Origin of the sequence: Pseudoalteromonas sp. CO325X, assembly GCF_004208955.1 — a bacterium.
Classification (GTDB): Bacteria; Pseudomonadota; Gammaproteobacteria; order Enterobacterales; family Alteromonadaceae; genus Pseudoalteromonas; species Pseudoalteromonas ruthenica.
In genome coordinates this window covers 403,700-461,370 of record NZ_SGPG01000014.1, presented here as the reverse complement: position 1 = coordinate 461,370, position 57,671 = coordinate 403,700, and the positions used below count along the sequence as shown (strand labels likewise).

Below are 57,671 nucleotides of genomic sequence, written 5' to 3'. Positions count from 1 at the left end.
TGATGAGTTCTTAAATACGAGTTTGTTGGTAGATAAAAAAATTGATGATAATCAACTACTTGAGATGCTTAACTTACAAAATGAAGAAAAAGCATAATTTCTTTTGAACTTTTGGCTATCGTCAGACTCTATTATTATGCTTGTTAGACAAGCACCCTATGTTGATTTCCCTGATTATTATGAATTGGCCAGCTTTGATTTAGCTGGCTTTTTTTTGTCTGGGATTTGCTATTATCAAGCCAACAGCATTATTTTTGCGAGAAAGGTATGTTCGCGTCACTTTCCACAACAGCTCTACTGAGCCTAGGTTCCCTCGCCTTTGTTATTCCTCTTTGCTTGTTCCTAGGGGTCAGGGTATCACACTATAAAAAGCGCAATGAGCACACACAGCAACAGCTTTTAGCGCAACAGCAATATCATCAGCAGCAGCTTGGCGAACGAGATAATCGTTTAGAGCGAGAGCGTCAGGAGGCGCAGCAACTGCAGCAAAAGTTAACCCTTGTTCATGGCCGTTATGAGTCATTGAAAGCGACGCTAGAGCAAAAAGAAGCGCACTTTGAGCAGCAACTTCAGTTAGTCAAGGATTCTAAAGACCAATTAAAGCAAGAATTTAGCGCGCTCGCGCAACAAGTCTTTGAGGATAAATCACAGCAGTTTAAAAGCCTTAATCAGCAGAGTATGGAGCAGATATTAAAACCAGTACAAGGCGAGTTAAAAGGTTTCAGAGATAAAATGGAGCATATCCACTCGCAAGAGCTGCAACAACGAGCAGCACTTAAAGCCGAGTTAGTACATCTACAAAAACTCAATCAATCTATTACCGAACAAGCTGAGCGTCTCTCTACGGCCTTACAAGGGCAAAAGAAAACCCAGGGTAACTGGGGTGAGTTAATGTTAGAAAACGTTTTAGACAGCGCTGGACTGCGCCTCAATGAGGATTATCGGCGCGAAGCGAGCTTTGATACTCCAGAAGGTCGCTTCCGTCCCGACGTGGTGGTCTATTTGCCACAACAACGCCATATTATCGTCGATGCCAAAACGTCTCTAAATGCGTATACCCGATACGTTAACGCTCATAGCGATATTGAAGCTCACCAAGCCTTGGCTGAGCATGTGCAAGCGATGAACGAGCGTATCAACGAGCTTGCAAGTAAAGATTATCATCGTTTGGAGCAACTGAACTCCCCGGAAGTGGTGATTATGTTTGTGCCCATCGAAAGTGCCTATGTTGAAGCTCTGAAGTATCAGCCTGATTTGTATCAACGCGCCATTGAACGCAACATCTTGGTTGCGACACCGACAACCTTACTTACCAGCTTGAATATTGTTAAACAGCTTTGGCGTTTTGAAGATCAATCCAAGCATACGCAAGAACTGGCCAAACGTGCAGAGCGGTTTTACGCGAAACTCAACAGCTTTTTGGTATCAATGGACGGTGTAGGTAAACAGCTCGACAAAGCCAAAGAAACATATGATAAAGCCTTTTCTCAACTCTATAGCGGAAAGGGGAATCTTATAAAACAAGCCAATGAATTCAAAGAGTTAGGCGTTGCTGTTCAAAAAGAGCTACCTGCTGAGCTACGTGAAAAGGCGGAGCTTGAGCTACAACAAGCTCAATAAAGACAGGAGTCAGTGTGGCGCTTTTCTGATTTGTGTAATTCCTAAAGCGATAAAGGCTGCAGATACTGCAAACAAAGAGAGAATATTGCCAATCAATGCGGCGCCAGCAAAAGCGATTGCGCTGGCGATAAATAAGTATCCAGATATCTTCATCATAACACGTCCCTATATGGCTGAAGTAAGTGATAACGGTGATACACAGCGTTCGTAAACCCCCTTTACAATTCATGAAACTGTCATCTTAGAACCCTAAGCTATGCGAAAAAAATAATGACTTAGGGTTTTTATGACATCGCATCATTCTCAGGGCTTTATCGAACGCCTACAGCAATTACAAAGCTTAGCGCAAAATAAGTATGGGATCGAAATAGCTTCGGAAAAATTTATCGCTGATGAGAGTTATCGGAAGCTGGTACTCAATGAATTAAGCCTATTGGGAGATAGTGAGTTAAGTGCCGTCATAGCCGCTATGCAAGATATGCAACAGCAGCAAGGGGCATCACCCAGTACTGGCGCAAGCGAACAAGTCAGCAAAGATAAAGCCACCACGCCGCTGTCACTTATTTTTGCTGGGGTAGCTGTCGTTCTTGCGCTCGTCGCCACAGGGTATACTTTTTACGTCAACCAAGAGCCTGACATCGCCATGGCCTCGAAGCCAGCGGCACCAACACAAGTCAACACAGCTCAACAGCCTACCCGCAATGGCAGGGTTCAAGAGAAAGAGCAACAGCCAGCGCAACTAGCATTTCGTATTCACGGTTCCAACACCATTGGTGAAAAGCTTGCTCCAGCCTTACTCGAGGGCTACCTTAAGGAGCTCGGGGCAAAGCAGTTTAATTGGCGTCAAGGCGAAGTCAGCGTCGAAAGAGAGCTGCACTATCAGCTCGATAGCAAGCCATATTACATCGAGTTGCATGCGCATGGCTCAAGCACTGGTTTCGCAGACATTGAAGCCGGCAAAGCAGATTTAGCAATGGCTTCACGCAAAGTTAAAAGCAAAGAAGTCGATAAGCTTAAAGCGCGTTTTGGTGATTTCAGCCAAATAGGCAATGAGCACATTATTGGCCTTGATGGATTAGCCGTTATCGTTAACCAAAATAACCCTGTCAGCCACCTATCAACGCAGCAATTAGCTGCGGTTTTCTCCGGTAAAATAAGCAACTGGCGTGAGCTTGGAGGCCCTTCTGAGGCAATTAATCTATATGCTCGAGACGCCAAGTCTGGCACCTGGGATACCTTTAAAAACTTAGTACTTAAAAAGCATCAGGCGCAGTTAAGTCCGCTTGCCCAGCGTTTTGAGTCAAGCTCAGTGTTATCTCAAAAGGTTTCACAAGATGAGTACGGCATCGGCTTTATAGGGCTGAACTACATCCTTCACAATAAAGCAATTGCGGTCTCAGAGGGAGCTCAAACAGCGCCCATCTACCCTACTCGCTTTACTATCGGTACTGAAGATTACGCGCTAGCACGTCGACTTTACGTGTATACACCGACCACGGCATCGATGTTTATCAAGAACTTTGCTCAGTATGCCATTTCTTATGCTGGGCAAGAGATAGTCTCCGATACGGGTCTTATTTCGCAGAATATTCATGTTGAGCAAGTGCAGCCAATGACTGAAGCGCCCACGGTATATAAGCAGTATGCTAAACAAGGTCAGCGATTATCACTGACGTTTCGTTTTGAGCATGGAAGCGGTCAGTTGGATAACAAAGGTAAGCGCGACCTCCAACGTTTGCTCGATTACCTTGAAAGTCATGCCCAAAAGCGCGTAATACTAATGGGGTTCTCTGATAACTCCGGGGATGCAGGGCGCAATAAAACATTATCTTTGCAGCGTGCTCGTTCTGTAGAGCAGGAGCTCACCGCTCGCGGTGTGGCGGTCTTTGACACCCAAGGGTTTGGTGAGGTTTTGCCTGTTGCCAACAACCAAAGCAAAGAAGGTCGAGAACGTAATCGTCGCGTTGAGGTGTGGGTGTTGTAATTATTCTGTCATCGATAGCTGCTACTTTAGTTGCTGATTTAGGAGGGGATATGTTTGCCATATTAACGGATCACTATAATCTTACCGGAGCCTTTGCCCGCTTAAGTATGGTTGAAGCCATGCGTGTACAACGCAATTTAGATCAGGTTTTTACCGACTTAAAGCTACCTTCCGATGCGCTTCTTAACCGTATGCGCGAAGAAGGGTTACTCAAAGACGCGATAGCGAGTGTTAAAAAACCGCATACCGATGCGAGTGAATCCGTGATTCAGAGTCACCTCGGACAACTCTTTTTAGACTATCACAAACTCAAAGCCACCTTAGCCAAGCTGAGCTTGGCTGAGCAGGTTGCTTGCAAAGAGACATTTACGATTGCTGCTAAAGCTTTAAATCTGCCCTCTGCAGATTTAGCTGCGATGATGGCGCAAGAAGGTGTGTCGGTAGAAGCTATGGTGCCTAAAGACCCTCAACAAGAGCGTATTAACGCTGTCCGTGAGCGATTAAATCAAGCTGCGTCACAGCAACAGAGTGATGCTCAGCGCGTGCGTGATCGTTTGAACTCATTGGTTGAGGAGCAAAAAGACCCAAAGGATGAAGTCGTAGATGAAGGGGCTCAAGTCGTTCCACTGCGTCGCCAACAAGCATAAGAACAGGCAAGTTAACTCAGTTTTGCACCGCCTTTTAGGCGGTTTTTTTACACCTCGAGTTAGTAAAAAAGTGATTTGTCCCTGTCGTTTAGTTAGTAAAAATGTGGTCTGTGATAAAAATAAAGCTCAATACAGTTGGTAAAAAAGTGGTTTATACCGCTGTAAAGGCCCAGTAACCTCTTTAATAAAGCTCCCCTTGGGGAGATGAGCACCGCCTTGTTTGCACTGAGTAAAATGCTGATCCAAAAAAAGGGCCGATAACGGCCCTTTCACTGGCAACACACCTTTTGGTTTAGAACTGGTTCATGGTATTGGCTTCGCCGCCTGCTTTGAGTGCGTTTTCGCCGCAGAAGTATTCCTTGTGGGTATCACCAATATTTGAACCCGCTAGGTCTTGGTGCTTCACTGAGGCTTGCTCTCGACGGATCTCCTGACGTTGCACATCGCGCACGTAGGCAAGCATACCTAAGTCGCCAAAATACCCTTCAGCAAGAATATCGGTGCTGAGCGCTGCTGTGTGGTAGGTGGGTAAAGTGATCAAATGATGGAAAATACCCGCCTCACGTGCCCCGTCACGCTGGAAGTTTTGCACATAATGATCCGCTTCTTTGGCTAGTTCTGAGCCATCGAGGCTCGCATCCATAAGCACTTTAGGATCTTGGCTTGGGTCTGGATAAGCACTTAGATCGCGGCCATCTTGTTGCCATTGGCTATACACCTGCTCACGGAACTTCAACGTCCAGTTAAATGAAGGCGAATTGTTATACACCAATTTGGCGTTAGGAACCTGCTCGCGAACACGGTTTACCAGCTCCGCAATTTGCTCTACATTCGGCTTCTCGGTTTCAATCCATAGCAAATCGGCACCATGTTGTAAGCTTGTAACACAGTCTAGTACTACGCGGTCTTTTTCCGTACCGGCGCGGAACTGATATAAGCCGTTGTCTAAGCGCACCGGTTTACATAGCTGACCGTTGAGCTTAATGGCTGTTTCACCTTCTAATAGATCATCCCCCCCAGAGATAGGTTGAGTATCTAAGAAGCTCAAGTATTGGCTAGCAAGATCTCCGGCTTCCTTGCTTACTGGAATTTTCTGGGTCAAGCTCGCACCTAATGAGTCGGTGCGCGCAACGATGATGCCATCATCAACACCCAGCTCTAAAAAGGCATATCGAACCGCATTGATTTTGGCCAAAAAGTCCTCGTGGGGCACCGTTACTTTACCGGCCTGGTGGCCGCACTGTTTAGCATCGGATACCTGATTTTCAATTTGAATTGCACAGGCACCGGCCTCTATCATTTTTTTCGCTAATAGATAGGTGGCTTCCTCGTTACCAAAGCCGGCATCAATATCGGCAATGATGGGCACCACATGGGTCTCAAAGTTGTCGATTTGTGCGGTAATAGCTGCAACATCGCCACCTTGGGCCTTGGCCTCGTCCAGTGCCTTGTATAGATGATCAAGTTCACGGGCGTCGGCCTGTTTTAAGAAGGTATAGATCTCTTCAATAAGCATAGGCACCGCTGTTTTTTCGTGCATACTTTGATCCGGTAATGGACCAAACTCAGAGCGCAGTGCTGCCACCATCCAGCCACTAAGATAGACGTAGCTGCGCTTAGTGGTTTTTTGATGACGTTTAATGGCCATCATCATCTGTTGCGCGGTAAAGCCATGCCAACAACCTAAGGATTGGGTGTACTGGCTTGAATCCCCGTCGTAAGCGGCCATGTCCTCGCGCATCACTTTAGCGGTGTATTTGGCAATATCGAGACCGGTTTTGAAACGGTTTTGAAGCTGCATACGGGCTGCATATTCCGAATTAATCCCTTGCCACTGCGGTAGGTTGCTCTGACGAAGGCTGCTTAACGTGTCGATGTGTGCGTTGTAGTTTGTCATTATAGGTATCCTTTGAACGGGTAACTGTTTAATTGCCCCAAAGCCAATGTGAGAGTGCTCGGTGCGTTGTATTTTTACCCTAGGACGAATTAGGTTGATTTATTAAATTTATAGTTATTATTGTGGCTATATTTTCAATGAATGGGGTTTGGGTTCACATCAGCGCTTTTTCAGTTACAGTGAAATGACTAACTTCTTCGTTTAAAGGAAACGCACATGACCCAGCGCATCTCTCACAGCGGCTTGGCTATTGATGCTCAGCTTTATCAATTCATAACTGAGCAAGTCCTGCCGCACACTGAACTCGATACTGAACGCCTGTTCGCGGGTTTGGCCGATATCATTCAGCGCCTTACTCCCATCAATAAGGCATTACTGGCGAAGCGGGATAGTTTGCAGAAGCACATTGACGGTTATTATCAGAAAAATACTAAAGATAACCATGATGAATATACCAAGTTTCTAAAAGACATCGGTTATTTGCTAGAGCAACCAGAGCAGGTTAGCGTAGAAACCGAGGGTGTAGACGATGAAATCGCGCGCATGGCTGGACCGCAGCTTGTGGTGCCAGTGAGTAATGCACGCTTTGCCCTAAACGCTGCCAACGCCCGCTGGGGCTCCTTGTATGATGCACTGTATGGCAGCGATGTGATCAGTGAGGAAGAAGGCGCAGAGCAAGGTAGCCAATACAACCCTGTGCGCGGTTTTAAGGTCATGGCCTATGCGCGGCAGTTCCTAGATAAAGCGTTACCGCTCAAAAGCGGCTCACACATTGAAAGTACCGAATATGCGATAAACAATGGCGAGCTTGTGGTTATTTTGGGTGACTCTCAGCAAGTAACCCTCGCTGAGCCCTCGCAGTTGATTGGCTATCAGGGTCAACCTGAGCGCCCGACTGCGTTGCTATTTTGTCATCATGGCCTGCACTTTATTATCGCCATCGACCCACACAACCGCATCGGCCGCGACGACAAAGCTGGCATTAAAGACATCGTACTCGAGTCTGCTCTAACCACCATCATGGACTGTGAAGACTCTGTCGCTGCCGTTGATGGCGAGGATAAAACACAAGTTTATCGTAACTGGTTTGGGCTGATGATGGGAAACTTGAGCTGCGAATTTTCCAAAGGTGGGCAAACTCAGACACGGCGCCTTAATAGGGATCAACATTTTACTAAGTTAGATGGCTCGTCGCTGACCCTTCATGGCCGAAGCTTAATGTTTGTTCGCAATGTCGGTCACCTGATGACAACACCCGCCATACTAGACAGCGATGGTAACGAGGTATTTGAAGGCATATTGGATGCGGTCTTTACTAGTTTGTGCGCGCTTCCCGAATATCACAGCCGCTCCGAGTTAGCTAACTCGCGCACTCAGAGTATTTATATCGTTAAGCCTAAAATGCACGGCCCCGAGGAAGTGGCCTTCACCGCGCAGCTATTTAGTGAAGTGGAGGCTTTATTAGCCCTTCCTAGCAATACCTTGAAAATGGGGATTATGGATGAAGAGCGGCGTACTTCGGTGAATTTGAAAGCCTGTATTGCGCAAGCGAAACAGCGAGTGGTCTTTATTAATACCGGCTTTTTGGACAGAACCGGCGATGAGATTCATACCGCTATGGAGGCCGGTGCGGCATTGCCAAAGTCGGCAATTAAAGCTCAGCCTTGGATAGATGCCTACGAGAAACGCAATGTTAGTATTGGCCTAGAATGTGGCTTAAGTGGTAAAGCACAAATAGGTAAAGGCATGTGGCCAATGCCAGATAAACTGGCGTTAATGATGGAGCAGAAAATCGGCCATGTGAAATCGGGTGCCAACACCGCCTGGGTGCCCTCCCCGACTGCCGCAACCTTACATGCCCTTCATTATCATGATGTTGATGTATTCGCGCAGCAAAAAACATTATCAGCACAAAGCCAGCAGTCCTTTAGAGACTTACTCACACCGCCGATTGATAATCAGCAACAACTCAGCAGCGAAGATATTCAGCTCGAACTCGATAATAATGTTCAAGGCATTTTGGGGTATGTTGTGCGTTGGGTAGAGCAAGGCGTTGGTTGTTCAAAAGTGCCCGATATCAATAATGTCGGCTTAATGGAAGATCGCGCGACATTACGGATTTCTAGTCAACATATTGCCAATTGGCTACACCATGGTATTTGCACCGAAGAGCAAGTCCTGAAGACCATGAAGCGTATGGCAAAGGTGGTTGATGAGCAAAACGCAGGCGATAGCCAGTATAAAAATATGGCTGATAGTGAACAAAGTTTACTTGATAGCTTAGCGTTTCAAGCTGCGACAGATTTGGTTTTCAAAGGCAGATCACAGCCCAATGGCTATACCGAGCCGCTTTTGCATCATTACCGCCGACTGTTCAAAGAACGCCAAGCGTCGATGTAAAGGGCCTTTACAGCAATAAAAAAGCCGGCATTTTAGCCGGCTTTTTTATTAACGCTATTAGTTATTAACAATGGCGTTGTGATAGACATTTTGTACGTCATCACAATCTTCCAACATGTTCATAAACTTCTCAAAGTTGGCGATATCATCTTCGTCGGTGATTTCAATGTGTGTTTGTGGCACAAAGGTAATTTCGTCAACATCAAAGTTAATGCCTGAAAATGCTTCTGTAAGTGCTGTTTTCGCTTTGAAGTATTCGGTATGCGGGGCAAATACAGATACTTTGCCGTCTTCTACTTCGACATCTGTGACGTCAACATCAGCCATCATTAGCGCTTCTAACACTTCTTCGTCATCATCACCTTCGAAACCCAAAATGGCGAGGTGATCAAACATGTGCGCAACGCAACCTGGGTTGCCGATCTTGGAGTCGGTTTTGGTAAACGGTAAGCGTACGTCTTTAATGGTTCGATTAGGGTTATCAGTAAGGCAGTCTACAATAACCATGCAGTTACCTGGACCGTACCCTTCATAACGTGCCGCAGAGTAATCTTCACCCGCACCACCGGCTGCTTTTTCTATCGCCTTATCAATTACGTGAGCGGGTACTTGATCTTTTTTAGCTTTATCAATCAAACGGCGTAGAGAAAGGTTTGCATCTGGGTCAGCACCGCCATTTTTTGCAACGACGTAGATCTCTTTACCGTATTTTGAGTTTACTTTTGTTTTTGCCGCGGCTGTTTTCGCCATGGCGTTTTTACGAACTTCAAACGCTCTGCCCATTTTCAATCTCTCAAGTTTGAATTTATTTCCTCACTGGATTTTAACAACTCGCAGCACATTGGGCTAGTGCCATGTTTACATAAAAGTGCTGCTTTGTTGGTCAAACTTTTTAAATGAGGCTATTCAACATAACTTTGGAAGAGGGAAGGCAACTCACTGAAACAGCGAATGATATGATCAGCTTGATGTGCATAATCAGGAAGAGCTTGGGGCGCATATAAGCAAGCACGCATATTGGCGTTGCGCGCCGCTTCAATATCGTATTTATAGTCACCTACGTACACCAGCTCGGTTGGTGCCATTTGCCATCGTTCGGCAATGTGAAGCAGTGCACTGGGGTCCGGTTTTGCTGGAGCATCATCACGGGTCAAAATCAGCTCAATTGGCAAAGGGTTGCGTTTTACTTTGATGGCCGTTGCTTGCTGACAGTTACGGGTGACAATGGCCATCGGAATGTTGGCCTGGTGTAGCCTTTGCACTGCTGCCTTAACCTCTGGTAATAGTTGAGATTGCTGCGCATCGGCAAGTTCGTGGTCGAGTATCACTTGCTCTGCTCGTTGCCGCCCTTCGCTATCCAATGTACTAACAAAGTCTAAAATATCGATATCAGCGTGGCAGTTGAGCTGTTCACGGATGCGAGCAAAATTCAGTATAGAACTGAATAGTGTGCCATCCATGTCAAAAATGACGCCATTAAGAGAGTGAGGCTTGCTGCTTGGCATTGTATTTCCTGTAAACTATATGGTTGCAATGATACGACCTTGCACCGCTATAAGCGCAACCATAGCAGGAAAAAACGCGCACATCGACATCTTCCCTGATGTGCACGCTGGTTGGGGGAAGCGCTTAGAAGGTGACGCTATGCCACTGGTTCTGGCGTTCAAAGTACAAAGTTCGCACTTTGCCTTTGCCCTCTATATTGACCATATTAATTTGCGCAGGCCACAGTTCATGGAGTGCCCCGTGCGTCATTTTCAGGCCCTTTAGCGGCTGCTTTGGCATCGCTGCCTCTTGGTACACCCAAAAAAACTTACCATCCACTTCAAAGCCAACATTGCTCAACTGCAAAGGCTGATCGTTGGGGTCGGTTATCGCCACTTGTTCGGCTACATAGTCGGCAAATTTTTGTTGGTCATCTGCATGCTTTAACATATCAGCTTGATTGCCAAATAGGTCTTCGACGGCATGCTCTGTGTCATGAAGATAAAATCGATGCATCAGCTCAATATGTTCAGTGCGTTGATTGAACAGCACGGTGGTCACCGAGTTTTTTAATTGGTGAGCCAAGCTGGCGCTGCTAAATAGCAGCACCGATAAAAGCACGATAATACGCATTATGGCTGTTGTTCCTCTTCGTTAGCCTCTTTGAGATCGGTTTTAATATCGTGCATGATGTCGCGACTGACCTTGGCTTTGCTCTTCTTACGCTTGTAGGTCTCGATACGCGATTCCATGATACGTCGTGGGTAATAGTTATTAGACACATCTACATCTGCGGTTTCCCATCCCGGGTCGACGGCTATACTGGCAATTTCTTTACCCTTGTCGGTCACTATCAGCTTTTCCACCTGTTTGGCATTACGGCGCCAGATTTCGGCTGGAATGTAACGTTGCTCTGTGGTGCCATCGGTGTAGCTAAGCTCGAGTAAAATGGGCATAACTAGGCCGCCCACATTGCTAAATTGCATCACGTAATAGTTGTTGTCCTCGGCCACCGCTCTGTCTAAGGTGCGACGTTCCCAGGGCTCTAGTTTGCTAAGCATCTTCTGGTAGGCATTACGCTCTTTATTGGTCACGGTGAAGCGATCATTACTGTCGTAAAAGTCGCGTACATCGGGGTTTTTATCTATCCACAATTCACGGCCTTCACGCTTATTGCGCTCAACAAATAATGATGTGGGTTTATTTTTCTCAATCTCGCGTAGGCGGTTAAAGTCGATATCTGGGTTCATGGTATCCAAACGCAGCTTGTACACCTTATCTAAGGCGATATCGACATGGTCGGTGCTGTAGAACCAGCCCCGCCAAAACCAGTCGAGGTCGACGCCTGAGGCTTCTTCCATGGTGCGGAAAAAGTCAGCGGGAGTGGGTCGCTTGTATTTCCAGCGGTTGGCATATTCTTTAAAGGCAAAGTCAAATAACTCGCGCCCTAAAATTACCTCGCGGAGAATATTTAGCGCCGCTGCTGGCTTAGTGTAGGCGTTGGGCCCAAGGCGCAGCACACTGTCTGATTGTGTCATAATCGGCACTTGATGTTCAGATTTCATGTACTCGACAATATCGCGAGGCTCTACTCCCCAAGGAATATCTGGATCCCACTCGCGTCCAGCAACTCCGTCAAGGAAACTGTTTAATCCCTCATCCATCCAAGTCCATTGACGCTCATCTGAGTTAACGATCATGGGGAAATAGATGTGCCCAATTTCGTGTATAACGACACCGATGAGAAAACGTTTCTCTGCTTGGGAGTAAGTGCGAGAGCCGTCATCGCGCAGCTCCGTGCGTGGCCCGTTGAAGGTGATCATCGGGTACTCCATGCCGCCCACAGGACCATTTACTGATTGGGCGACCGGGTATGGATAATCAAATGAATAGCGAGAGTATACCTCCATGGTATGGATCACCGCTTCGGTGGAGTATTTTTTCCACAGGTCGCCGCCCTCTTTTGGATAAAACGACATCGCCATCACCAGCGGTTGTTCGTCGCCACCTTGATGATAGCCTTTCGCATCCCACATAAATTTTCGTGATGATGCCCACGCAAAGTCGCGTACATTATCGGCCTTAAAACGCCAAGTCTTGGTCTCTTGTGTGGCTGATTTTTCGTTCTCTAACGCCTCTTCTTCGGTCACGATAAAGACCGGACGCTCAGCATTTTTTGCTTGTTCTAAGCGTTGGCGCTGGGTGCGGTTAAGTACCGAGCCTGGGTTATCCAGGGTACCAGTCGCGGAGACGATATGATCTGCCGGCACGGTGATTTCAACATCATAATCGCCAAATTCTAAGGTGAATTCGCCACGCCCTAAAAATGCTTTATTGGTCCATGCTTCATAATCGGTGTAAGCCGCCAAACGCGGAAACCACTGCGCTAACAAAAAGATGTCATTGCCGTCTTTTTCAAAGTGTTCATAGCCATTGCGAGCGCCCACGGCGTCTTCTTCAACAATATTAAACGCAAAGTCCATGCTCAATTCGGTACTTTGTCCTGGTCTCAGAGGCTGGTTTAAATCAACGCGCATAAGGGTGTCGACAACAGTGGCTTTGAGATCATCCCCGTCCTCATCTTTGATATTGCTGAGCACGAACCCCGGCTCATTGTCAGCGAGAAATTGCATGCGTCGCAGGGCCGATAAGCTCAGCTTACTGGGTTTACCTACAGGCTGAGCCTCAAGCCCAGACTTGAAGGTTTTACTGCGCTCAGCAATTGAGTCTGCCTTATATATATTTTGATCTAGCTGGAGCCACAAGTAACGCAGGGTGTGCGGAGAGTTATTGGTGTACTCGATACGCTGACTGGCACTCAAACGTCGTGCTTTTTCATCTAGGGTGACGTCTATATCGTAATCCACTTGCTGCTGCCAATAATTTTCCCCCGGGGCGCCAGCGGCACTTCGGTAGCTATTTGCAGTAGGCAGGGACTCGTCTAGTTGGCGAAATTTATCTTCGAAATTACCCTTGGTTTGCATCACATTGGCCATCACCCCTTGGCTAATCAAAGTGAGCGCCCCAAGCAGAACGAAGGTTTTATTATTTTTATTCATCATAAACACAGTGTTTTTTGCTATTTGTGACACTGTTGCAAAAGTAGCCAAATGCTGCAACTGAGACGCGATGAAGTGCATACAAGCGCGACCAATCTAATGCTAAAAGTGGTATGAAAAATGCTGTGTTTATTATCTGTAAAGGGGGTTTCCAGTTTTTTTCGTGGGATTTTCCCATTAAAGGTTGCAATTGCATTTTAATTAATTTTAGAATCCCCCACTTTTTTAATTCGTGAACAATAAAAATAAGGATTATCAGCCTAACAAGTCGTGCTTTGACTGGGCTGAAACATAAAGTAAGCGATAGGAAGTTCACTCAATTCGCTCACATAGCAAGGTATAAAATTGGTGGTGCTATGGATTTTTATGTCCTCAAAAAGAAAGACGAGTTAATAGCCATTCCTGCAAATGAGCAGCATTGTAAACAATACTTAGATAATGGGTATTTTTACATTGATAAAGTGGCAGCATGTGATGAAAACACCGCAATTCGTCGTTTAAAAGCGAAATACCAGCGAAATATGCGTTTGCCTTTAACCGCATTAGCGATAGTGATACCGGTTATTATAGTTACTTGGTGGCAAGTAACACACTGACACAAGCACGCTTAAACGCGTGCTGTTCCATGCTATAGTGGGCGCAATAGCAAATAACTTAATGTACTGATGCGCTTACTCCACACCTCTGATTGGCACTTGGGTCAGCTTTTTTACGAGCATACGCGAGTGCAAGAACATCACGCCTTTCTAACCTGGCTTATTGGTGAATTAAATCGCCAAGCTGTTGACGTACTGTTGATTAGCGGCGATATCTATCATACTGCCACTCCGCCAACACAAGCGGAGAATCAGCTTTATGAATTTGTTAAAGCAGCTAAAGCAGTCTGCCCTACCCTACATATAGTGATTATTGCCGGTAATCATGATAGTGCCAAACGCATCACCACAGCACAGCCATTACTGGCACAGTTTGACACTCATGTAGTCGGTCGCTTTGATTTTCAGCGCCCCGAGCTGAGTGTCATTAACATTACGTGTGGTGATCAACACTGTGCGATTCTTGCCCTGCCCTATCTGCGTGCCAGTGATATCCCAGATGCACAAATGAGTTATGCTCAGGCGGTCAAAGAGGCCTACCAACTTATGCTTGAGCAATGTCAGCTTGAGGACGACTCCAATGTTATCGCCATGGGCCATCTACATGCTCGGGGTGCCACTGTCAGCGAAGACTCAGAGCGCGCTTTAGTCATTGGCGGTGAAGATGCCATCGGCGCTGATGTTTTTCCGCCCCAAGCCTGCTATGTTGCCCTCGGCCACTTGCATAAAGCACAAAGTGTTAACGCTAAAGAATATATTCGTTACAGTGGCACGCCCTTCGCGATGTCGTTTTCGGAACGTCAATATCATCACCAAGTTTTGCTGTTAGAGGTACAAGATAATGCCTTGCAAAGTGTCAACCCCCTTTACATTCCTCGGCATCGGCAATTACACCTTGTTCCCGAGGCTACTCTCCTGCCGCTAGCTCAAGTATGCGAGCAGATTCGGCAGTTACCCGGCCCTGATGATGAGCAGGGGTACATTCGCGTTCGCCTCTCGAGTAAAGAGCTTGCCACCGACTTTCGCGAGCAAATCGAGCTTGCACTTCAAGGCAAAGATTTACTTTTTTGTGGCGTTGAACGGGTGCGCTCGCAACGGGAGAATAAAAACGATGAACTTGAACTACAAGACTTATCGCAAGTAGAGCGCCTAGACGCTGCGCACTTATTGAGTGAAGCTGTCAACGAGCATGATGAGCTTGAAGATCACGATATTACCAACGAGGTTAAAGACTTGTTTGCGCAGTTAGTTGAGGATGTTGAGCAGGAGGGGAATAATGAAGATTAATCGCCTGCAAATTCATAACTTAGCATCATTATTAGACGCCGACATCGATTTCAGCCGCCCTCCCCTGCGTGACGCTGGCTTGTTTGCCATAACTGGTGACACCGGGGCTGGAAAAAGCACTGTATTGGATGCGTTGTGTTTAGGCTTATATGATAAAACCGCCCGGCTGAGCAATGAAAGCACACAAAAAGTAGACTTTAATGGCGACAATGTGCGCCTCAATGATCCGCGCCACCTATTGCGTCGTGGTACCGGTATAGGATGGGTCAAAGTTGATTTTGTGGCTATCGATGGCGCTCATTATCGCGCCCTCTGGCAAGTGACCCGAGCACGTAAAAAACCAAACGGTAAATTACAAGCACCCACTCATGCACTGTACCTTATGCCGCAAGAGCAGCTGGTGAGTGATGGTAAACTTGAGACGAAGAAAACCATTGAGCGATTAGTTGGGCTTAATTTCGAGCAGTTCACGCGTGCGGTGATGCTAGCACAAAATGAGTTTTCTGCTTTTTTACGTGCCCAAGGCGATGAGCGTGCAGTCTTGCTTGAGCGTTTAAGTGGTACACAGAAGTACTCCATTGTTGGTCAGCGCGTGTATTCTGGTTACAAAGCCAAGCTTAATGATGTCGAGGAATTTAAAGCTTCTATGGATGCGGTTGATATTCTCGATGAGCAACAATTACAGGAGCTTAACGAGCAGCAACATCAGCATATCGAGCAGCAGCAACAATGCCAAAAACGACGAGAACAGGTTGATAAACACCTCCAGTGGTTCGCAGCCGAGCAACAATTACAACATGAAATCGCTGACCTTCAACAGCGTATACACACTACGAGTAACAGCCTAGAGCGACTAGAGCCCAGGGTGAGAGAGGCTCAGCGAGTTAAGCAATGTTGGCAAATTGAAGATAACCTTACTGCCACAGCACGATTGCAACAGCGTTTGGCGCAACAGCAAACTCGCCAAGAGGAACTAACACGCAGTGATGCTAAAAGTGTATGGCAACACGGCGAACAGCAGCAACAAGTAGCACAACAACAGCTTCGCCATGTGCAACAGCAATATGCGCAGCGCAAAGAAAAACTCAATGCTGCCGTGGCACTGGATGTGAAACTTGCACAAAAGAAGGAGGTACTAGCGGCAAAACGCTCTGAGTTCGAACAGACGAGCGCACAGCAGCTGCAATTGACGCAGCAAAGCCAAAACCTCGCTGCACAAGTGGATGAAAGTAATAGACGCCTTGATGAGTACACTACGCAATTAGAATCACAACCTTGGCTAGTTGAGTTAGTAAAAAATTGGTCTCATTACCATCATCTTTGGCAGCGTATTAATAGTTATGATGCTACATATAAAGAAAAAAACGAGCAGTTACAGACATCTAATAATGAGCTTTCGAAGCTTGATCAAAGCCTTGCCACACTTAATGAAGAAAACACCACATTCCAGCAGTCGATACAAGCACTTGAGCAGCAAATAGTAAGTTTACAGTCGCAGCCTGAAGCCTTGTCTGCAAGTGAGCTTCAGCGTCAGTTAGGCACATGGCAACAGGCCTTGGAGCGTTTTCAACAATGGCATAGTAGTAACCGTCAGCTTGTAACCGTGCGTCATCAGCAGCAATCTCTTCATGCTGAGCTTGAACAAAAGCAACAACAGCTGCATGAGGCTTCGCAACATCACTCTGTTTTAGAGCAGCAATTGTCGCATGCACGCAAGGCCTATGAACAGGTTAAACTGCGTGCAAGCGAGCAGATCACGCATTTACGTACTCAGCTTAAAAGTGGTGAGCCTTGTATGGTGTGTGGTTCTGAACATCATCCTTTTGCTGAAAATGATGACAATAATCATGCTTTTGCTGCGTTATTAGGGGACTTTGAACAGGCTTACGCAACGGCCCAAAAGAATCTGGATCAGCATTATACTAAGCGGCATGCTTTGCAAACCGAGATCCAGTTAGCACAGCAACAAATTGATAATGTCAGCGCTACTGAGCAACAGCTGAAGTCGCAGCTACAACAATTCGCGCAGCAGCTAGAGCCCTTTATTCAAGGTAAACCCCTTGATGAGCTTAGCGATCAGGATTTTACTAAGCCTATTGCGGACATCCAACAGCAATACCAGCAGTTGGAACAGTTAGAGCAACAGTTAGTAAAATTACGATCTGAGTTAAATATTCAGCAACACAACAGCGGCGAATTGCAGGTGCAATTACAAAGCAGTGAACAGCGACGTCAGCAACTGCAACTACAAACGCAGCGTCTTGCTTACGAACTTGAAGCTGAGCAGCAGCAATGCCAACAGAGCATCGCAGAGCTACGAGAGCACTTCAGTGAAGCGCCATGGTGGCAAGATAGTCTGCATCACCTAGCGAAACTTTGGCAGCAATTGGTTGAGCAAAAACAGCAATTTGAGCAGCTGCAAAATGAGCACGTCCGGGCCCAACAACAGACTACGCAGCTTAATCAGCAGCGAGATCAGATTTTTACTAAGCTAGAGTCACTGCAATCCCAGCAGCAAAAGCTGGGCGAGCAACTGCAAATGCAAGAACAAGAGATCACTGATTTACTAACTGAGCGCAGTACTCTTGTAGCCCATGGGCAAGATCCCAAAGCGCAGCTAGAGGAGCTGGAAGAGGCCATCGAAAAGGCTCAGCAGACACTAGACACGCAGCAAGCAGCGTGTCAGCAACAGCAGCGCCGGTATGAGCAAGAGCAAAGTGAATACCAGCACTTAGTAAAAAATTGTTCCCAGTTACAACAAGACATTGAAGAGTTACAAAAAGCCTTTGATGTCTGGTACCAGGACTACAGAGCCTTTGATGAGGCCCTAACAATTGAGCAGATCAAAAATTTACTAACTCAAGACAAACAACAAGTACAAGCAGTACTCACTGAGCACGCAACATTAGAGCAAACCCAAGTGCGCTTTCAGGCTCAGCTAGAACACAGTGAGAGTCGCTTACAACAGTTAGTAAAAAGCCGTCCGGACAAAAGTTTAACAGAGCTTGAAGAGCAAAAGCGGCAATTGGATAAGCAGTTCGATGATAGTCAGCAAGCCTTAACCTTACTCGGTGCACGCTTAGAAAATCATCGGCAGAACGTCGAACGCTTAGCCGAGCAAGGAGAGCAGTTGAAAGAGCTACAAGGGCAACTTGCTACTTGGACTACCTTAAACAGCGCACTAGGTGATGCTCAAGGGAAGCGATTGCGAAACTTAGTGCAAAGCCAAACTTTGGCTATATTGCTTGGCTACGCCAACCAACATTTACATGCCTTATCGAAGCGCTACCGTCTCACTCGTATTACGGGCACGCTCGATATTGCTATCATTGATCACGATATGGCTGATGAGCAACGCAGTGTGAATACCCTCTCCGGTGGTGAATCTTTTTTAGTGTCATTAGCTCTCGCCTTGGGGTTGGCGTCGCTATCGTCTAATAAGGTCAAAATCGAGTCCTTGTTTATTGATGAGGGGTTTGGCACATTGGACAGTGAAACATTGAGCATCGCTATGGATGCACTTGATAACCTGCAAGCGCAGGGCCGCAAAGTTGGGGTGATATCGCATATACCGCAACTTACTGAACGTGTCGCAACGCAGGTAAAGGTACGCAAACGTCCCGGCGGTTACTCCGTGGTGGAATGTGAATAATCATTCTTAGTTCATGTGCTTGCGCTATGCTAATGAACACAGTCATCGCTGTAGTCGATATTAAATCAAGGAGGTATTATGCCTAGTTTTCAAGGTGAAGAAGCGACTAATTACGACGAGCGTATTAGCCGTTTAGTGCCAGGTTATGAGTTGTTGCATCAGCTCACACAAGCGCAGTGCCAGGCTCAGTTAAGCTCGTCGGCGTCCATTTTAGTAGTGGGTGCGGGCACAGGCAAAGAGGTGGTGGCGCTTGCCAAAGCAAACCCCAATATGCACTTTGTAGCCCAGGATATTTCCGCAGATATGTTGGCAATAGCTGAGCAGCGCTTTGATGAAGCGGGAATAAGCGCGCGGGTAACATGCCATTGTGGTGATATTGGCCAATTGCAGCAACAATTTGACGGTGCATTATGCCTATTGGTATTACATTTCTTGGCAGACAATGGTGATAAAGCAGCGTTATTAAAGTCGATACGCCAGCAATTAGCTCCCCAAGCATGGTTGTGGCTCGCTGATTTAATGAAGCCTGAAACTCAGTTTGAACGTGATGCGCAGTTCATTACTTGCCAACAATTAGGGTTAAGTGATGCGGGTGTAGAACGTATGCGCCACAATTTAGAGCATGAGTTTTACCCACTGGATCGTATGCGTTTGGCTGAACTACTTGAACAGTGTGGTTATGGTATCGCCCGCTGCTACTTCAAAGCGCTAGGCTTTACTGGTTATGCAATACGTTGTCAGTCGTAGGGTGATGTAACTTTTTAAGGCGCTCGAGCTGTTTTTTCAGCGTGTTTAAACAAAACGGCTTAATGATGAAACCATCAACCTTAGCGCTAATCATATCAGTCACTACCTCTTTCTTATCTTCGCAAGTCACTACGATGACTGGAATATAACCCCAGTCATCGTGTTTGCGAATAGTAAGAAATAAGTCTTTGCCATTGACCTTTGGCATGTTGAGGTCGGTCAGTACTAAATCAAACCGGGCTTTTTCCAATAACGACAGTGCCTGCTCACCATCGGTAGCCTCTACGATATCGTCGTAGTCCAGTTTACGCAGCATATTAATAAGTACATGGCGCATTAACGGCATATCATCAACGACTAATATCTTCACTTTGTATCTCGCCTACATGGTAACTTCTTACAGTGTAGTCAATTTTTATACTTTCGTGGTGTCGCGTAAGGACCATCCTATAACTTGATATGGGTGTGGATGAGCTCACAAAGAATATCGATTTTGGCGTTATTGAGTTGTCGGTAATCAAAATAGGGGCACACGATAATACGTTGTGTGGGCGATATAGCGAACTCATCGTTAAGCCAGATCAGATTTATACCAAGTTGTTCATTTGCTGAGAGCTCTTTAGCATGAGTTTTTCCGGCAATAACATGTAGCGCTGCGTCAGGGTCGGTTACGTCAGGCTCGCTAAAGAGCAACGCCGTTTGTGAGTGGTTTTGCAGTAGTGTTTGATCTCTAAATTGTTGCCATGTGTCTACACTTTTTAAGGCCAAACAACTAGGAGCCAGTTGATATAGCCACTTTGCATAGACATTAAATACTTTTCGCCAACCGTTCCCTGCCTCTGCGTTTATTTGTGCTATCTGCCCTGCTTGCAATGGCAAGGTATCGCTTAAAGTTTGAAACTGAATCAGGTTTGGGCGGTTTTTTACATACACTCTGATTGCCGCATCGCTTTGCCCTAGGCCTATCGCTTTTATTGTCACCTAATACTACCTATCGCTTGAAGCACTTAGTAAAAAACTGATCTTAAGCAAGATAGTAAATTATTGCTATGATTTTTAAGCGGTTATAAGCTTTATCTCGTACAGAGGTCATTACTGTATTGTTCGGTTATACCCGATTAAAGACTATATTTACTTGGAGCTCATGCTATGCGCGCACAGATCATAATTTTACTAACGGTTGTATTAACTGCTTGTACTTCTGTACCTGACAAAGTGTCCCCAGTTAGCCCTTTTAATTTAGAGCGTTACATGGGCACATGGTATGAAATAGCCCGTATGCCCCACCCTTTTGAAGAAGGCTTAAGTCGCGTCACTGCGACGTACAGCCAGAATGATGATGGCAGCGTCAAGGTCATTAATCGCGGCTTTAACGCAGAAGAGCAACAATGGTCCCAAGCTGAAGGTAAAGCCAAGTTTGTTGGCGATACGAATACTGGTCATCTTAAAGTCTCTTTCTTCGGCCCCTTTTATTCCTCATATGTTGTGTTTGGATTAGACCAAGAAAACTATCAATATGCTTATGTAAGTGGTTATAACACCGACTATGCATGGTTACTCGCGCGTGAAAAAGAAGTTGATGAGCAGCGTTTAACTGACTTTAAAGAGCAACTTAGAGCTGCAGGGTTTGCGGTAGAGAAATTGATAGAGGTGCAGCAATAATATACCTGCGATAAGTTCGCCGTTAATTGTTTGGCCGGAGAGCTAGAATTCAAGAGTGAATGTAAAGGGGGTTTACAGATCAGTATTTTACTTACTCGTTAGTAAAATACTGATCTAGAAACTTAGTAAAAATTCGGTTTATTGATTGGCGATCAGAATAGTTGTAAGCACTGCCAGTAGTGAAGCCGTGCAGCAAAAGGTCAGTGCTTTGAGCCATTTCGGGCGAAAGCTAAGACACAGTGTGATGGCCAATACACTGACCGCCATAAACCCGCAGAACAGCAGTACCCCATAACTACCCAGCGCGGCAATCGCTATGGTAATGCTTAGTAAAATACTGATCCAAGCACAGATCAAAATTTTACTAACTAACCGAGCATTGGGGCGCACACCATATATATCTCGGTAATGGGTTGCTTTGGCATGTGCAAAGCAACTAAAAGCGATGATACACAGTATAAAGCAAAGCAGTTCTATCATACGCTTAACTCCTCTAACGAGCCCAACCAAGTGCGCTGCTTGCGGTTACCACGATAGGCCGCGTAGGCGAAGCAGGTTGCTGCAAATAGACAAACTAAATCGAAGCCCAACAAAGTCCATTGCTTGCTATCAATAAAGTGCAGCAAACTGCCCTGCGTGGTCATGCTGTTAATGGCAACAAGGCCAATACAGGCGCCAGCAATGATGGCATTTAATAATCGCCAACTATAAGGCTTGAATACCGCCCATGCTTGTACCGCTGCCCAGGTAAGAAAGAAAGCGAGTATCTCTTTGTCGGCCCGCTCACTCACATTCATTGGCAATAACCGATTGGCATAAAAAAATGCCAAGGCTGCTAAAGGCAAGCCCATAAACGTACCCAGGTTAAGGCTATCAACTGTGCGTAAACCTATCGCGGGGCGCTGCTTTTTATTGCGTTGGTGTAAGCGTTTTGCCCACATGATTGCGCCGCTCGCTATCATGATACACCCTGCTAAACCGCATAATACGTAAAGCCAGCGCAATACGGGCTGTGCCATGCGCGCCGCATGCAAGGCTATCATGCCATCGTAGAGGGCTTCACTGACGCTTCTATCTACTTCATTAATGTCTATCACCTCGCCCGTCGTGGCGTTAAACGTGATGCTTGGCGGCCTGTCGACAATGGCCTTGCCGCTATCAATAATAAAGCGTACCGATGCACTGCGATCGTTAGGGTGGTCAATACGTACTTGCCTTATATCTGCATCCGGCCACTTAGTATAAAGTTGATCCAGCAGTGTATTAACACCCACCATGGCTGTGGGCTCGTTGGCAGGCTCGGTGCGTTGAAAGTTAAAGACATCGGCATAGAAGCCGCGTAAACCATCGTCGTAGGCGGTCATCGTTGGGTAGGGGAAGAGCATAAAAATAAGGGTAATAAGCCCTGTATAGGTGATCATGATATGAAAAGGCAGCGCTAGCACAGACGATAAGTTATGGCTATCAAGCCAGCTGCGTACGCCTTTATTGGTGCGCAAGCTAAATAAATCCTTAAAGATCCGTTTATGAATGACCACCCCAGTTATTAGCGCAATAAGCATAAACAAGCTGGCAAAACAGACCAGCCAACGTGCTGTTCTGACGTCGAGGTAATGCAAATCAAAGTGCAGGCGATAAAAGAAATGCCCACCTTTGGATTCTCTGACTGTATCGACCCCCTCTAGCGTTTTAGGATTGACATAATAGTCTTGCCAAGGCGCACGTTTACCGGGCTCACGTGGTTCTTGGTAAGAGTAGGTAAGCCAGTCTTTACGCTCATCAGCCAAGGAAATATTCCAGCGTTCGGACTTAGGTGCCTGTTGCTGTAAGTATGCAAATCCTTGGGTTATCTGAGCTTGCTGCGCGGCAACACGCTGCTGGGGCTGTTCAAAATGATGTATCTCAGGTTTAGCCCAAAAGTTGAGTTCCCAACGGAAAAACGCAAGCGTGCCAGCAATAAATATGAGAAAGAGTAACCAGCAGACTAATAAACCTACCCAGGTGTGTAGCCATGTCATTGAACGAAAGAAGGTGTCCTTCATAGCCATTCCTCCATGAATGCCAGCAGAGCGGTGAGCGCTGCACTAGTTAGTAAAATAGTGATCCATACCTTAGCGACAGAGCGCACACTAAAGGCATAGATGAAGATACAGGCATATATCAATATCGATAAGCTTACAGCCAGTAATACCGCATCACTAGGTTGTAATGGCAGGGCGACCCCTAAAACAGCGGTACTCAAGGCAGTTAATAAGTAGCCTCCAACAATGGCGGCAATAAAGCGATAAACCACAAGGGCGCGATAATGAGAGCTGGCGATACGTAACTTGATAAGCCAGGGTGATAACTGAAAATCCATAGTCTGCAGGCTGTTGTACCAAAAACGAGCCATTATATAGATTATAAAACTAAAAGATAGTGATTCGTATTTGCTTATTTTGGTGTGTTGCTTAGTAAAATGAAAATTAAATATCATTTGGGCTAAGAGTGTTGGAGTCTACTTTTGAATTACTAGTGTCAATTTCCATAAAGCCATCTTACAAGAGCTCGACAGGAGAGAATGTCGCTGGAAACACTATTGGATAGAAAAATCGATTTAGGCTGAGATGAATTTAGCTCAAATCTAAACTGACAGTCACCGATTGAAAAACGGGTAACTGTCAGATCAAGTCTGAGCTAGTATACGCTGAGAGAGCGCGTAAGGGCAAACTCTTTGGTTTCGTTCTAGTTACTAGAGACTGTAAGAACTTCTGTGTAAGTGGCTGTTAATCATAGTGATACACGGTCACTGTACATAATCATAAACTGACTCATGGCCGCTTTCCAGTCTCTAATTGGCATTGTCCATTTCTTCGATATCTGGTGAAGCGCCAGATACAGTATTTTCATCACTGAGTCGTCAGTCGGGAACGACCGTCTGGTCTTGGTTATTTTCCGCAGGCTGGCATTTAGAGATTCGATAGCATTAGTGGTGTAAATGACCTTACGGATTTCTGGCGGATAGTCGAAGAAGACGCTCAGACGTTCCCAGTTATTGCGCCAGGACAGGCTAATTGTTGGATGTTGGTCATCCCATTTTTCAGCGAACTCAGCCAAAGCCAGTTCCGCTTCGGCCAGTGTGGCTGCACCGTAGATTCGTTTCAGGTCAGCGGCAATGACCTTACGTTGTTTCCAGTTCACATAGCGCAGAGAATGACGAATTTGATGCACGATACACAGTTGCACTTGTGTTTTCGGGTAAACCGCTTCGATGGCTTCAGGGAAGCCTTTCAGGCCATCGCAGCAAGCAATGAAGATATCCTGCACGCCACGGTTCTTAAGTTCGTTCATCACAGACAACCAGAACTTAGCGCCTTCGGTTTGAGCCATCCACAAGCCTAACAGCTCCTTTTCACCATCAGTGTTGATACCGAGCGCCAGGTAAACCGATTTGTTCTGTACCGCACCAGAATCGCGGCTACGTACCACCAAACAATCAAGGTAAACGACGGGATAAAGCGCATCCAGTGGGCGTTGCTGCCACTGCTTTACTTCATCCATCACTTCAGTGGTAACTTGAGAGATAAAGGTTGGTGATACTTCCACACCATAAGATTCCTCGAAGTGCGCCTGGATATCACGGGTTGTCATGCCCCGTGCATACAACGAGATAATCCGGTTATCAAAACCGTTGAGCTGCTTCTCGCCCTTTTTAATAAGCTTGGGTTCGAAACTACCGCTGCGGTCACGAGGGATATCCAGATCGATTTCGCCGTGAACGGAGCGCACCTTTTTACTGGATTTACCGTTTCTGGAGTTGCCGGAATTCCTGCCTTCCGATGCATTTTTAGCGTAACCAAGATGTTGTTCCATCTCGGCGTTCAACGCTCGCTCGGCAACCTTTTTGGTGAGCTGTTTAAGTAATCCGGCTTCGCCGAGGATGTCTTCGGGGGAATCACAGCCTTCTAAAAGCTGATCGATAAGTTTGTCTGATATTGGCATTCTGCATTTCCTTTCAACAGGTTAAGAATGCCACTTACACAGATATTTTTACACTCTCTTACTACCTTATTACTGCTTTACTTTCACTATTAGGTAGAAACAAAACTCTAGACTCATTACTGAAGTGCTTGATAAATAGATTGCCTAAGTTTTCATTTTTACTAAAAAACTCTTTATTGAACTCTCTCCAGTCGTCTTGGTTACTGTATCTAATAGAGGCAGCGCAAATCTGATCACCACAAAATATTCCATCCGTGCGAATATTTACATAGTCATAGAGTATTTGCTGGTTGAGTTGATCTTCTAACTTATAAAAGTTTGACGATATTTTTGATTCTGCTAATTCTTGAAGGATTTCGTTAAAGTTAGTGCTTGATAGTAACACACTGATTTCTTTCGACTTTGCCAACTTTAGATCTGCGTCAATAATTTCTTTTTCTATCGACAGAGAGCCCTTAATTTTACATGATTCGGTAGGAGTTTCGCATAAACGCCTGCGTATATCTGAGATTTTATGGGTATGAACCTTTGGTTCATGATTCATTAGTTCGTCAGAGCCATTAATATGATCTTTTTCACTGTGTGTGTGGCTTTTATCGCTGGAGTGAGCATGCTCATATACATTCTCTTTAGGGGAGTGATTCCTTTCTATTGAGTCTCTCTTTTCACTAAAAGTTAGTGGAGGTTTTTCGGCTCCAATATGGTTATCCGATGTTATAAATAACAAGCCTATCACAGCGATCAAGCATAAAACTATTACGGCAGTCACTTTTTTGTACATACACTTATCCTTTGATAAAAGAGGAGGCGGTCCTCCTCATTTGATATTCCTTTACGGAGCGTCCGGAGCTTCAGGTGCCGTATGAAGAGGGTATTGTGTAGAAACTTGACCTCCACAACAATCCCTTATAGTGACTACATCGTTGGCATTATCTTCAATAACACAGCTGTTTGTGCAAGTTGTCGTGGAGTGAGAGGCCATAGCATTAGGTGTATAGGTTAATGCGCTACAAGCAACAATAGCTAAACCTGCTGTTATTTTTAAAGTCTTCATATAAATCCTTATAAAGGTTCAGCATACATCCTGTAAGTACTAATAATTACTTACACTTCTAACCTTAATTACCTAGAGATGTTAATATAATGCGGTGCTTTTTTGTTTTCAACAAGGCTTGTTTTCTTTTTGTTAGCATTTGAGTTGTACTTACAAGTGCTCTTGGTCACTGATACCTATCGTTTGTATCGTTATAGTTTTCTCTAAAAATATATAAGTATTATAATACTTTAAATTATCTATATTAACTGAATTAGGACTCGGTAAAGTGTAAAGGGGGTTGCCACAATATGTGGTTAGCCCTTAGGCTAAGCAAAAACAATATACCTAAGTGAAGATGCAACTAGCAGATAAGATTCGTGCATGCACTTTATGTGCCGAGCATTTGCCTTTGGCGCCTAAGCCTATTATTCAACTTGATAGTGAGGCACCTATTCTAATTGCTGGTCAAGCACCCGGAGTGCGAGCTCACCAGGCTGGCAAACCGTTTGCCGACGCCAGTGGCGATCGCCTCAGGCAATGGTTAGGAGTCAATGAGCAGCAATTTTATAACCCGCGCTTATTCGCTATCGCGCCGATGGGGTTTTGCTATCCTGGCACCGCTCAGCACGGAGATTTAGCCCCGCGAGAGGAGTGCGCTGTAACATGGCGAGAGCAGGTGTTAGCTGCCTTACCTAAGCGGCAGTTGACTCTCGTCCTTGGTCAGTATGCAATGGCTTATCATCTACCCAAACGTTATAAAACGCTCACCGCTGCGGTGCAAGACTGGCACAGTTACTGGCCACACACCTTAGTATTACCTCACCCAAGCCCTCGTAATAATCGCTGGTTCAAGCGTAACCCGTGGTTCGAACAAGAAATACTGCCGCATCTGCAACAGCGAGTGGCCGATTTACTCTAAGCCCGCTTGCTGTAAATAGGCTTGTAAACCCGATAGCAGCTGCTGATGCTGCTCAGGGCTGAGCCCAGCTAACAGTGCTTGCTGGGTTTCTACATGAGCCTGGATCACTTCTTTACTAAGTGCTAAACCTTGCTCTGTAAGCTGAACCCAACATATCCGCTTATCCTGTTGATCTTGCGATCTAGTGATCAGCTGCTGTTTTTGCAGCTGGTTTAGGCGGCTGGTCATACTGCCCGAGGTCACCAGCATTTGCGCTAACAGTTGATTGGGCGTGAGCCGATAAGGCGGGCCTGAGCGCCTTAACGTCGCAAGCACATCAAAGCCTGCTTCGGAAAGCCCGTAGCGGCGAAATGTTTTGCTCATTGCTAAGGTCATATGCTTGTGGGCGATTTGCAAACGACTAATTAATGCCATGGTGGCAGTATCTAATTGTGGCATCTCCCGAGCCCACAGCGCTTGTATATTATCTAAATTTTGCATTTTTAGTGAACCAAAACGGCATTTCATACATATTATCTTTAATTCAAGATATGTCTGTAACAAGGGGAAAGCAAATTATGAGGTCAGGTTATTTATGGGCGGCGTTGCTGTTCGCGCCATTGTTGCATGCCGGTGATAAAGTATCGGCACAGCAGTTTGTGGATTTGCAACAAGGGGATTCAGTTCATCCGGGCTTTCGCCGAGCCCATGCTAAAGGGATCTGTGTGCAAGGCGAGTTCCGTAATAATGGCGCACTCGCGCAATATTCTTCGGCCCAGATATTTGCCACTTCGGTGACACCGTTTGTGGGTCGCTTTTCGCTTGCTGGCAATAACCCGACCGCACCGGATTTAAAGGCGCCAGTGCGCAGTTTGGCGTTGAGCTTCGCGACCAGCGCTAGCGAGCAGTGGCGCATTGCCATGAATACTCCGCCGGTGATGGCGGTGAGCAATCCCCAGGATTTTTATCAGCAGCTTGTGGCTATTAAATCGGGCCCTGAGGCTATTCAAGCCTTTTTCGCCAAGCACCCCGAAAGTGCTGATTTCTTAGCGTGGAAAGATAGCTACCAACCCAGTGGCAGCTTCGCAGCCGAGACCTATCACAGCATCAATGCGTTTTATTTAGTCGATGACAACGAGCAGCGCCAGCCTGTGCGTTGGCATATGCAACCGACGGTGTCAGTCACCGATGATGGGCTGAGTGGGCCTAACGCATTACATCAAGAGCTTAAGGCGCGGTTAGCAAAACAACCGGTGGTATTTGACTGGTTATTTACCTTGGCTAGCGCCCAAGACGACGAGCGTAATCCGGCAATTCAGTGGCCAGCAGAGCGTCAGCGTATTAACGCTGGGAAAATAGTGATCGCTCAGTGGCAAGCGCAGCAGGACGGGGCGTGTCACAGCATCAACTTTGACCCTTTGGTGCTGCCATCGGGTATCTCGCCCACCGCAGATGCCATTCTTCGGGCGCGCTCGGCCGCTTATGCGGAGTCGTACCGCCGCCGGGCTGTGGAGCAATTGCGTGGTCAAGCAAAGGAGCTAAGCAATGACTAACGTGGCACGATTTACTCTTTCTATGCGTTTATTGCATTGGGCGATGGCGTTATTAATCATTGCCATGTTAGCAGCGGGTTTAGTCATGGTGCGCTCGCTTGAACCATGGCAGTATGAGCTGCTGTGGCTGCATAAAAGTTTTGGCATAGCGGCTGCACTACTGGTGTTGGTGCGCTTGTTAATTCGCTGGCGCAGCATAGTACCGGCTTTACCCAGTGATTTACCTTTTTGGCAAGGCTGCGCGGCTAAGGCGTCTCATTGGCTGTTGTATACGCTAATGGTGTTAATGCCACTATCAGGGCTATTGATGCAGTATTTTGCAGCGCGTCCTGTGAGTGTATTCGATGTAGTGCGCTTGCCGGCGGCGTTAACGGTGGATATTGAACTTTTTTCCTTGTTTCGAGAGCTGCATGGCTGGGCCGCATGGGGATTTATAGGGCTGGTGATAATGCATATCGCAGCGGCGCTATACCACCATTACTACCGCCGAGATGACGTGCTGCGTAGTATGTGGAAGTAAGTGTTATTAGCCCCGAGCGAGCAGCCTCGGGTCAAAGCGAAAGGGCAGGGCCTCAATATTGGGCTCTGCTTTAACAAAAGCAGGGTGGCTTGGGTTAAGTAAATAATTATACTCTCGAGGGACTATGGTCGAGGGCACGCTCAATGCCAAGCTGGCTTGAGTTTGTAACCACTGATCGCCAATCAGTGCCGTTTCTTCCGGGGCCGGACTCTCTTGCCAGTTTTCAGGCCAATCTTGCTCGTCAAGGGTGAGCACATCACGGCGTGCAAAGCTAATTTTAAATAGCCTGTAGTCGCTGAGAATGGCACTGTGATTAAGGTGTACCAGAATCTCTAGAATCGCCAGTGACTCGCTGGCGGCGAGGTAAACACAGCGTTGTCCGGGACTATTCCAGCGCCCGCCAAATAACCGCGCCCCTTCGCCATCAAAGGCCTTGTCCGCCCACTTTTTCTTAACAATACGGTAGCCACTTATCACGCAAATACACCGTGTTCCATGCGCCCGATAAGGTTAATCACCGCTTCTGACTCGGCCATGGTTGCCAGCATATCCAACGGCCGTTTTTGCCCTAGGCCGCGATTCGCTGTGGTTAACCATGTGCGGGTGGCATCACCATCGCCTTCGAACAGGTCGAGCGCCGCCTTATACACTTCGGCAAAGCGATACAAGCGGTCGCTTTCTTGCTTATTAAAAAGCCCCGACTTGGCTCTGCGCCTTAGGGTTGCGGGGGCAATAACGGCTGATTGGGCAATGGTGCTTTTATCCACCCCTGATAGTTTGGCTAAGCGGTCATAGATATCAAATGACAATCCTTGTTCTAACGCTTGATATAAACGCTCGCCACGCGCTGGCATGCCAAGCTGCTGCCAAAATCCATCCGGGTGCTTTTGTGGCTTAAAGGATGCAATTGCATTCATGATTTTCTCCACCAAATGATTATTACAAAGTATATCACTTGATAGTAAAAGTGATAGTGTTAATTATGCTATTGGCCTCTATCGAGCAAGAGCAGGGCGAACGGTCAAAATGTACAGTTATCGCCGGGCGATGAAGAGGGCGTAACCCCTCTTGCTGTTATTGTTATTTACCTCGGCTCAGGTACTTCTCGTTAACCACCAGTGCGGCCATGATGATAGCGCCGCCAATACTTAAACGCAGCACATCGGCATCGCGGTTCCAAATGAGCACGTTAACGAGGATCCCCGCAGGAATAAGGAGGTTATTCATCACCGCCAAAGTGCCAACATTGACCTGGGTTGCGCCTTTATTCCACGCGAAATAGCCCAGCCCGGAAGCAATAAGCCCTAAATAAATCAATACGCCCCATTGTGTGGGTGTACTTGGGAGATTAGCGGTATTGGCAAAAAGAGCGAAACAGCTTAACGCGACCACCAATGCACCCATAAAAAAGCAAGCGAATACATGATGTTGAGAAAGGTGCTGATGCTTGAGCATCAGTCGTTTATATAACACTTGGCCGCTGGCAAAGCACAGGTTTGCAGCTTGGACGATAGCAAAGCCAATCATAAAGCCTTGGTTGATACCGTCGTAACGAATGGCTACCGCACCAATAATGGCCAATAACGCAGCGCAGAAAAAGCCAAGATTAAAGTGGCGATTTAGTGCGTCATTGAGCAGGGTAACATACAGGGGAGTCATCACCGTAAATAGCAGCACCTCGGGGACGCTGAGGTATAAAAAAGAGTGATAGTAAAAGCCATACATCAGCCCCAGCTGAATGCCACCAATGGCCATCAGCCGCCAGGTTAACGACAGGCTTAACTGGCTAATCTTCAAAAATGGTAGTAGCACCAGGGTCGCCAGCGCGATACGGGTTAACACCGAGAGCCAGGGGTCTACTTGCCCGGCTAAATAGACGCCAATGAGGCTAAATGAAAATGCCCAAAGCAGGGTGGTTGCGAGCAAATAACTCATACACATCAATACAACTTAGAAACGAATTCCCCCATTATGACGCCTGCACAGGTATGAGCCAATTATCAATACCTTCGCCGCTATTGAGTTGTTCGTGTAAGCGCCTACCGCAATAAATAGAAATGATTTTTATTTGTTATAACCTCTAGCGCTCAAGAAAAGGTCGCTATATTTGCCTTTTCGTCATTATTAGCAAAGCTTTTAGCTGAGCGTTACGTAAAGCCAGTAAAAGTGTGAGTAAAAGGAATGAAGATGATCAGAGCATGGTGCATCTGTTTGCTACTAATAAGCGGCTGTCTATCTGCGCAAACGGCAGTGAACGTGGTTGTTAAAGAGGTCAATACGCAATCTATCGAGCGTACCCTGGCGTTGACAGGGACCTTGCGTGCGGCGCGTCATGCGCAACTGTCGAGCCTAAGTGACGGGGTGGTTACGCAAATCCATGCCCAGGCTGGTGATGAGGTTGCAAAAGGCGCACGCCTGCTATCTTTGGATGCGGCATTGGTGCAGGCGCAGTTACAGGCATTAACGGGCGCCAAGCGACGCGCTCGTATTGCTGTTGATGACGTCCAGCGCCGCTTTAACGAGGCCCAATCGTTATCGCAACAAGCTTTGATGGCAGCTACGGAGCTGGCCGATAGGCAAGCCGCATTGCAAAGCGCCAAGGCTTCGTTGACAGAAGCACAGGCCAACGAACGCTACCACAAAGAATTGCTGGCGCGTCAGCAACTGCACGCCCCCTTTTCCGGTGTGGTAGCTGAGCGTTTTGTTGATGTTGGGGAGTGGGTGACCCGTGGTCAAGCGGTGTTTGAGCTCGTTAGTAGCGAACAACTATGGCTGGATTTGCATATGCCTCAGGAGCATTTTGGCGCTATCGATCTTGCTAAGCAAGTTCGTTTTGAAGTGCCAGGGAAAGCGTCAAGGGGGTTTACAGCTAAGGTTATTGCCAAAGTACCAGTGATAGACAGCGCCAGTCGCAGCTTTTTATTGCGCTTAGCCGTACCACCCCAAGCAGGGCTGCAAGTGGGGTTATCGGCAAGCGCAGAGATTGTGCTAAACAAAACCGATGAGCAAAGTGTTGTCGTGCCTACTGATGCCTTACTGCGCCATCCAGATGGCGGCTACAGTGTGTTTGTTATCAGCGCCGATAAAGCACAGCGGCGTTTTGTGCGCATTGGCGAGCGGATTAACGGCCATATTGAAGTGCTTAGTGGCCTTGAACCAGGCATGAAAGTAGTTACCCAAGGCAATGAATTATTACGCCAAGGGCAAGCGGTCACTGTTGTTCAAGCGAGGGAGCAATAATGTTAGCGGCGTCAGTAAAGCATGCGACTTTGGTCGCCGTTGCCGTGCTCATCTGCGTGATTTTGGGCGTGGTCGCGGCTTTTAAAATACCCGTGCAGATGATCCCTGATCTTGAAGTGCGCACCATTACTGTGGTTACCAACTGGCCTGGAGCAACACCACAAGATGTAGAAAAAGAAATTCTTATTGAGCAAGAACGCTATTTACGATCGTTGGCAAACTTAAAAAGAATGTCTAGTTATGCCAATACCGGTGAGGCAGAAATTGAACTGGAATTCCCATTTGGTGTGGACGTCAACGAGGCGCTGATCAACGTCAGTAACGCGCTATCTCAGGTGCCTAATTATCCAGAGAACGTCGACCAACCGGTATTGTACAGTAGTTCGTTTTCAGCTAATGCGTTTATGTTTTTTACCCTCAAACCACAGCCTGGCAACCCGCTCAATATAGATGTTGATATGTTGCGTGATTATGCCGAAGACTTTGTGCGCCCAGAAATGGAGCGAGTCAGTGGTGTTTCCCAGGTAAATGTACGTGGTGGGGCCTTGTATCAAGTACAAATACTTATCGACCAACAGCAGCTTGCGAGTCGTAACATCAGCCTGGTGGCGGTGCGTGATGCTATTCGCAGCCGCAATCGCGACGCCTCGGCGGGCGATATCGACGGTGGTAAGCGACGTTATTTGCTACGCATGGTTGGGCGCTTTGAATCGGCCCAGGCGTTAGCGGAGCTGGTGATAGCTCAGCGTGATAACACTACGATTCGCCTTAAGGATGTGGCCACTATTAAGCTCGACCATTATGAGCTACGTGATATTGATTATAACGATGGCGAGCGTGCCCTGATGCTTTCGGTACGTCGTGAAAGTGGCTCCAATGTTATGGCTATTAAAGAGCAAATGATGCAGGTCGTTGAGCGCATCAACCAAGATATGTTGGCCAACAATGGTTTGCAATTAACCTTGCTGAGTGACGATGTGCGCTATGTTAGAGGCTCAGTAGAAAATGTATGGACGAACTTGGCCTTAGGCGCACTGCTGGCAACACTGGTGATGTTTTGGTTCTTGAAAAGCCCACGCTCGACGTTAATTGGTGTGCTAGGCATCCCGATATGTACCATCGCCGCATTCTTAGGATTACTGTTATTTGAGCGCACCATCAACGTTATTTCTCTTGCCGGGGTGGCATTTGCCATAGGTATGACCGTGGATAATACCATTGTTGTGCTGGAGAATATTGAACAAGCTCGTCGGCGTGGCCTCGATAAGATCAACGCGGCAATAGCCGGAGTGCAAGAAGTGTGGCCGGCGGTGGTGGCTTCAACCTTGACTACGGTGTTAGTGTTTGCGCCGATTTTATTTATCCGCCAAGAAGCTGGGCAGTTGTATTCTGACGTGGCCATCGCAATTTCTGCAGCGATTATAGCGTCAATGCTTGTGGCGCTGATGGTTGTTCCCGCTGCATGTGCAAGGTTTACGCAGCACAGTGCGCAACGCGGTGAGAATCTGGCCAAACCCATGGCACTGCCACGGGCCATAGTGACTATGCTCGCGCATCCTACTCAGCGCCGACTGTGTATCGTCATAGGCGTATTCGCGCTGCTTGGCGGAGCTTGGCTGCTAATGCCCAAAGCGGAGTATTTACCCGAAGGGGAAGAGCCCAAGGCTTTTTCCATGATGATTGCACCGCCGGGTTACAACCTCAGTCATATGCAGAAAATTAGCGATGAGCTGCTGCCCTACTTTAACCGCCATCTTAATGACGATGGTACTGCTTACAACGCCGGGGAAACGGCTATGCCGCCGCTAAAGTATTACTCCATGTCGGTGGGGGTAGGCAGTATTTGGTTTTTAAGTGAACCTAAAGACCCGCAACATATTGAGGCCATGATGGCGGCCATCACCGATAAATTCAAAAGCTACCCAGGAATGCGCGCTTTTTCCTCGCGGGGCTCAATTATATCCAGCAATGATGGTGGCACCCGCGCTGTGGCTATTGATATTAGTGGCCCCGATCAAACGGCGTTGTATCGCGCTGCCGATGCCGTGTATCGCCTTGCCAGTGAGGTGTTTGACAACCCCCAAGTTGACTCCGAGCCGTCATCGTTGACCCTGGACCAACCGCTTATTGAAATCAAACCACGCTGGCAGCGCCTCGCTGAGGTGGGTGTAAGCGCCGAGGAACTCGGTTATACCGTGGCCGCGCTGAGTGACGGTGCCTATGTTGATGAATTGATCCTTGATGACGATAAGGTCGATGTGTTTCTTTTCTCCGAGGCCGGCAATCGCCAAAGTTTGGCGCAGTTAGCCCAATCACCGGTAGTGACACCACAAGGGATACTGCCATTGAATGCCTTGGCGGATTTAGAGGTACGGCCACGATTCGTAACAAATCGACCAATAAAATAATTAACCACTTGAATTAAAAGAAAAATTCAAGTCAAACTGTTGATTTTGCTTTGCGAAGTTATCAGATAAGTCTATTTGAAGTTTTCCATTTAATATATTTACCGACGCTGTATACAACAAAATGTAAAATCTCGTCCAACCGTATTACTGCGGGCTTTGGCTTTTTATGATGTCAAGTTTGTAGTTTAGGGGCTTTCGCTTTTTACTTAAATCGAGATGGTAATCGCCGAAGCGATTAATATGCTCAGTTCGATATGGCGAAAGAAACTTCAACACCTCTTCTGAAATTGGCATTTGACGTTGTTTCAATTGCGACAGAACTTCTGTCATGGATTGAACGTTATGCAAAATAACCAGATTAGCCACAAGCTGATTATACTTAATGACCTTCCGCTGTTCATGTCGCACATTTTCCGCAATAATACCGTCACCCCCAAAGAACAACCACTTGGTGAAGTTATTGAACTCTTCACTTTTATTGGTAGCAGAATGAATGGTGCGCCTGAGCTCCACATCGCTAATGTACTTCAGTAAGAATATAGTTCGTATCGCTCTACCCAACTCACGAAAGGCAAAATACAGTCGGTTTTTACGGCTGTAAGTTCCCAAACGTTTTAAAATTGTAGACGGTGATATTTTTCCTGCCTGAATAGACAGTGCCACACGTAACATATCGGGCAGGTGTCGTTCAATCAATGACCAATTGATATTACCTCGGAACAAACGGTTTATATGCTTGTACTTGGTTCGACCGTCAGCTTTGTAAAATACCAGCTTCTTGATGTTTCGTATTCGGGGCATCAAGTCAATACCTAGCAAATGAGCCAGGCCAAAAACGGTTGTGCTTTGAGCTTGAGTGTCTCCATGGATCACATCCGGCTGTATGTCCGATTCATTCTTAATGAGGCCATCAAGGATGTAGATAGCTTCATAAACGCCACACGGAATGAAGTGGCTGAATAAAGCTATGTAAGTGTCCGAGACGTGATAATAACCTATACCGCCATACCCCCCATAACGGATATGATACTCTGATAATAGGTTCTGTTCGTACACGTTCCACTTGGTACCATCAGCTGATGCTGATTTACCTGATCCCCAGAAGGATGGCAGCTCAAACTTGTTATAAGCATTCACGGTTTTTACAATAGCTTTTTCAAGTTTCTCTTCAGTGACATACTTTAAATTCAGCCAAGCAACTTGCTTACGGCTTAAGGTCTTGATTGAGCGAGCTGTTTGAGTTGGCCCAAGATTGCAGCCATAACAAAAAAGGGTCGATATAAAGCGTTTACGAGGATTATCAAGTTTGCTTTCAAATCCAGATACAGGCTTAAACAATTTGTGGGCGTCCAGCCATTGCTCGGATTCTACCAGAATATCGACAATGCTCTTTTCCTCAAGAGAGTCCCGTAAGGCTTCATCAAGCTTCTTGAGTTGTTGGGGCTCAGGGATATTCTGATGTCTTCTAATCACAAGCTGATCATTATTGAAATCAAGAAACTCATTGGATTGAAATTGCTCGTCCACCTGAGTTGATAATTCGCTGAGAGTTTTCTTTAATTCAGTTGCAAAGGTTTTGCTATCCTTTGAAAAACCTAGCATGTCAGTATATTCAGATAAACCTTGCTCGTATTCATCCCAACTGATTAGTTCTTTGCGATAATCTGAATGTTCCAGGCTGTAACGAATGAATAAATCACCTGAGCTGAGTTCATTCTTGATCCGAGACAGAACACACAACTCAAAGTATTTACGGTTGACCGTTTTCGTGTCTGCGTTGAATATCAGCTTCTTCCATTTATCGTTCACCCAGGGCTGCGCGACAAACTCCTCATAGTGACCCAGTTCCTGCTTGTGGGTATTTCGATACTCCAGAATGGTTTCTAGCGCCAGTAGAATCGAGCTATCTTCAGATGATGACCCTAACTCTAAAAGCTCCAAACAGTTCAGAAGCTGGGCACGTTGCGGTTTATACAATTTAAGCATAAAGGGATAATAATTATTTCCAGCATAGGCTAAGTGCTCTTCACACTCAGCTAATAGTATCGCTGGCTCTTCGCTCATGGCGTTTCGAATATCCGACAGTGATGGCGGTACGCCAGCTTCATTATCACCATAAGTTTTTAAGACATTACGAAACTGGCTGATAAGTTTTTCCGTTCGCTGTGTATGCTCCTGATGGTATTCCATCAGTCGGGTCTCCGCAGATTGGTGCAACTTATTCAATTTTCGTTTAAAGATACCCGCCACGTCGTCTAAGGATTGACTTAATTTTGATTGGATCATCAACACCATCAGTGTGTAACGTTTGGCCTGCTTCATTTCTTTTAAGTGAAAAGCATCCAATGAACGAGCCTCTAAAGTGAAATGATGTTTCTTCGTTAACGGTAGGAACTCCATATTTGGTAAGCGTTCGACTAGGCCTTGTAACCATTGTAAATGTTGAAGGTAGCTTTTGACTTCTTTATTCGTGGGTTTTTTAACTTCTCGTTTAATCGAGTCCCAGCGTGTTTTACTTCCAGAGCTATTAAGCATTCTATCCAACTCAGCTGTCAGCTCATGATTCAGCTTTCTATGCGTTTGCTTGAAATAGGCATCGTTGACTTGCTTTTTAGCTGATTTAGCGTATTTTACCAGAGTTGAGAAGCCGGGTAATTCATAGCGCTGTTTAACCAACCCTTCAATGACTATATTGATAATATCAGCGATTTCATGCTTTTTCTCAGATGCTTCGGATGACAGCTTATGAAGCAATAATGTTGTTTTATCATTGCTTTCAATTAGCTTAATGTCTAGATACCTTCTCACTAAAGCCTTTAACCGGGTTCGACTTCCACCTCTATCGAACCGTGATAAGTACTTTCTCGGAGCGCTCCTCATTTTCATCTGCTCAGAAATATGACTAATAATCTTGTTAGGGATGTCAGGAGACTTGAGAAAATACCCCAAACGCTGAGTTAATTTAATATGGACTAACAGGGCAAGCTGATCCAATTTGCGCCGGCGCTGCTGGCGAACATAGGCAATATCCTCGGGGGTGGGTGTATATACAGACTGTAATTCAGACTGACTCATGTTAGGTTTAATGCGCGGGTAAGCGGTTTCATTGATTGTTGTCATAGAGATATAAATACCAGCGACGGATCTCGAGGCCAGCTAGGAGGTCTGATTATTTGGTTACATTACAAAATGTTCGACTGTTTAGCTCAGCCACAATCACCTTGCAGTTTATCTAAAGTAATTTTAGTGCTGAGAAGTTTATTAAACTTGCGCAAGACGTTTAGTGTCCAAGTTCAATCTATACTGAATTCATGCTTAAAACTCATGATGAAGTGGCCCAGTCACTGTACTGCATTATTTTAGCTGTTCAATAAAGTGTTGCTGAATCTTATGCGATGAACCAATGTAACGAAGCGCCGTTTTTGGATCTTTCCAACCTACATATTCCATAAGCTCTTTAAGGCTCCAGCCATTACTGTCGGCCCAGGATGCGAACCCCCGTCGTAACGAATGACTACTAAAGGCATCAGGGTGTAATAGTCCAGCACCACTTGCACACTCTCGAACAATATTAATGATTGTATTGGATGTCATGCTCTTATGATTAAAATGTCCCCAGCGGTCGATCCCTACAAATAGCGGTCCTTTGCTTAATTCAGCGGCCGTAACCCAGTCCTGATAAGCAGTGACAGGGCAGAGTTTTTGCAAAGCTGGAACTTTATAGGTCACCCCTTTATTATCCCTATCGCCTTTCGTAGTAGGAAAATACAGTGACATTCCCTTGTTGGGGATCATGGTCACGTACTCAACATGGATATTAGTGAGCTCATCTGCTCGAAAAGCACGCCAGAACCCGAGTAGCAGAATGGCTTTATTTCGAATGAGTCTCAAGCCTTTCCTATAATCCTTTGACTCCTTTATCGACTCCTCAAGCCACTGAATAATGATTTTCAATTCTTCTAATTGGAGAGGCCGAGCCTGCTTGGTTTGGTATGCATGCGTTGCTCGGATACCTTTCATTACTTTTTTTACTAATGGTGCTTTCGTAGGATCTGGAAAACCGTATTCATGATGCCATTTTGCAAGTACGGCCAACCGGTGTGCTAAGGTGCTTGAAGTCAGCTTATCAGCGTAGTGACTGAGATACTGTGCAATCGCAGTTGGAGTGGCAGGTAAGAGTCCCCCCCAGTGACGCTCATAGTGTTCAATGGCGGTACGGTAACTGCGTACCGTATTTTCGCGAGTGGCTGCGTTGACGTAAAAACTCACTAAATCAATATTTTTAGAATCGGGCATATATGCGTGTTATGTACGACTTTATCTCATCATATCGTCCAAAAATGTCTATCACAATAGATAATCTACTATTATCTAAAATGAATTTTCGAAAGCTATAGACACGTAGATGACACAGTAATAATATGTATATACATATTATGTATTACATTACAAAATAATCAGAGACTTAAAAAATGGCGCGCACAGGCATCTCTCAATTTGACGTTGAAAAAGCATATAAATCATTGACTTCACAGGGTGTAAATAACCCATCAATTGATGCAATACGAGCTGAGCTGGGTAACACTGGCTCCAAAACCACCATCTCAAAATACCTCAAAGACATTAAAAAGACCCGTACTAACGGTACACTCACCGAGGTCAAAGTCTCCGACGCCATTGGGCACCTGGTAAGCCAGCTTGCTGCCAGGCTCAACGCTGAAGCGAATAAAACCATTGAAGACATGGAGCAAGCCTTTGATAAAGAGCGTAAGTCTTGGAATCAAGAAAAGTCAGGACTTGAGGAGTCGTTAAGCCAAGCCACAGAGCAAAATAAAGCTCTAAGTGATAACATTCACTCACTACAGGCGAAGCTCAATACTGCCAGCCGTGAGAGTGAGCAACTGAACACTGAGTTGCAAGGTATTCAAAGTGACTTGAAAGAACTTACAGCTGTTTGTGGACAAAAAGATGAACGAATTATCGATCTGGAGAAGAGTCTGCAACACAGTTATGACAACTTGAGCCACTTCCGCGAATCCGCTAAAGAACAGCGTGATCAACAAGAGCGCAAGCACGCTGAAGAAGTGTCGGGATTGCGAGCAGAGCAGCGAAAGCTGGGGCAAACCATTGCCTCTCAACAGTCAGAACTCACGCAGTTGAACCGTCAGAACGCTGAGCTAATCACCGAAAAGCGGTTGTTGGCCAAGTCACAGCGCGAACTTCAAAACTCATTAAAAGCGTTAACTGAACAGGTGCAGTCAGCCAGTACTGACAGAGAGGAGCTACTAGCGCAACTTGATGCTATAACCAAAGAAAACAATGAGCTAAACACTTCCGTTGTTCAGCTAGAGCATGAGGTTGAGGAATTGAAATCGCCCGAGAAACTCGCAAAAAAACAGGAAGTAGCCAAGTCTAAGAGACTGTAAGAACTTCTGTGTAAGTGGCTGTTAATCATAGTGATACACGGTCACTGTACATAATCATAAACTGACTCATGGCCGCTTTCCAGTCTCTAATTGGCATTGTCCATTTCTTCGATATCTGGTGAAGCGCCAGATACAGTATTTTCATCACTGAGTCGTCAGTCGGGAACGACCGTCTGGTCTTGGTTATTTTCCGCAGGCTGGCATTTAGAGATTCGATAGCATTAGTGGTGTAAATGACCTTACGGATTTCTGGCGGATAGTCGAAGAAGACGCTCAGACGTTCCCAGTTATTGCGCCAGGACAGGCTAATTGTTGGATGTTGGTCATCCCATTTTTCAGCGAACTCAGCCAAAGCCAGTTCCGCTTCGGCCAGTGTGGCTGCACCGTAGATTCGTTTCAGGTCAGCGGCAATGACCTTACGTTGTTTCCAGTTCACATAGCGCAGAGAATGACGAATTTGATGCACGATACACAGTTGCACTTGTGTTTTCGGGTAAACCGCTTCGATGGCTTCAGGGAAGCCTTTCAGGCCATCGCAGCAAGCAATGAAGATATCCTGCACGCCACGGTTCTTAAGTTCGTTCATCACAGACAACCAGAACTTAGCGCCTTCGGTTTGAGCCATCCACAAGCCTAACAGCTCCTTTTCACCATCAGTGTTGATACCGAGCGCCAGGTAAACCGATTTGTTCTGTACCGCACCAGAATCGCGGCTACGTACCACCAAACAATCAAGGTAAACGACGGGATAAAGCGCATCCAGTGGGCGTTGCTGCCACTGCTTTACTTCATCCATCACTTCAGTGGTAACTTGAGAGATAAAGGTTGGTGATACTTCCACACCATAAGATTCCTCGAAGTGCGCCTGGATATCACGGGTTGTCATGCCCCGTGCATACAACGAGATAATCCGGTTATCAAAACCGTTGAGCTGCTTCTCGCCCTTTTTAATAAGCTTGGGTTCGAAACTACCGCTGCGGTCACGAGGGATATCCAGATCGATTTCGCCGTGAACGGAGCGCACCTTTTTACTGGATTTACCGTTTCTGGAGTTGCCGGAATTCCTGCCTTCCGATGCATTTTTAGCGTAACCAAGATGTTGTTCCATCTCGGCGTTCAACGCTCGCTCGGCAACCTTTTTGGTGAGCTGTTTAAGTAATCCGGCTTCGCCGAGGATGTCTTCGGGGGAATCACAGCCTTCTAAAAGCTGATCGATAAGTTTGTCTGATATTGGCATTCTGCATTTCCTTTCAACAGGTTAAGAATGCCACTTACACAGATATTTTTACACTCTCAAGTCTAAAAGCTAGCCTTTAAGCACAAAGCTGTGTAATAGTTGGTTAGTATCCACTTATCTTTTGTGAACTAACTGATAATCTGCTAGTCTACTGCCCTGCATTTATGAGAACGAGTAGAGACTCTTTTTTACCGTGAACCGTCAACTTTTAACTTTCGCTCTAGCCATATTGATTGCCCTGCAATCGGTAGTTGCTGTGGCGGACGTTCATCAGTTTCATCAATCCGGTTCTGAGCATCTTACTTTTGATCACGAGCATCAAAAAGCTCACTCTTCTCCAATACCAGATGATGACAAGCGTTGGTTAGAATCAGAAAAGAGCAAAAGCTACCAGCTTGATTGCCACCATTGTTGTCACTGTCATGGCTCATCACACCCTTTCTTTCTGGGTCGCCAAGATATCTCTGCTTCTCTTTATCAAAAGGGTGCTATTTTAGGCAACCCTTCCCATTACCGTTCCCATATAGCCTTCCCTGATAATCCCCCTCCGATCAGTTAAATACAGTACAAATAAACTTTTATTCTGAGGTATAGCGTTGTGCAAATGCCAACCCAGCTGTACCTGATGTACTTTGATTTTAATTGTGAGGAAATTTCATGAAGAAACTATCCGTTTCTTATGCGATGTGTGCCGTTATTTATTTGCTGTCGGCTTCGGCGCAAGCGCAACCCGTTGATTGGGAGCGCTGGCTGGCATCACAGATAAAGCAGCACCCAGACATCATCGCGGCCCGCGAGCAACTGCAAGGCTCGGAAGCTACTGCGGACGCAGCGGAACAGCCACTTTACAACCCGGAGTTATCTTCTGAGCTGGAACAGGTTGGTGAAGAAAATAACTACCGTGTAGGTGTTTCTCAAACGGTTGACTGGTGGGATAGACGAGGTGCTAAACAGCAGCAAGCGGCTTTTATCCGACAAGCAGCCAAAGCCCAGTATCAGCAACAGGTTATGAGTAAGACTGCTGAGGCTCTATCAGCATTGGTTGAGTGGCGTGCCAGTAATGAAGCCGCCATTATTGCTCAGGCACAAAAAGAGCAGCTTAATGCATTATTGCAAGTGGCTGAAAAGCGCCAAAAAGCAGGGGATATAGGCACTATTGATGCTGAACTCACCTTTCTATCTTTATCAAAACAGCTGGCACAGGTCGCTGAGCTTGAAGTCGCTTTGCAAAAAGCAGAAAGCAGAGTGCGCGAACTTTTGCCACAGTGGACTCCTGAAAAAGGAGGCATTCCCGAAGATTTCTGGCCTTCGGAGCCAGTGTCCATTACTGACCAGGAGTTGTTACAACATCCCTATGTTGCCAGCGCTCAGGCTCGCTGGAAGTCCATCAAGGAAGAGGCCGTAGCAACCCGCCGCGCAGCCAAAGCAGAGCCGACCTTTGGAGTCAATGCTGGTCGCGACGGTGGAGAAAATACTGTCGGCCTGACCTTCTCGATTCCTTTGAATGTACGTAATGACTACAGTGCCGAAACTCGTGTGGCTAATCGTGCAGCACTAGAAGCAGAGGCCCGATTCTTGGCCGTTTATCGCAATCTACGGTTTGACTGGCAGGCTGCACAAGCTGCCTGGAAACGTTATGACGAGCAATACCGACGCTGGCTCGAGCTAGCTCGTGGCAGAGTTGAAAATAGTGCTGACTTGTTGGAACGCCAGTGGCGAAGCGGCGACCTATCAACAACTGACTACCTGCTCGCTCTCAACCAGCGTTCGGAGAGCCTGCTGGCAGGAATCTCACTCGAAAAGCACACACAACTTGCGTTAACCGAAGTGTTGCTGCACTCCGGCCAGCTCAGAGCTGTTGCACCAACTGCGACTAAGCCACTGAATTAAAGATAGGATAATGAACATGAATAGATTATTGATAGCGATGCTAAGCGCCGCAATGACTGCACCAAGCATAGGGCTTGCAGAAACGATGAGTGGTGAGGCGCACGAACATGATAAGAGCAAGCCTGCTCAAGAGGTTATTGAGCATAAGGATGATGCGTCTCACAAGGAGCACCCATCAAATGCCACGGATGAACATGAGCGTCATGGTGATACAAAACATGGGTCTAGCGATAGTTCCCACAATGAAAGTCATGATGATGCGGGACACAGCGAAAGTAATACTGAAGAAGATGGACATGGGCATCAAGAAGAAGCTTCTGCCACTACGGCACTAAATGCTACTCAAATGACGATTGCTGATATCCAGGTTGCTCCTCTCACTGCCGAGCGCGTTGATTATGAGTTCTACGCACCAGGGGAAGTTCTTTCTAATGGATACACTAGCTACATAGTGTCACCGCGAGTAGCTTCCGTTGTATTACGTCGTCACGTAGCATTGGGCGCTCATGTCGAACAAGGTCAGCCACTGGTAACCCTGTTCAGTGAGGATGTGGCGCAGGCCCAGGCAGACTATCGCACCGCTTGGCCTGAATGGGAAAGAGTCCGCAAGCTCGGTCGCAAAACCGTTGGAGAGCAGCGTTATATCCAGGCCAAAACCAGCTGGGAGGCTGCTCGGGCAACGTTGCAGGCCTATGGGTTAGCTGAGTCAGATTTGCAGTCTCTGGCATCGCAAGATATTAAGGCATTGGGCGAATATACCCTACGTGCCGAAACCGATGGTTCTGTGTTATCTGACGACTTCGAGCAGGGGCAGCGCGTCGAAGCTGGTTCTCCTCTGATCAAGCTGGCCAATGAGAAGCAGCTCTGGGTCGAAGCACACCTTCCAGCAGATCAGTCTATATCACTTCCGCTCGGTACATTGGCTGACATTGTGGCTGGTGATATCCGAATTCAAGGCAAGGTATCCCAAGAAGCACATACCATAAACCCCGTTACACGAACCCGAACAGTGCGCTTATTGGTGGACAACCTGGAGCATAGGCTGCATCCGGGACAGTTTGCAGAGGTCTTCTTCCGTTTTCGTACAGAAGAGCCGGTATTGGCTGTGCCAGAGTCAGCACTGATGCGAAATCCCGATGGAGACTGGGCAATTTTTGTAGAAGAGAGTCCAGGGCAGTTTCGCTCTCAAGAAGTTGAACTAAAGCGAGCACTAGGTTCGTTGCGTGAAATTAACGGCATTGTTCCCGGAACACGTATTGTTACCGACGGTGCCTTTTTTGTTGCTTCACAAATCGCCAAAGGCGGTTTTGATCCGCATAACCACTAAGCATTAAGGAGACTCTATGTTTAATCGAATTGTCGATTGGGCGGTCACTAACCGTTTGCTGGTGGCGATTGCGCTCATTACACTAACGGTCAGCGCCTTTTTTATTATTCCAAGGCTGAATCTTGATGCATTTCCGGATGTTACCAACGTTCAGGTCTCGGTCAATACTGAAGCTCCTGGCTTGGCTGCTGAGGAAGTCGAGCAGCTGATAACCTATCCGATTGAAGCTGTCATGTACGCTCTGCCTGATGTAGAAGAAGTAAGGTCTATTTCAAAGACTGGCTTGTCTGGCGTTACTGTTGTGTTTAAGGAAGGCACTGATATTTACTTTGCCCGGCAACTGGTATTCGAGCGACTTCAGGCTGCCAAAGAGCTGATTCCAGAGGGCGTTGGTACACCCGAAATGGGGCCAAACACTTCTGGGCTGGGGCAAGTCTATCAGTATTTACTGGTTGCCGAACCCGGTTCGGGTTTCGATGCCATGGAGCTACGCAGCTTAAATGACTGGGTGGTCAAGTTGTTGCTTATCCCGGCCGAAGGCGTGACTGATGTGCTGTCTTTCGGCGGTGAGGTGCGTCAGTATCAGGTCGATCTGAATCCGTCAAAGCTGTTATCTTACGATCTGACCCAGGACGATATCATGGCGGCTCTGGAGCGTAACAACACCAATGTTGGCGGCTGGTATATGAACCGTGGTCAGGAGCAATTGGTGATCCGAGGTACCGGCTGGCTCGATCATGGCAAGCAAGGGCTGGAGCAGATCCGTCAAGTTCCCCTGAAAACGGTGGATGGCACCACTATCACCGTATCGGATGTAGCCAAAGTGAATCTGGGTAGCGAAATCCGCCAGGGCGCAGTGACCATGACACGCCGAACTTCGGATGGGAAAGTTGAGACACTAGGCGAAGTCGTCTCAGGCATTGTATTAAAACGTTTAGGCGCCAATACCAAAAGCACCATTGATGGGGTTAATGCCCGTATCGAGCGTATTAATCAGGCGTTACCGGAAGGAGTTAAGTTCGAGGCTTACTATGATCAGGCCGATCTGGTGACGCAAGCGGTTGATACCGTTGTCAATGCTCTGTTACTGGCGTTTGTCTTCATTGTGGTCATTTTGGCGCTGTTCCTAATGAATTTGCGTGCTACCTTACTGGTACTGATCTCAATTCCAATTTCCATCGGTATTGCTTTGATGGTGATGGCGTGGTTTGGTCTTTCGGCAAACTTAATGTCTCTAGGCGGTATTGCCGTGGCCATTGGCATGCTCGTGGATGGCTCTGTAGTGATGGTCGAAAACATGTTCAAACATTTGACCCATCCCGATGCCACCCATGACAAAGATAGACAGACAATGGTTCAGGATGATCCAGATCCTGTTGATGCAGCTCATGATAGCCATGGGATTGCTTTACGCTTGCAAGAAGCTGGCAGAGAGGTAGCAAGACCTATATTTTTTGCGACAGCAATTATTTTAGTTGTCTTCATGCCGCTATTCAGTTTCGAAGGGGTCGAAGCCAAACTGTTCCAGCCGATGGCTATCAGTATCATGCTGTCTATGCTGTCCGCGCTGGTTGTAGCTTTAATCATAGTCCCAGCATTAGCCACCTACCTGTTTCGCAAAGGGATACGCCCGCGGGAGAGTTTCGTCTTGAAACCACTTGATAAACTCTACCGCAAGGGTTTGTCGTGGGCTATGAGCCACAGTAAGGTCGTCGTTGGTATTGCTGTAACGCTCGTGGTTGCGGCAGCTTTAGTAATACCGCGTCTGGGTACCGAGTTTGTGCCTGAACTCGAAGAAGGAACGGTCAACCTCCGGGTAACTCTCGCTCCGTCCTCCAGCCTGGATACTGCGCTTGAAGTCGCTCCAAAACTCGAAGCAATGCTGATGGAATTCCCGGAAGTCACCTATGCGTTATCACGCATTGGACGTGCCGAAATTGGCGGTGATCCAGAGCCAGTGAATAACATTGAGATCTATATTGGTCTTAAGCCAGTGCCAGAATGGACCAGCGCCGATAATCGTTATGAACTTCAATCCCTGATGGAGCAAAAGCTGGAACAACATCCCGGATTGCTGTTCAATTTTTCACAACCAATTGCCACCCGTGTGGATGAGCTGTTATCGGGGGTTAAAGCGCAACTAGCGATAAAACTCTTTGGTAAAGATCTTGATGTGCTGGCTGAAAAAGGGCAGGCAATTGAGGCAGTGGTCAAAAAGATCGACGGTACGCGTGATGTTGCCATGGAGCAAATTGTCGGTGAAGCTCAATTGGTCGTAAAGCCCAATCGCCGCGCATTGTCTCGTTATGGACTCGACGTAGCGGATGTCATGGAAGTGGTTCGAAATGGGCTTGGCGGTGCCAGCGCTGGACAAATCATCAATGGTAACGAACGTTATGATATCTATGTTCGGTTGGATGAACGTTTTCGCCAAGATCGCGAAACTATTGCTGACCTTCGTTTGCAGGCACCTTCAGGAGCCTGGGTTCGCCTTGGTGATGTAGCCTCTGTAAATATTGCTTCCGGCCCGCCGCAGGTTCGCCGCGATGATGTTCAGCGCAGAGTAGTCGTTCAGGCCAATGTGCAAGGGCGTGATATGGGCAGTGTGGTAGCAGATATTCGCGCAGCGATTGCTGAACAAGTTGATTTGCCAACGGGTTACTCCGTGGATATAGGTGGACAATTCGAAAATCAACAGCGAGCACAAAAGCGTCTGTCGCTGGTCGTGCCATTATCGCTGGCGCTTATTGCCTTGTTGCTTTACTTTGCCTTTGCTTCGGTTGGTCAGGCTATGCTGATCCTGGTAAATGTACCTCTAGCCGTTATTGGTGGGGTGTTCTCACTCTGGCTGTCAGGGCAGTATTTATCAGTGCCCAGCTCGGTCGGATTTATTACCCTGTTTGGCGTCGCGGTACTTAACGGTGTAGTGATGGTTGAAAGTATCAATCAGCGTATCAAGGATGGCCTACCTGTCAGTGAAGCCGCTTTTGATGGTGCCGTATCCAGGCTTAGACCGGTATTGATGACAGCAGTGACATCTGCGTTAGGTTTAATACCGATGTTGCTATCAAATGGCGTTGGCGCAGAGATACAAAAACCGCTTGCCAGTGTTATCGTAGGCGGGCTGATAACAGCCACATTTTTAACACTGTTTGTGTTGCCCGTTCTGTTTGCCTGGTTTTCAAAAGGTAAGTTGAAGGAGAAACACTAACTAGCAATCTGCCGGCTCTATTTTGGAGTCGGCAATACTTTATAATAGCAAGATGGTTTGAACCAACACCCCATTAATGCTGAAAGCTCGCCCATTTTCGTATCGAGGACTCTCCGCTTTAGACTATAGTGATCGGGGAGGGGGAAAGCCAATATCAAAAAATGCAAGGTATACCTATGAGCCAGAAATGTAACCGTGACTGCAAAGCAGATGCTACAGATGAAACACAAGATATTACTAACGACGACAAGTTATTTGAAGGGGCACATGTAAGCGAATACCACGTTCCTAAAATGGACTGCCCATCAGAGGAAAGCATGATCCGAATGGCACTGGACAGTCTTGAGCCAAGTGTAATCCTCGAGTTTGATACACATAAACGCATAGTTAGAGTGCTTCATCACCTTGAACTCAGGGACATGGTAGAAGACCGGATAACGTCTCTTGGGCTTGGGGCTAGATTGGAATCAACTAACGCTGTGGACAGCGAGATTATCCATAAAGCAAGGTTGACGGCACAAAATGAAGAAGCAGAGGAAGCTGGGATACTTAAAATGCTATTAGCTATTAATGCAGTGATGTTTATTACAGAACTTGTTATCGGCTGGTGGGCACAATCGACCGGATTGATAGCTGATTCATTGGATATGTTTGCCGATGCAGCAGTGTATGGGGTGGCACTATACGCCGTTGGGCATGGCGTCCGAAAAAAACTCCGTGCAGCGCATATATCAGGATGGTTACAGATTATATTAGCTCTGGGTGTATTAACAGAAGTTGTGAGGAGACTGGTTCAAGGGAGTGAGCCTGAGTCAAACCTTATGATGGTGTTTGGCTTAATTGCCTTGGTAGCAAATGTCTGGTGCTTAATCTTAATTGCCAAAAAGCGAAATGGCGGCGCTCACATGAGAGCAAGTTGGATTTTTTCTGCTAACGATGTCATCGCTAACGCAGGCGTTATTATTGCCGGAGGATTAGTGGCATGGACGGGCTCACAATATCCAGACTTAATCATTGGGTTTATCATTGGATTAATTGTTTTAGTTGGCGGTATTCGTATATTGAAGATCAAATCCTAAGGTAGGAATAGAGCTCCACAAGAGGTAATCTTAAATGCATGATCATTCGCACTCACATGGTTCAAATAATCGTATAGGTTGGGCATTTTTTCTGAATGTCACCTTTACCATTATCGAATTTATAGGAGGTATCTTAACCAATAGTACCGCCATCATGGCCGACGCCGTTCATGATCTTGGCGACAGTTTATCCATCGGATTTGCTTGGTTTCTCAGTAAAGTTAGTGAAAAAGGTTCAAATTCAGAGTTCACCTATGGTTACCGCCGGTTATCATTGTTCGGTGCACTTATTAATGGTCTAGTCCTCATTATTGGTTCCGTCTGGGTTCTGACAGAAGCTATCCCTAAACTCCTGCAACCAGAAATGCCTATAGTTGAGGGCATGATCGCCTTAGCCGTGTTTGGGGTGCTAGTTAATGGGTTTGCGGCTTATAAATTAAGTAAAGGCAAAACTCTTAATGAGCGTGTACTCAATTGGCATTTATTGGAAGATGTACTGGGTTGGGTTGCAGTTTTAATCGTTTCCATCGTACTTCTTTTTGTTGACTGGCCCATTCTTGACCCAGCTTTATCAATTCTTTTCACTCTCTATATTTTAATTAATGTTGCTAAAAACCTTTGGCACACTATAAGGTTATTTTTACAGGCAATCCCTGACAAAGAACTGTCAAAATCAGTTTATAAAACCTTAATAGAACTCAAAGAAGTGGATAGTATCCATCACCTGCACTTGTGGTCATTGGATGGAGAGCATCATGTACTTACTGCTCATCTAGCTCTACAAGAGGCACTGTCTACTCAACAGCAACTGGAGTTAAAAAAGTCCATAGCAGAACGATTGAGTAAATTTAATTTAGAGCATACGACCATTGAGCTTGAAATGACAAATGAGCAATGTCGCGATGATTCTCAAGCTCTGTAATTGGGAGTGTACAGCTATAATTTATATTGTGGCCGCACTGTAACTGGTACCCTTGACCTATGCGTCGATTAATTTATTTCGTTGAATCAAATCTTGTTTGGTTTGTGATTATTGTAGCTGGAGTTGGCCTGATATTGCCCGAATCCGGGAAGTACCTCGACTCCTCAATAGCCCCTTTACTTGTGATTCTGATGTTTGTGATCAGCCTTACATTTGATGCACATGCCGTACGAATAGTCTTTCGCAAACCGTCAAGACAGTTTTTGGCAATGGGGCTCGTCTATGGCCCGATTCAATTGCAGGCTTCTTGACTGGTCGCCTTTTTCAATGCGGTCAATACAGCCTTTTCTCCTTTCGTAGTTCCGCTCCTTTTTCTATGGCTGACAGGGATACAGCTAGAAGTCCCTCTCGTTTCCATCATCCTGGAGTTAGCTCTAGTTGTTTTAGTGCCTACAATTCTCGGTGTAACCTTACGCACCAACTTTCCGACGATTATTTCAAAGCATGATTCGACTTACGCAGGAATTGGGTCAGTCTTCTATCTTGTAATATTACTTGCGGTAGTGGCTTCCAATGCAGAAACCATCATTGGTTATGGATAGTATGCTTTTGTAATTGCTGGAGCAGCTTTAAGTCTAAATCTTTGTGGCTACTTAATTGGAATGGCTTCACGGTTTATAACGACAGACCGACCGGAAGTCATCGCATACCTATTTACTGTCAGCAAAAAAGAATTTAGCATTGCAGCGGCTTTTGTGGCTGCATCCCGGTTGCCATCAGAAATAGTAATACCAGCCACATTCTTTGCAGTAATTCAGATGATCACATCTCCTATTGTGACCAAATATCTTGCTTGAGGCTAGCTCTCAAACAGTTACTGAAGAAACTTTCCACGAAGAAATATGCAGTAAATTGGTAGTACCGTATCACTGGAAACCAAAAGCAGACTCATAAATATCTTTTCTGACGAAAGATAAAGCTTACCCAGCACAGCAAGACAGTTCTTTAATATCTTTACTGAAAGTTTGTGCACAAAGCTTCAGGCCTTCCACCATAGTTAAATAAGGAAACAATTGATCCGCTAAGTCATCCACTGTCATGTGGTTGTGAATCGCCAGTGCCGCGCTCTGGATAATCTCGCCGCCATCATGAGCTAATACTTGGGCTCCGATCAGGCGTTGGGAGCCAGCTTCAACCACCAGTTTGATGAAACCCTGAGAGTCGAAGTTAGCCAGTGCTCGAGGCACGTTTTCCAGTGGCAATACTCGACTTTCGGTCTCAATATTCTGTGCATGAGCTTCTTGTTCTGACAACCCTACCGTTGCTACCTGCGGTTCGGTAAAGATCACGGCTGGCATCGCGGATAGATTCAACCGAGCTTCACCCCCTGTCATGTTAATCCCTGCACGACTGCCTGCCGCTGCCGCGACATAAACCAGTTGCGGCATGTTACTACAATCACCTGCTGCGTAAATATGTGACTGTGATGTGCGCATCTGATCACCTACAGTGACCGCTCCATTGGCCTCTTTTTCTACACCGGCAGCGGCAAGATTAAGCTTACCGGTATTAGGTGCACGGCCGGTGGCGACCAGCAATTTATCGCCACGAATTTCTCCTTGCTCGGTATCAAGGATAAACTTATTATCTTCATAAGACACCTGACTGGCTTGGGTATGTTCCAGTACGCGAATGCCTTCCTGTTCAAAAGCTACGGTTAAGCCTTCTCCCAACAGTGGGTCTTCACGGAGCAATAAAGTACTGCGAGCCAAGATAGTGACCTCTGCACCCAGCCGACGATAAGCTTGAGCAAGTTCGACAGCCACAACTGAAGAGCCTATCACTAACAAGTGCTCAGGTAGCTCAGTTTCGAATAAAGCTTCCGTCGAAGTCCAATAAGGGGTATCAACCAGGCCTGGAATAGGAGGAATAGATGGCTGACTGCCGCTGGCAATCAAAAAGCGATCTGCAACCAGCTCTTGCTCGTAACCATCTTTGTTGCGAATAGTTAAGGTATGAGTATCTTTAAAAGATGCATAACCTTGTACCAATGACAATGCTGGATTGGTATCCAGAATATGCTGATATTTGGCGGCACGTAACTCTTCCACGCGTGCAGTTTGTTGTTTCGCTAACAAGCTACGATCCAAAGAAGGTTCATGATTTTCTAGACCGTCGAAAGGATTGTTACGCTGCTGTTCAGCCAGCTGGGCAGCCCGGAGCAGAATTTTCGAAGGTACACAACCGACATTAACACAACAACCTCCGATCACATCTCCAGCTTCAACGAGTGTGACTTGTGCTCCATTTTCCACTGCCTTGATAGCACAAGCAAAAGCAGCCGAGCCAGTACCGATGATAGCGACATGCAGCGACTTTTTGTCAGTCACATCTTCACTATCGCAGCCATCTAACGCGACAGGTTGAGCCGTGTAGCCAAGAGCTTTGATGGTATTGATTAGCGTCTGTTCATTGACATCAGATTCTGCTTCGACGACTGCACTGGATTTCGTATAAAAAACGGTGGCATTTCTGACGCCAGGCATGACGATCAAGGCATCTTCGATCTGCTGAGGGCATCTTTCACAAGTCATTCCAGAGATGGAGAATTTACGCATAAAGACCTCCTTATGGATTTGAGTGAGTGTTGTCGGCAGGAAGCACACAACTTTCATTGTCACAGCGTTTATTCGCTGGCGAAAAAATATCCCAGATTGATACCGCTACCATCAGTGCCAAGGCTGAGTACGTCACATAAGTGCTCCAGGCATATTGAAAGAACGGATAAAGTGATAGCAACAACAGAATAGGCCCTAGCATACCAAGCAGGTTACGATGCCACTGCTTGTGACCAATCCAGCCAAGTCCGTTAACTATTAGGCTAACCCAAGCCAATATAGGCAAGAGTGTATTGATAAAGAACCACTACCACTGACTGAGGAACCCTGCCCGATGGCTGCCCCCAAGCTGGCGATGGCCGGAAAGCACATGGCACAACCCATGGCAGACACCACGGCACCTAATGAGCTGGCTTTGTCGCCAATGCGGGTAAAAAGACTCAGCAGGTTCTTCATTAGTATTCGTCCTTTATTGCTTTACCACAGATGGATAGCCGGCATTTTTTGTGGCCTCGGTCAGCTTTTCCACCGTAGTTTTTTCATCATCAAAAGTGACCACGGCTAACTTATCTTCGAAGGTCACTTCAGCTTTGGTAACTCCCTCAACCTGTTGCAATGCTTTTTCCACCGTAATCGGACAAGTTACGCAGGTCATCGTGGGAACTTCAAGCATGACTGTTTGCTGCTTGGCAAACGCACCCAAGCTAAGTATTGATAGTAGGGATAATAGTGCAATTTTTTTCATCTTCTTCTCCAAGGGTTATTTCTCAACGATATAATTAAGCAAACCAGATAATCCAGTAATTGCTAGTGACTAATATTAATGCAATGAAGGCGGTTACCCAGAAAATGATCTGCCGGCGCTTACGTACTTGTGGCATTGCACAAGCGGTTCCAGGCTCACACTCTTCTATAGGTCGATAAACTTTCCAACCGGCAAAACTAAATAAAACCAGTACCAGCAAGATAAAAATAGGGCGGTATGACTCCAATACGGTCAGATTGCCAATCCAAGAACCACTAACGCCTAGTAGTAACAAGACTAAGGGCCCAGCACAACAAAGCCCAGCACCAATAGCAGCAGCAATACCACCAACTAGCGGTAAACTGGTATCGTTTTTTGCCATGGCTTACTCCACTTCAAATGTTCTGATAGAAAACAGTATAAACTCCGTATCCAAGTACGGAGTCAAGGGGTTTAGCGATTGTTATTAGTTGTTTTCTGGGAGAAGGGAAGTAATAATCGGGCAATGTGCCTGTTCAGTGTTGCTTGCACATTGTTTCAGTAAATCATTAAGACTGGTTTCTAAGCGGCGTAGATCAGCCATTTTTGCACGAACACTGGCAAGTTTGTGGTTTGCTATACTTTGTACTTCTTGGCAAGAAGTCTCTTCCAGCATCAGCAAGTTAGCGATCTCATCCAAGGAAAACCCTAACTCTTGAGCACGTTTGATAAACCGAATGCGATTCAAAGTCGTCTCAGGATAACGACGATAACCTTTAACGGGTTTTTGGGGCTGTTCAATTAAGCCGCACCGTTCATAATATCTAACGGTCTCAACGTTTACGCTTGCCAATTTGGCAAGTTGACCAATTACATACATAATTTAACCGTATTGTCGGTACTGAAGTGGGTAGTAAAATTCTAAGTTGAAAGTACGAATATAACAAACAGTGTATCAATAGCGCAAAGTCTGCTGTTAGTTCGTTGAGATATTCAATATATTTCATATGGTTAAACTATTTTTTGGTCGATTTATCACGAATCGTGGCCGTACCTCATTTAGAGGAAAAAGCGGACAGTGACAGTTTACGCCGTGTTGATGGTCGGCGCACGGTCACCGTGTATATTATACCGCCTCGCGATGTGGCCTTGGAAACAGCACAGCAACGAGTGCGTGAACAACTGTTAGTGCAGTTAAAGCAGCAAGGCGACTTATTACCGGGAGTGAATGTGAGTATCGGTGGCGCAGCCGATCAGCTCGACAAGACCCGAGCTGCACTAAGCAGTAACTTTATCGTCGCGCTGGCGCTGTGTTATTTGTTGTTGGTCGCTATTTTCAAACACTGGGGTTATCCACTGTTTATTATGGCCACCGTCCCTCTAGGTATGGCCGGTGGGCTGTTGGGCTTGGTGATGATCAACGGTCTCGGAGGGTTATTGGCGGGCTTTCATCAGCCTTTCGATATGATCACTATGCTGGGCTTTTTAATTCTCCTTGGCACGGTGGTGAATAACCCTATTCTTATTGTTGACCAAAGCCGACGCAACATAGAGTCTGGCCCCCAGTCTGTGCTTGAAGCGGTTACTAACGCGCTGCAAACGCGCTTAAAACCTATTGTTATGTCGACCATGACGACTTTGTGTGGCTTAGCTCCGCTGGTGTTTATTCCCGGCGAGGGGTCGGAGTTGTATCGTGGTGTGGGGATGATCGTGCTGTGCGGGATTGCGGTATCAACATTGGTCAGCTTAACCGTGTTGCCAGCGCTGTTGGTAAGTTTGCTAAGTCATAAGCAACGCTAAAGCAAAGCCCACCGCAGGGTGGGCTTTTTATGCCTTAGTAGTGGCCTATTATTGCCCGAGTACCGAGAATAGTTTTTTCAGCTGCGGCATGTATTCTTCTACCAAAGCAATATTAGTGTCGCTGACATCCTCACTAGCTTGATTTGCACTGCCCATGGCACCGAGCAAAGAGTTGGTCTTGTTGCTACTACCAGAAAGGCTTTGTAGGCCGCCCATAACCTCATCAACACGGGCCTTATCTTCGGCAGATAAATCGCCTTTAACATTGGCTAAATACGCTGCAGTTACTTCGCTACCGACACTGATCAGTTGCTCAGGGGTAAAGCCATAGCGGCTGATCACATCGGCAAACTGTTGGTAGCTGTCGGTATTTTTCAACATCGCAATGGCGCTATCACTCATTGACTTGTTGTTTTGCTCGCTACCTTGGGCGCCGAGTAGGGCGGCACCATCAAACTGCTGCCCTTGCTTATCTGCCCAATTGGTCACAGCAGGTGCTGCCTTAATAAAGTTTTCGACGTCTTTTTCCGTGAGCTCTAGCGCCAGAGCCTGAGCGCTGGTAAAGGCCGTGGTAGCGACCAGTGTAAGCGCCATCAATAAATTCTTCATTGTTCTCTCCATGCAGGTATTGTGTAGGTGATGTCGTTGTTGTCTAAATTCACTGAGTTGGGCCTTGGCGCGCTCAGTGATAAACTCAATGTCATCAATGATAGTTCAAAGTCGTTAAGGCAAGATGAATAGATGTTGCAGATATCTAATACGGTGACCATAGACGAATGGGAAGTGGAGCTGTCTGCCATCCGCTCGCAAGGAGCCGGTGGTCAGAACGTCAACAAGGTGGCAACGGCGATCCATTTGCGCTTTGATATTAACCGCTCGAAATTACCCGACTTTTATAAACAGCGGCTACTGGCCTATCGCGATAGCCGTATCACCAAAGACGGGGTAGTGGTGATCAAGGCACAAAGTCATCGCACTCAAGAGCTCAATCGGGAAGAAGCACTGAAACGTTTAAAAGAGCTTATTTTGGCCGCCACTAAGGTTGAGAAAAAGCGCCGCCCCACCAAACCTACACGCAGCGCTCAGCGTAAACGTGTCGACAAAAAAGTGCAGCGTGGGCGTACTAAGCAATTGCGCAAAATACCCAAACTTTAAAGGCGAGAAAATGCCTTAATTAGGGTGGCTAATTGGCATCGCACCAAGTAATGTGGTGAAAGTAATTGCAGCCACCTTACAATGAGCCACGGAGGCACAATGGATTTGCTCAGCACACTTAACCTAGCATACCCAATTATTCAGGCGCCTATGGCGGGAGTACAAGACGAAAAGCTCGCCATAGCCGTTGCTCATGGCGGTGGTTTAGGCTCCCTTCCTTGTGCCATGCTCAGTGAAGAGCAAATCATGGCGCAAGTCAGTGAATTTCGCCAACACACCCAGCGTGCCCCAATTAATCTTAACTTTTTCTGCCATTCTATGCCGAGTTTAAATCAGGCTGAGCAAAGCCGCTGGCAGCAATTGTTAGCACCTTATTATCAGGCACTTGAATGCCATCCAAACGATGACCTAGGGGTGCTCAGGCAACCGTTTTCTGCGCAGCATGTTGCTGTGCTGGAGCAGCTGCGCCCGGAAGTCGTAAGCTTTCATTTTGGCTTGCCTGAAGAAAAACAATTACAACGTGTAAAAGCAACCGGTGCTGTGGTGTTATCCTCAGCGAACACATTAGCCGAGGCGCGCTGGCTCGCCCAGCATGGGTGTGATGTGATTATCGCTCAAGGTATTGAAGCGGGAGGCCATCGTGCGATGTTCTCCTCAACGCTTGCTGAGCAGGGGACAACGGCGCAATTATGCCAGCAAATCCTGACTGCCAAAGACATTAACGTGCCAGTGATAGCTGCGGGCGGCATTACTCAGGCTGAGCACGTGGCACATTATTTGAGCATGGGAGTCATTGCTGTACAGGTAGGCACCAGTTACCTGTTGTGTGAGGAGGCCACTACCAGTGCTGTGCATCGTCAAGCGCTGCGCGCAGAGCACCGGCAAACGGCAATAACCAACTTATACTCTGGCCGCCCAGCGCGGGGGATCACCACCTCTTTTATGCAAGAGCAAGGCTTTATAAGCGACCAAGTCCCTGCTTTCCCCTACGCCAGTGCTAAGCTAGCACCGTTACGTGCTAAGGCGCAAACCTTGGGCAAAGATGATTTTACGCCGCTATGGAGTGGCACCGATCGCAGTGGCTGCCACGCCATAAGCGCAACCGAACTGACTCGGGATTTAGCTGCACAACTCAAATAGCCGCGTCAATGAGCGGCTAATGATTATTAGGTAATAATCTGCGCATCAGGGATGGTGCGCTTGATGTAGGTTTTTAAGTCGTCCACGTAGTGGCTATCAAATACAAGGCTGACTTGGCCCCCGCCGTTGTAAGGCAATTGGAATAGGCCTTTGTCATCACACGTGTCGATAACGACTTTACGGATCTCATGCACCGGAAACAAGGCTTCGCCAACACTGAGTAGCTCTTCTTCGACCTTGATGTGATCGAAAGGGTTAACGAGCTGTTCGCCCATACCATAACGATAGCGATGCCACAGCAGGGGAACATTAATTAAACCCGCAGCTCCCCATAAGCGGTAATCATCGCGAACAAAGCCAGCGACCAATAGGGTGATGGCTAACAAGGCGAGCACCCACATCCACCATCCTGTTTTTCCTAATTTGCTAAATGCGCTATGCATGGCCCATCCTTCTGCTTACTTGAGATA

50 protein-coding genes and 2 pseudogenes (1 of these 52 cut by a window edge) are annotated in these 57,671 nt (G+C 46.6%); 25 read left to right on the top strand and 27 right to left on the bottom strand.

Annotation, left to right across the window (positions count from 1 at the left end):
• Both EXT46_RS07425 and rmuC read left to right on the top strand, forming a co-directional pair.
• Positions 1-97, top strand: the end of a protein-coding gene (locus EXT46_RS07425) for a DEAD/DEAH box helicase (RefSeq protein ID WP_130146337.1). The gene continues 2,948 nt to the left of window position 1, outside the view; 97 of the gene's 3,045 nt are visible here — the last part of the coding sequence; the start codon falls outside the window, past its left edge; its stop codon occupies positions 95-97.
• 170 nt (positions 98-267) lie between these two features.
• Positions 268-1,620, top strand: coding sequence for a DNA recombination protein RmuC (gene rmuC / locus EXT46_RS07420; protein ID WP_026110913.1), 1,353 nt, complete (start codon positions 268-270; stop codon positions 1,618-1,620).
• A gap of 9 nt (positions 1,621-1,629) precedes the next feature.
• On the opposite strand, the gene EXT46_RS18875 is transcribed toward rmuC, so the two are convergent.
• Positions 1,630-1,776: a hypothetical protein gene (locus tag EXT46_RS18875; protein ID WP_165381081.1), complete on the bottom strand. Its 147-nt coding sequence runs from the start codon at positions 1,774-1,776 to the stop codon at positions 1,630-1,632.
• Positions 1,777-1,906: 130 nt separating this feature from the next.
• Here EXT46_RS18875 and EXT46_RS07415 point away from each other — a divergent pair, with 130 nt between their 5' ends.
• Positions 1,907-3,604 (top strand): phosphate ABC transporter substrate-binding/OmpA family protein, encoded by a 1,698-nt coding sequence (locus EXT46_RS07415; RefSeq protein WP_130146335.1) that lies wholly within the window; start codon positions 1,907-1,909, stop codon positions 3,602-3,604.
• Positions 3,605-3,654: 50 nt separating this feature from the next.
• On the top strand, positions 3,655-4,251 hold the full coding sequence (locus EXT46_RS07410; protein ID WP_130146333.1) for a hypothetical protein: 597 nt from the start codon (positions 3,655-3,657) through the stop codon (positions 4,249-4,251).
• A gap of 292 nt (positions 4,252-4,543) precedes the next feature.
• On the opposite strand, the gene EXT46_RS07405 is transcribed toward EXT46_RS07410, so the two are convergent.
• Entirely contained in the window at positions 4,544-6,148 is a 1,605-nt protein-coding gene (locus tag EXT46_RS07405; protein ID WP_053909453.1) for an isocitrate lyase, read from the bottom strand.
• A gap of 216 nt (positions 6,149-6,364) precedes the next feature.
• Here EXT46_RS07405 and EXT46_RS07400 point away from each other — a divergent pair, with 216 nt between their 5' ends.
• Positions 6,365-8,548, top strand: a complete 2,184-nt coding sequence (locus EXT46_RS07400) for a malate synthase G (RefSeq protein WP_130146331.1) — start codon at positions 6,365-6,367, stop codon at positions 8,546-8,548.
• 57 nt (positions 8,549-8,605) lie between these two features.
• On the opposite strand, the gene EXT46_RS07395 is transcribed toward EXT46_RS07400, so the two are convergent.
• From EXT46_RS07395 to EXT46_RS07380, 4 genes are all read right to left on the bottom strand, one after another.
• Positions 8,606-9,331, bottom strand: a complete 726-nt coding sequence (locus EXT46_RS07395; protein ID WP_130146329.1) for a YebC/PmpR family DNA-binding transcriptional regulator — start codon at positions 9,329-9,331, stop codon at positions 8,606-8,608.
• Positions 9,332-9,450: 119 nt separating this feature from the next.
• A complete protein-coding gene (locus EXT46_RS07390; protein ID WP_130146327.1) occupies positions 9,451-10,053 on the bottom strand; it encodes an HAD-IA family hydrolase in 603 nt (200 codons plus the stop codon).
• A gap of 124 nt (positions 10,054-10,177) precedes the next feature.
• Positions 10,178-10,666: a DUF6702 family protein gene (locus EXT46_RS07385; RefSeq protein WP_022943528.1), complete on the bottom strand. Its 489-nt coding sequence runs from the start codon at positions 10,664-10,666 to the stop codon at positions 10,178-10,180.
• The gene (locus EXT46_RS07380; protein WP_130146544.1) at positions 10,666-13,092 is read right to left on the bottom strand and encodes a M1 family metallopeptidase; all 2,427 of its coding nucleotides are present in this window, start codon (positions 13,090-13,092) and stop codon (positions 10,666-10,668) included. Before EXT46_RS07380 ends, EXT46_RS07385 begins: the two co-directional genes overlap by 1 nt.
• A 356-nt stretch (positions 13,093-13,448) precedes the next feature.
• Here EXT46_RS07380 and EXT46_RS07375 point away from each other — a divergent pair, with 356 nt between their 5' ends.
• From EXT46_RS07375 to EXT46_RS07360, 4 genes are all read left to right on the top strand, one after another.
• The gene (locus EXT46_RS07375; RefSeq protein ID WP_022943526.1) at positions 13,449-13,688 is read left to right on the top strand and encodes a hypothetical protein; all 240 of its coding nucleotides are present in this window, start codon (positions 13,449-13,451) and stop codon (positions 13,686-13,688) included.
• A gap of 69 nt (positions 13,689-13,757) precedes the next feature.
• Positions 13,758-14,975 (top strand): exonuclease subunit SbcD, encoded by a 1,218-nt coding sequence (gene sbcD, locus EXT46_RS07370; protein ID WP_130146325.1) that lies wholly within the window; start codon positions 13,758-13,760, stop codon positions 14,973-14,975.
• On the top strand, positions 14,965-18,627 hold the full coding sequence (locus tag EXT46_RS07365) for an AAA family ATPase (RefSeq protein ID WP_165381080.1): 3,663 nt from the start codon (positions 14,965-14,967) through the stop codon (positions 18,625-18,627). Before sbcD ends, EXT46_RS07365 begins: the two co-directional genes overlap by 11 nt.
• Positions 18,628-18,705: 78 nt before the next feature.
• Complete coding sequence (locus EXT46_RS07360) at positions 18,706-19,374, top strand: class I SAM-dependent methyltransferase (protein ID WP_130146321.1); 669 nt, start codon at positions 18,706-18,708, stop codon at positions 19,372-19,374.
• Here the strand turns inward: EXT46_RS07360 and EXT46_RS07355 are convergent.
• Positions 19,343-19,744: a response regulator gene (locus EXT46_RS07355; RefSeq protein ID WP_130146319.1), complete on the bottom strand. Its 402-nt coding sequence runs from the start codon at positions 19,742-19,744 to the stop codon at positions 19,343-19,345. The genes EXT46_RS07360 and EXT46_RS07355 overlap by 32 nt on opposite strands.
• 77 nt (positions 19,745-19,821) lie before the next feature.
• Positions 19,822-20,355 (bottom strand): hypothetical protein, encoded by a 534-nt coding sequence (locus EXT46_RS07350; RefSeq protein ID WP_130146317.1) that lies wholly within the window; start codon positions 20,353-20,355, stop codon positions 19,822-19,824.
• 168 nt (positions 20,356-20,523) lie between these two features.
• Here EXT46_RS07350 and EXT46_RS07345 point away from each other — a divergent pair, with 168 nt between their 5' ends.
• Complete coding sequence (locus EXT46_RS07345) at positions 20,524-21,036, top strand: lipocalin family protein (RefSeq protein WP_130146315.1); 513 nt, start codon at positions 20,524-20,526, stop codon at positions 21,034-21,036.
• Positions 21,037-21,174: 138 nt separating this feature from the next.
• Here EXT46_RS07345 and EXT46_RS07340 read toward each other — a convergent pair whose 3' ends face one another.
• From EXT46_RS07340 to EXT46_RS18870, 5 genes are all read right to left on the bottom strand, one after another.
• Positions 21,175-21,516, bottom strand: a complete 342-nt coding sequence (locus EXT46_RS07340; RefSeq protein ID WP_130146313.1) for a DUF3325 domain-containing protein — start codon at positions 21,514-21,516, stop codon at positions 21,175-21,177.
• On the bottom strand, positions 21,513-23,078 hold the full coding sequence (locus EXT46_RS07335) for a PepSY-associated TM helix domain-containing protein (protein ID WP_165381079.1): 1,566 nt from the start codon (positions 23,076-23,078) through the stop codon (positions 21,513-21,515). The genes EXT46_RS07340 and EXT46_RS07335 overlap by 4 nt, the downstream gene beginning before the upstream one ends.
• Positions 23,075-23,395 (bottom strand): hypothetical protein, encoded by a 321-nt coding sequence (locus tag EXT46_RS07330; protein ID WP_022943517.1) that lies wholly within the window; start codon positions 23,393-23,395, stop codon positions 23,075-23,077. Before EXT46_RS07330 ends, EXT46_RS07335 begins: the two co-directional genes overlap by 4 nt.
• A gap of 410 nt (positions 23,396-23,805) precedes the next feature.
• Positions 23,806-25,017 carry an IS256 family transposase gene (locus EXT46_RS07325; RefSeq protein ID WP_130146297.1) on the bottom strand — a complete coding sequence of 404 codons (1,212 nt, stop codon included), beginning with the start codon at positions 25,015-25,017 and terminating at the stop codon, positions 23,806-23,808.
• A 61-nt stretch (positions 25,018-25,078) separates the two neighbouring features.
• Positions 25,079-25,798: a hypothetical protein gene (locus EXT46_RS18870; protein WP_165381078.1), complete on the bottom strand. Its 720-nt coding sequence runs from the start codon at positions 25,796-25,798 to the stop codon at positions 25,079-25,081.
• 610 nt (positions 25,799-26,408) lie between these two features.
• Here EXT46_RS18870 and EXT46_RS07315 point away from each other — a divergent pair.
• On the top strand, positions 26,409-26,972 hold the full coding sequence (locus EXT46_RS07315) for a uracil-DNA glycosylase family protein (protein ID WP_045980032.1): 564 nt from the start codon (positions 26,409-26,411) through the stop codon (positions 26,970-26,972).
• Here the strand turns inward: EXT46_RS07315 and EXT46_RS07310 are convergent.
• Positions 26,964-27,452 carry a MarR family transcriptional regulator gene (locus tag EXT46_RS07310; RefSeq protein WP_130146307.1) on the bottom strand — a complete coding sequence of 163 codons (489 nt, stop codon included), beginning with the start codon at positions 27,450-27,452 and terminating at the stop codon, positions 26,964-26,966. The genes EXT46_RS07315 and EXT46_RS07310 overlap by 9 nt on opposite strands.
• 77 nt (positions 27,453-27,529) lie before the next feature.
• Between EXT46_RS07310 and EXT46_RS07305 the strand changes: the two genes are divergently transcribed.
• Positions 27,530-28,504: a catalase family peroxidase gene (locus EXT46_RS07305; protein ID WP_130146305.1), complete on the top strand. Its 975-nt coding sequence runs from the start codon at positions 27,530-27,532 to the stop codon at positions 28,502-28,504.
• Entirely contained in the window at positions 28,497-29,024 is a 528-nt protein-coding gene (locus tag EXT46_RS07300; protein WP_130146303.1) for a cytochrome b, read from the top strand. The genes EXT46_RS07305 and EXT46_RS07300 overlap by 8 nt, the downstream gene beginning before the upstream one ends.
• Positions 29,025-29,030: 6 nt before the next feature.
• On the opposite strand, the gene EXT46_RS07295 is transcribed toward EXT46_RS07300, so the two are convergent.
• The 3 genes from EXT46_RS07295 to EXT46_RS07285 form a co-directional block, all read right to left on the bottom strand.
• A complete protein-coding gene (locus tag EXT46_RS07295; protein ID WP_022943509.1) occupies positions 29,031-29,501 on the bottom strand; it encodes an RES family NAD+ phosphorylase in 471 nt (156 codons plus the stop codon).
• Positions 29,498-29,941, bottom strand: a complete 444-nt coding sequence (locus tag EXT46_RS07290; RefSeq protein ID WP_022943508.1) for an antitoxin Xre/MbcA/ParS toxin-binding domain-containing protein — start codon at positions 29,939-29,941, stop codon at positions 29,498-29,500. The genes EXT46_RS07295 and EXT46_RS07290 overlap by 4 nt, the downstream gene beginning before the upstream one ends.
• 163 nt (positions 29,942-30,104) lie before the next feature.
• The gene (locus EXT46_RS07285; protein WP_130146301.1) at positions 30,105-30,959 is read right to left on the bottom strand and encodes a carboxylate/amino acid/amine transporter; all 855 of its coding nucleotides are present in this window, start codon (positions 30,957-30,959) and stop codon (positions 30,105-30,107) included.
• Between the two features lie 252 nt (positions 30,960-31,211).
• Here EXT46_RS07285 and EXT46_RS07280 point away from each other — a divergent pair, with 252 nt between their 5' ends.
• On the top strand, positions 31,212-32,264 hold the full coding sequence (locus EXT46_RS07280) for an efflux RND transporter periplasmic adaptor subunit (RefSeq protein ID WP_240701100.1): 1,053 nt from the start codon (positions 31,212-31,214) through the stop codon (positions 32,262-32,264).
• Positions 32,264-34,672, top strand: a complete 2,409-nt coding sequence (locus EXT46_RS07275) for an efflux RND transporter permease subunit (protein WP_240701099.1) — start codon at positions 32,264-32,266, stop codon at positions 34,670-34,672. The genes EXT46_RS07280 and EXT46_RS07275 overlap by 1 nt, the downstream gene beginning before the upstream one ends.
• Before the next feature lie 144 nt (positions 34,673-34,816).
• Here EXT46_RS07275 and EXT46_RS07270 read toward each other — a convergent pair whose 3' ends face one another.
• Positions 34,817-37,792: a Tn3 family transposase gene (locus EXT46_RS07270; protein WP_049586311.1), complete on the bottom strand. Its 2,976-nt coding sequence runs from the start codon at positions 37,790-37,792 to the stop codon at positions 34,817-34,819.
• Positions 37,793-38,026: 234 nt separating this feature from the next.
• Entirely contained in the window at positions 38,027-38,968 is a 942-nt protein-coding gene (locus EXT46_RS07265) for a site-specific integrase (RefSeq protein WP_053909437.1), read from the bottom strand.
• 176 nt (positions 38,969-39,144) lie between these two features.
• On the opposite strand from EXT46_RS07265, the gene EXT46_RS07260 reads away from it, so the two are divergent.
• Positions 39,145-40,098, top strand: a complete 954-nt coding sequence (locus EXT46_RS07260; protein ID WP_130146299.1) for a DNA-binding protein — start codon at positions 39,145-39,147, stop codon at positions 40,096-40,098.
• Between the two features lie 25 nt (positions 40,099-40,123).
• Here the strand turns inward: EXT46_RS07260 and EXT46_RS07255 are convergent, their stop codons facing one another.
• The gene (locus EXT46_RS07255; protein WP_130146297.1) at positions 40,124-41,335 is read right to left on the bottom strand and encodes an IS256 family transposase; all 1,212 of its coding nucleotides are present in this window, start codon (positions 41,333-41,335) and stop codon (positions 40,124-40,126) included.
• A gap of 193 nt (positions 41,336-41,528) precedes the next feature.
• Between EXT46_RS07255 and EXT46_RS07250 the strand changes: the two genes are divergently transcribed.
• The 6 genes from EXT46_RS07250 (at position 41,529) to EXT46_RS07225 (ending at position 49,764) form a co-directional block, all read left to right on the top strand.
• Positions 41,529-41,894, top strand: coding sequence for a hypothetical protein (locus EXT46_RS07250; protein ID WP_106646697.1), 366 nt, complete (start codon positions 41,529-41,531; stop codon positions 41,892-41,894).
• A 98-nt stretch (positions 41,895-41,992) separates the two neighbouring features.
• Positions 41,993-43,225, top strand: a complete 1,233-nt coding sequence (locus EXT46_RS07245) for a TolC family protein (protein ID WP_045980007.1) — start codon at positions 41,993-41,995, stop codon at positions 43,223-43,225.
• A gap of 16 nt (positions 43,226-43,241) precedes the next feature.
• Positions 43,242-44,552 (top strand): efflux RND transporter periplasmic adaptor subunit, encoded by a 1,311-nt coding sequence (locus EXT46_RS07240; RefSeq protein ID WP_045980006.1) that lies wholly within the window; start codon positions 43,242-43,244, stop codon positions 44,550-44,552.
• Between the two features lie 16 nt (positions 44,553-44,568).
• On the top strand, positions 44,569-47,763 hold the full coding sequence (locus tag EXT46_RS07235; protein ID WP_018624877.1) for a CusA/CzcA family heavy metal efflux RND transporter: 3,195 nt from the start codon (positions 44,569-44,571) through the stop codon (positions 47,761-47,763).
• 176 nt (positions 47,764-47,939) lie between these two features.
• The gene (locus EXT46_RS07230) at positions 47,940-48,842 is read left to right on the top strand and encodes a cation transporter (protein WP_045980005.1); all 903 of its coding nucleotides are present in this window, start codon (positions 47,940-47,942) and stop codon (positions 48,840-48,842) included.
• A 34-nt stretch (positions 48,843-48,876) separates the two neighbouring features.
• On the top strand, positions 48,877-49,764 hold the full coding sequence (locus EXT46_RS07225) for a cation diffusion facilitator family transporter (RefSeq protein WP_045980004.1): 888 nt from the start codon (positions 48,877-48,879) through the stop codon (positions 49,762-49,764).
• Positions 49,765-50,744: 980 nt separating this feature from the next.
• Here the strand turns inward: EXT46_RS07225 and merA are convergent.
• The 5 genes and pseudogenes from merA to merR form a co-directional block, all read right to left on the bottom strand.
• Positions 50,745-52,382 (bottom strand): mercury(II) reductase, encoded by a 1,638-nt coding sequence (merA, locus tag EXT46_RS07215; protein ID WP_012801201.1) that lies wholly within the window; start codon positions 52,380-52,382, stop codon positions 50,745-50,747.
• 10 nt (positions 52,383-52,392) lie between these two features.
• Positions 52,393-52,838, bottom strand: a pseudogene (gene merC, locus EXT46_RS07210) (organomercurial transporter MerC).
• A 13-nt stretch (positions 52,839-52,851) separates the two neighbouring features.
• Complete coding sequence (gene merP / locus EXT46_RS07205; RefSeq protein ID WP_012801202.1) at positions 52,852-53,127, bottom strand: mercury resistance system periplasmic binding protein MerP; 276 nt, start codon at positions 53,125-53,127, stop codon at positions 52,852-52,854.
• A 34-nt stretch (positions 53,128-53,161) separates the two neighbouring features.
• The gene (locus EXT46_RS07200; RefSeq protein WP_045980003.1) at positions 53,162-53,509 is read right to left on the bottom strand and encodes a mercuric transporter MerT family protein; all 348 of its coding nucleotides are present in this window, start codon (positions 53,507-53,509) and stop codon (positions 53,162-53,164) included.
• Between the two features lie 84 nt (positions 53,510-53,593).
• Positions 53,594-53,986, bottom strand: coding sequence for an Hg(II)-responsive transcriptional regulator (merR, locus tag EXT46_RS07195; protein WP_012801204.1), 393 nt, complete (start codon positions 53,984-53,986; stop codon positions 53,594-53,596).
• Between the two features lie 143 nt (positions 53,987-54,129).
• On the opposite strand from merR, the pseudogene EXT46_RS07190 reads away from it, so the two are divergent.
• Positions 54,130-54,906, top strand: a pseudogene (locus tag EXT46_RS07190) (efflux RND transporter permease subunit); the annotation flags it as partial.
• 48 nt (positions 54,907-54,954) lie between these two features.
• On the opposite strand, the gene EXT46_RS07185 reads toward EXT46_RS07190, so the two are convergent.
• Entirely contained in the window at positions 54,955-55,515 is a 561-nt protein-coding gene (locus EXT46_RS07185) for a short-chain dehydrogenase (protein ID WP_130146295.1), read from the bottom strand.
• Positions 55,516-55,647: 132 nt separating this feature from the next.
• Here EXT46_RS07185 and arfB point away from each other — a divergent pair, with 132 nt between their 5' ends.
• Entirely contained in the window at positions 55,648-56,061 is a 414-nt protein-coding gene (gene arfB / locus EXT46_RS07180) for an alternative ribosome rescue aminoacyl-tRNA hydrolase ArfB (protein ID WP_022943501.1), read from the top strand.
• A 99-nt stretch (positions 56,062-56,160) separates the two neighbouring features.
• The gene (locus tag EXT46_RS07175) at positions 56,161-57,201 is read left to right on the top strand and encodes a nitronate monooxygenase (protein WP_130146293.1); all 1,041 of its coding nucleotides are present in this window, start codon (positions 56,161-56,163) and stop codon (positions 57,199-57,201) included.
• A 26-nt stretch (positions 57,202-57,227) separates the two neighbouring features.
• Here the strand turns inward: EXT46_RS07175 and EXT46_RS07170 are convergent, their stop codons facing one another.
• Positions 57,228-57,644: a hypothetical protein gene (locus tag EXT46_RS07170; RefSeq protein WP_130146291.1), complete on the bottom strand. Its 417-nt coding sequence runs from the start codon at positions 57,642-57,644 to the stop codon at positions 57,228-57,230.
• Positions 57,645-57,671: the final 27 nt, after the last annotated feature.

What these genes read in the sequence shown, in the direction of transcription:
- rmuC (WP_026110913.1), top strand. Translation starts at nt 268, where the DNA reads ATGTTCGCGTCACTTTCCACAACAGCTCTACTGAGCCTAGGTTCCCTC.
- EXT46_RS18875 (WP_165381081.1), bottom strand. Translation starts at nt 1,776, where the DNA reads ATGATGAAGATATCTGGATACTTATTTATCGCCAGCGCAATCGCTTTT.
- EXT46_RS07415 (WP_130146335.1), top strand. Translation starts at nt 1,907, where the DNA reads ATGACATCGCATCATTCTCAGGGCTTTATCGAACGCCTACAGCAATTA.
- EXT46_RS07410 (WP_130146333.1), top strand. Translation starts at nt 3,655, where the DNA reads ATGTTTGCCATATTAACGGATCACTATAATCTTACCGGAGCCTTTGCC.
- EXT46_RS07405 (WP_053909453.1), bottom strand. Translation starts at nt 6,148, where the DNA reads ATGACAAACTACAACGCACACATCGACACGTTAAGCAGCCTTCGTCAG.
- EXT46_RS07400 (WP_130146331.1), top strand. Translation starts at nt 6,365, where the DNA reads ATGACCCAGCGCATCTCTCACAGCGGCTTGGCTATTGATGCTCAGCTT.
- EXT46_RS07395 (WP_130146329.1), bottom strand. Translation starts at nt 9,331, where the DNA reads ATGGGCAGAGCGTTTGAAGTTCGTAAAAACGCCATGGCGAAAACAGCC.
- EXT46_RS07390 (WP_130146327.1), bottom strand. Translation starts at nt 10,053, where the DNA reads ATGCCAAGCAGCAAGCCTCACTCTCTTAATGGCGTCATTTTTGACATG.
- EXT46_RS07385 (WP_022943528.1), bottom strand. Translation starts at nt 10,666, where the DNA reads ATGCGTATTATCGTGCTTTTATCGGTGCTGCTATTTAGCAGCGCCAGC.
- EXT46_RS07380 (WP_130146544.1), bottom strand. Translation starts at nt 13,092, where the DNA reads ATGAATAAAAATAATAAAACCTTCGTTCTGCTTGGGGCGCTCACTTTG.
- EXT46_RS07375 (WP_022943526.1), top strand. Translation starts at nt 13,449, where the DNA reads ATGGATTTTTATGTCCTCAAAAAGAAAGACGAGTTAATAGCCATTCCT.
- sbcD (WP_130146325.1), top strand. Translation starts at nt 13,758, where the DNA reads ATGCGCTTACTCCACACCTCTGATTGGCACTTGGGTCAGCTTTTTTAC.
- EXT46_RS07365 (WP_165381080.1), top strand. Translation starts at nt 14,965, where the DNA reads ATGAAGATTAATCGCCTGCAAATTCATAACTTAGCATCATTATTAGAC.
- EXT46_RS07360 (WP_130146321.1), top strand. Translation starts at nt 18,706, where the DNA reads ATGCCTAGTTTTCAAGGTGAAGAAGCGACTAATTACGACGAGCGTATT.
- EXT46_RS07345 (WP_130146315.1), top strand. Translation starts at nt 20,524, where the DNA reads ATGCGCGCACAGATCATAATTTTACTAACGGTTGTATTAACTGCTTGT.
- EXT46_RS07340 (WP_130146313.1), bottom strand. Translation starts at nt 21,516, where the DNA reads ATGATAGAACTGCTTTGCTTTATACTGTGTATCATCGCTTTTAGTTGC.
- EXT46_RS07335 (WP_165381079.1), bottom strand. Translation starts at nt 23,078, where the DNA reads ATGAAGGACACCTTCTTTCGTTCAATGACATGGCTACACACCTGGGTA.
- EXT46_RS07330 (WP_022943517.1), bottom strand. Translation starts at nt 23,395, where the DNA reads ATGGATTTTCAGTTATCACCCTGGCTTATCAAGTTACGTATCGCCAGC.
- EXT46_RS07325 (WP_130146297.1), bottom strand. Translation starts at nt 25,017, where the DNA reads ATGCCAATATCAGACAAACTTATCGATCAGCTTTTAGAAGGCTGTGAT.
- EXT46_RS18870 (WP_165381078.1), bottom strand. Translation starts at nt 25,798, where the DNA reads ATGTACAAAAAAGTGACTGCCGTAATAGTTTTATGCTTGATCGCTGTG.
- EXT46_RS07315 (WP_045980032.1), top strand. Translation starts at nt 26,409, where the DNA reads ATGCAACTAGCAGATAAGATTCGTGCATGCACTTTATGTGCCGAGCAT.
- EXT46_RS07310 (WP_130146307.1), bottom strand. Translation starts at nt 27,452, where the DNA reads ATGCAAAATTTAGATAATATACAAGCGCTGTGGGCTCGGGAGATGCCA.
- EXT46_RS07305 (WP_130146305.1), top strand. Translation starts at nt 27,530, where the DNA reads ATGAGGTCAGGTTATTTATGGGCGGCGTTGCTGTTCGCGCCATTGTTG.
- EXT46_RS07300 (WP_130146303.1), top strand. Translation starts at nt 28,497, where the DNA reads ATGACTAACGTGGCACGATTTACTCTTTCTATGCGTTTATTGCATTGG.
- EXT46_RS07290 (WP_022943508.1), bottom strand. Translation starts at nt 29,941, where the DNA reads ATGAATGCAATTGCATCCTTTAAGCCACAAAAGCACCCGGATGGATTT.
- EXT46_RS07285 (WP_130146301.1), bottom strand. Translation starts at nt 30,959, where the DNA reads ATGAGTTATTTGCTCGCAACCACCCTGCTTTGGGCATTTTCATTTAGC.
- EXT46_RS07280 (WP_240701100.1), top strand. Translation starts at nt 31,212, where the DNA reads ATGATCAGAGCATGGTGCATCTGTTTGCTACTAATAAGCGGCTGTCTA.
- EXT46_RS07275 (WP_240701099.1), top strand. Translation starts at nt 32,264, where the DNA reads ATGTTAGCGGCGTCAGTAAAGCATGCGACTTTGGTCGCCGTTGCCGTG.
- EXT46_RS07270 (WP_049586311.1), bottom strand. Translation starts at nt 37,792, where the DNA reads ATGACAACAATCAATGAAACCGCTTACCCGCGCATTAAACCTAACATG.
- EXT46_RS07265 (WP_053909437.1), bottom strand. Translation starts at nt 38,968, where the DNA reads ATGCCCGATTCTAAAAATATTGATTTAGTGAGTTTTTACGTCAACGCA.
- EXT46_RS07260 (WP_130146299.1), top strand. Translation starts at nt 39,145, where the DNA reads ATGGCGCGCACAGGCATCTCTCAATTTGACGTTGAAAAAGCATATAAA.
- EXT46_RS07255 (WP_130146297.1), bottom strand. Translation starts at nt 41,335, where the DNA reads ATGCCAATATCAGACAAACTTATCGATCAGCTTTTAGAAGGCTGTGAT.
- EXT46_RS07245 (WP_045980007.1), top strand. Translation starts at nt 41,993, where the DNA reads ATGAAGAAACTATCCGTTTCTTATGCGATGTGTGCCGTTATTTATTTG.
- EXT46_RS07240 (WP_045980006.1), top strand. Translation starts at nt 43,242, where the DNA reads ATGAATAGATTATTGATAGCGATGCTAAGCGCCGCAATGACTGCACCA.
- EXT46_RS07235 (WP_018624877.1), top strand. Translation starts at nt 44,569, where the DNA reads ATGTTTAATCGAATTGTCGATTGGGCGGTCACTAACCGTTTGCTGGTG.
- EXT46_RS07230 (WP_045980005.1), top strand. Translation starts at nt 47,940, where the DNA reads ATGAGCCAGAAATGTAACCGTGACTGCAAAGCAGATGCTACAGATGAA.
- EXT46_RS07225 (WP_045980004.1), top strand. Translation starts at nt 48,877, where the DNA reads ATGCATGATCATTCGCACTCACATGGTTCAAATAATCGTATAGGTTGG.
- merA (WP_012801201.1), bottom strand. Translation starts at nt 52,382, where the DNA reads ATGCGTAAATTCTCCATCTCTGGAATGACTTGTGAAAGATGCCCTCAG.
- merP (WP_012801202.1), bottom strand. Translation starts at nt 53,127, where the DNA reads ATGAAAAAAATTGCACTATTATCCCTACTATCAATACTTAGCTTGGGT.
- EXT46_RS07200 (WP_045980003.1), bottom strand. Translation starts at nt 53,509, where the DNA reads ATGGCAAAAAACGATACCAGTTTACCGCTAGTTGGTGGTATTGCTGCT.
- merR (WP_012801204.1), bottom strand. Translation starts at nt 53,986, where the DNA reads ATGTATGTAATTGGTCAACTTGCCAAATTGGCAAGCGTAAACGTTGAG.
- EXT46_RS07185 (WP_130146295.1), bottom strand. Translation starts at nt 55,515, where the DNA reads ATGAAGAATTTATTGATGGCGCTTACACTGGTCGCTACCACGGCCTTT.
- arfB (WP_022943501.1), top strand. Translation starts at nt 55,648, where the DNA reads ATGTTGCAGATATCTAATACGGTGACCATAGACGAATGGGAAGTGGAG.
- EXT46_RS07175 (WP_130146293.1), top strand. Translation starts at nt 56,161, where the DNA reads ATGGATTTGCTCAGCACACTTAACCTAGCATACCCAATTATTCAGGCG.
- EXT46_RS07170 (WP_130146291.1), bottom strand. Translation starts at nt 57,644, where the DNA reads ATGCATAGCGCATTTAGCAAATTAGGAAAAACAGGATGGTGGATGTGG.